The sequence below is a fragment of the Pseudomonas sp. PARCl1 genome, assembly GCF_947311875.1.
GTDB lineage: Bacteria > Pseudomonadota > Gammaproteobacteria > Pseudomonadales > Pseudomonadaceae > Aquipseudomonas > Aquipseudomonas juntendi.
The window spans coordinates 1-56686 of the sequence record NZ_CAMZMX010000028.1; the positions used below are offsets into that span (position 1 = coordinate 1).

Genomic DNA, 56686 nt, shown 5'->3' on the forward strand with positions numbered 1-56686 from the left:
GGCCAGTCACAACATACTAGGAGCGAGCGCAGCTCGCGATGCGCCGCGCGGGCGGCGCTCGCTCTAACAGGCGCTGCCATACCTTGTGGCAAACACCTGTCAGCCCTAAGGCGATCCCTGTGGGAGCTGGCTTGCCGGCGATGGGCCGCAGCGCGGCCCCGGCCAACTCAGGTCAGGAAGCGGTACTGGCCGTACCCTGCACGTTTTTGGGTGCCAACCGGAACACGTGGTACAGCACGGTCAGCAGCACCAGAAATGCCGGGCCGATGTACAGCGCCACCCGGGTGTCCTCGAAGTACGCCATCAGGCCCACCACCAGCACCAGGAACGCCAATGCCAGGTAAGAGCTCAGCGGCCACAACCACATGCGGTACTTCAGCCCCTGGCGCTCGACAGGGGTAAGGCCGGCACGGAATTTCAACTGCGCCAGCAGGATCATCACCCAGGTCCAGATCGCGCCAAAGGTGGCAATCGACGTCACCCAGACGAAGACCTTCTCCGGCACCAGGTAGTTGGCCAGCACACCCAGCAGCAGCGCGCCGATGGACAGCAGCAGCGCATTGCGCGGTACCCCGTTGTTCGAGGTACGGGCGAAGGCCGCCGGGGCCTGGCCGTTCTGCGCCAGGCTATAGAGCATGCGCCCGGTGCTGAAGATGCCGCCATTGCATGAGGACAGCGCCGCAGTGATGACCACGAAGTTGATGATGCCCGCGGCGGTCTTGATGCCCAGGCGCTCGAAGGTCATGACGAACGGGCTGCCCTGGCTGCCAATTTCGTTCCACGGGTAGATCGACAGAATCACGAACAACGCACCGACATAGAACAGCAGGATGCGCCAGAACACCGAGCCGATGGCCTGCGGAATGGTCCTTTGCGGGTTACGGGCTTCACCGGCAGTCAAACCGATCATTTCCACGCCCAGGTAGGCGAACATCACCATCTGCAGCGACATCAGCACGCCGGTCACGCCATTGGGCATGAAGCCGCCGTTGCTCCACAGGTTGGCGATGCCCACTGCCACACCGTCATTGCCCAGGCCGAAGGCAATGATGCCGACGCCGCCCAGCACCATGGCGATGATGGTGACGATCTTGATCAGGGCGAACCAGAACTCGAATTCGCCGAAGGCCTTGACCGCTACCAGGTTGACCGCCCCCATGCTGCCCAGCGCCGCCAGGGCCCAGATCCAGCGGGGCACGTCGGGGAACCAGATTCCCATGTAGATGGCTACCGCGGTAATTTCCGCAACACAGGTCACCAGCCACAGGAACCAGTAGTTCCAGCCAGTAAGAAAGCCCGCCAGCGGGCCGAGGTAGTCCTGCGCATAGCGGCTGAACGAGCCGGCGACAGGGTTGTGCACGGCCATTTCACCAAGGGCGCGCATGATCACCAGAATGGCCAGGCCACCGATGATGTAGGACAGCATGATGGCCGGGCCGGCCATTTCGATGGCCTTGGCCGAGCCTAGGAAAAGACCGACACCGATACAGGCGCCCAGCGCCATCAGACGGATATGCCGTTCGCCCAGTTCACGCTTGAGCGGGCCGCCTTGGGTGGGCTGGCCATGGGCAGGGTGGTTGCCGACTGGCATAGCGATTCAACCTCATTTTGTTATTGGATTTGCCTTCGTGCAGCACCCGCCACGCCGATAGGCGTGGCCTTGGCTTGCCAAGCTGGCCTTTTGGGCCGGCCTGCGGGCCGGGTCAGCGCAACCCGGCAGGGCGAAGGGGCGAGCAGTATAGGAAGACCGCTGAAGGGGTTTTCGCTGTATATCCATGAATAATCAGCGAGTTCTCCGGAGCCCCCGGTACCTTGATCAGCGCCGACAAATGTTTCCGCATACCCGCTCACCGTCTAAGCTTCAGGCAAGCAAGACGAAAATACCTGGCCGGATTGAAGACTATGGGCGCACTGTGGCAATCGGAACCAAGCAGGACGGAAGCACCCGAGACACCGCCGGCCGAGACGCCACAACGCAAGACCCCCCGGCAGCGTCGGCTATGGTGGCGGCTGATCATCCTCATCGTGCTGGTGGCGCTGGTGGCTGTCGGCTTCGCCGCCTACGACGAATTTCGCACGTCCGAGTTGCAGTCGCGGGAATTCAGCAAGCTCGCCAGCACCCTCACCTACTCGCTGCAGCCCGGCCCCAGCGACGCCATCGTCTACCCCGGTGACGGGCCGTTCGACAAACGCCTGGGCTACAGTGCCCTGGGTGAATTTCTGCCGCGCCTGCTCAAGCGTGACTACCTGATCAGCGAACAGGTCAGGTTTTCCCCGGCGTTGATGAACTACGTCGAGCATGGGCTGTTCGTGCCCTATATCGAGAAGATCCAGGCGGGCCTGTCGATCACCGACTGCCGTGGCGACATGCTCTACCAGTACAACTACCCGCAGCACCTGTACCCTGACTTCGCTGCCATCCCGCCCGTGATGGTCAATAGCCTGCTGTTCATCGAGAACCGCGACCTGCTTGACACCCACGACCCGCGCAACAACCCGGCCGTGGACTGGCCGCGCTTCGCCAAGGCCGCCTATAGCCAGGTGGCCAAGTACCTGGCGCTGCCCGGCCAGTCGGCGGGTGGCAGCACCCTGGCCACGCAACTGGAAAAGTATCGCCACTCCCCAGATGGCCTGACCGTGTCGGGGGCCGAGAAGATCCGCCAGATGATTTCGGCCAGCGTGCGCGCGTACCAGGGCGGCCCCGACACCACCGAGGCCCGCCAGCGCATCGTGCGTGACTACCTCAATAGCGTGCCACTGTCGGCCGTGCCTGGGCACGGCGAGGTGCACGGCATGGCCGAGGGGCTGCGGGTGTGGTACGGCGCCGATTTCGACCAGGTCAACCAGGCGCTGACGTCCACCGCCACTGACCCGCAAAGCATGGCGGCGCGTGGCCTGGCCCTGCGCCAGGTGCTGTCGCTGATGATCGCCCAGCGGCGGCCCTCGCATTACTTGTCCAAAGGCCGGGTGGAACTGGCCGAGCTGACCGACTCGCACATCCGCGTGCTGGCCGCCAACAAGGTCATCGAACAGCCACTGGCCGAGGCAGCGCTGGCCAGCAAGGCGGTGTACCGCGACTGGGTGGCGCAACCGACCATCGTGCCCATCGTCACCAACAAGGGTATCAGCCTGGCGCGCAACCGCCTGGCGGCCATGCTCAACCGCCCGCTGTACGACCTCGACCGCCTCGATGTATCGGCTACCAGCACCCTGCAGGCTGACCTGCAATTGCAGGTCAGCCAATACCTGAAAAACCTTGCCGACCCGGCTTTCGCTGCGCAGATCGGCCTGATCGGCGAGCGCCTGCTCACCGCCAAGACCACCGACCAGGTGAGCTACAGCTTCACCCTGTTCGAACGCACCGCCGATGGCTCGCGGGTCAGGGTGCAGACCGACAGTACCGACCAGCCATTCGACATCAACGAAGGCAGCAAGCTGGAGCTGGGCTCCACGGCGAAGTTGCGGGTACTGACGACCTACCTGGAGATCATTGCCGAACTGCACGACAAGTATGCCGGCAAGCCTGTCGCCGAGCTGAAAAAGGTCGACGTCGCCGAGCTTGACCGCATCACCCAATGGTCACTGGATTGGCTGGCGCAGAACAGCAAGAACCAGAGCCTGGATGCCATGCTCGACGCCGCCCTGGAGCGCAAGTACTCGGCCAGCACCGGCGAGGCGTTTTTCACCGGCGGCGGCATGCATGTGTTCAACAACTTCCGCAAGGAAGACAACAGCCGCAACCCCACGCTCAAGGATGCCCTGCGCGAGTCGATCAACTTGCCCTTCATCCGCCTGATGCGCGACCTGGTGCGCTATGTGACCTACCAGCAGCCCTACAACCGCGTACCGCTGCTCAAGGATGACGCCGACCCGCGTCGCCAGGAATACCTGGCGCGCTTTGCCGACAAGGAAGGCACCAACTACCTGATGCGCTTCTGGAAGAAATACCAGCGCAAGACCTCGCAACAGCGCCTGGATACCTTCCTCGACAGCATGCGCGTGACCCCGCAACGGTTGGCCGCCGTGCACCGCTACCTGTTCCCCGAAGCGGGCCAGCAAACGTTCAATGCCTTTGTCCGCGCCTACCTCAAGGGTGACAAGAGCGCCCTGGGCAAACTCAGCGATGGCCGCCTGGCCGAGATGTACGAAGCCTATGGCCCGGGCAAGTACGACCTGCCCGACCAGGGTTACATTGCCAAGGTCCACCCCTTGGACCTGTGGCTGCTCGGCTACCTGCTGAAGAACCCCAGTTCGACCTTGAGCGAGATGGTCAACGCCAGCCGCTTCGAGCGCCAGGAGGTCTACGGCTGGCTGTTCAAGAGCCGCCACCAGGGCGCTCGCGACAGCCGCATCCGCACCATGGTGGAAATCGAAGCGTTCCTCGACATCCACCAGCGCTGGAAGCGCGTAGGCTACCCGTTCGACCACCTGGTGCCGTCACTGGCGACCGCCATCGGCAGCTCGGGCGACCGCCCTGCCGCCCTCTCGGAGCTGGTCGGGATCATCCAGAACGATGGCATTCGCCTGCCTACACTGCGCATCGACACCCTGCATTTTGCCGCCAACACCCCCTACGAGACCAAACTGATCAGCGACCCGGACCGGGGGGTGCGGATTCTGCAGGTCGAGGTGGCACGCGCCCTCAAAGGCGCCATGTCGCAGGTGGTCGATGCCGGCACCGCCCGGCGCATCTCCGGCAGTTTCAAGCTGCAGGACGGCACGCCCCTGGTGATGGGCGGCAAGACCGGTACCGGTGACAACCGCATCGAAAGCTTTGGCGCCGGCGGCCGGCTGATCGGCTCGCGGTCGCTCAACCGTACCGCCACCTTCGTGTTCTTCCTGGGCGAAAACCATTTCGGCACCTTGACCGCGTTCGTGCCAGGGCGTTCGGCAGAGGCATTCAAGTTCACTTCGGCGCTGCCGGTGCAGGTACTCAAGGGCATGGCACCGATCCTCATGCCATACCTGCAGCCGGGCAATCCGAACGCGTGCAAGCCGCCGGAAGTGGCCGCCAACTCGACCACGAAAGCGGACGAATCGAACCATTAGATGAGGATCATCAGCAATTGAGGGCTTGTCTTTAGATATATCTTGAGTAATATCTTACGATATATCGCAAAGAAGGAGCCCCCTATTCCCATGCGTGAACATACCCCCCATGACCCCTTCGAACGGCGCCCCGGGCGCGGCGAACGCGGCCCCCGCGTATTTGCCCCCGGTGACCTCAAGTTGCTGATGCTCGACCTGCTCGCAAACCAGCCCGGCCATGGCTACGACCTGATCCGCCAGATCGAGAACCTGTTCGAAGGCAGTTACAGCCCGAGCCCCGGGGTGATCTACCCCACGCTGAATTTTCTTGAAGAAGCCGAGCTGATCAGCGGCCAGGTGCAGGGCAGCAAGCGCCTGTACGCCATCACCGAGGCCGGCCGCCGTGCACTGGCGGACCAGGCGGTGGCGCTGGACGGCGTGCGCATGCGCATCGAAGTCAGCAAGCGCGCCTTGCGCGGCCACGACCGCCCGCCTGAAATTCACGAAGCGGTGGGCAACCTGCGCCATGCGCTGCACATGCACAGCGGCCGCTGGACACCTGAAGAAATCGATAGGGTTCGCGACCTGCTCAACCACACCGCCACGGCCATCGCTTCCGGGCCGGCCGACGCTGCTACGGAGACGCCCCATGACTAACAGCATTCACCGCGTCAACCACGAGATTCGCCAGCGCCGCCTGCAGGTGCTGCGGGTCACCGAGCTGACGCCGCGCATGCGCCGCATCACCCTCGGCGGTGCCGAACTGCAAGGCTTCACCAGCTTGGGCAGCGACGACCACATCAAGCTGCTGTTCGGCGAAACCCCTGAGCAGCAACAGGCCATTGAGGCCCGCAAGCTGGGCAAGGACAGTGGCGTACGGCCCACCATGCGTGAATACACGCCACGGCGCATAGACCTGGTGGCCAACGAGTTGGACATCGACTTCGTCCTGCATGGCGACGGCCCTGCCTCCACGTGGGCGGCGCAGGCCGCGGTCGGGCAAACCCTGAATATCGCCGGGCCACGCGCTTCACTGGTGGTGCCGGATGTGTTCGACAGCTACTTGCTGATCGGCGATGAAACGGCCATCCCGGCAATCGGCAGGCGGCTTGAGGAGCTGCCCGCTGGCCGCCAGGTGCTGGCGGTGATCCAGATCGAGGATGAGCAGGAGCGCCAGCCGCTGCCGAGCAAGGCGCAGGTCGAGGTGATCTGGGTACGCCGCCACGAGGAAGACCTGCTGGCATTGGTGCAGAACCTGACCTTGCCGCAAGGCCGGTTGTACGCCTGGGTAGCGCTGGAAAAAACCCTGACCCGCCAGGCCAAGGCGCTGCTGCTGGAAAAAGGCGTGCCCGAGGATGCTTTGAAAGCCGCGGCTTACTGGCGGGCCGACGGGGCTGGGGACGACGAATAATCGGCTTCAGCCTGTTACGCCTCTTCGCGGGCAAGCCCGCTCCCACAGGTACATCACCAGCCTTGGAGACGGTGGTATTCCTGTAGGAGCGGGCTTGCCCGCGAAGAGGCCGGCACAGGCTAAACAAACTTTTGCGCCCCACGCCAACGATCCAGCCCCAGCAACACCAGCCCGATCCCCCAGAACCCCGCCAGCACGCCCAGGGCATTGAGCAGCACTTGCCCGTACCCCAGCCTCGCCACATCGATGAACGGGTAGGCGTACAGGCCAATCTCGCTACCCCGCCACAAGGCGTAGCCAAAGTATACGGCCGGGTAGAGTGCCCACAGCGCCAGGTGCCGCAGACGCAAATGGCCCTTGGGCACCTCACACCACCAGTACAAGGCATACAGCGCCGGCATCACATCGTGCAGCAACTCGTCGGCCAGCCATTGCCAGCCCTCTGGCTGCCACAAGTGGCGCAGCAACACGCTGTAGGCCAGCGCTACCAGCACAATGCTCGCGGCCACCGCGGAACTCACCGACGGCGACAGAAAAAAATGCCTGGCCCGGCCTTCGCGGCCAAACGCCGCATAACTGAGCACCGTGGCCACCAAGGTGTTGGTCAACACCGTGAAATAGCCAAACACGTTGATCAGGCCGCCGATCAGGCTGGCCTGCTCCTGCCAACGCGCCAGCAGTACCAGGTACACCTGCACGGTCAGGCCGAACCAGCCCAGCACCGCCATGCCGGTCAGCCAAGGTCGCCGCAGCACGTTCAGGCCTGACGCTGCAGCTTCACGTACAACTGCTCGACCTTTTCCCGCGCCCAAGGGGTTTTACGCAAGAAGGTCAGGCTCGACTTGATCGTCGGGTTGCTCTTGAAGCAACGCACGTCAATGCGTTCGGCCAAGCCCTGCCATTGGTAATGCACCACCAGCTCGGTAAGGATCTGTTCGAGGGTCTTGCCGTGCAGCGCGTTGTGTTGGGCCGTGCTCATGCTGTACTCCGTGGGAAAGATGCGCACCTTACACGAGTGTAGTGGCGGGTGGGATCCGGCGAGGCCGCAGAAAAACGCTGGCCAGGGAAGAAACCTCTATGCTGAAATAGTTATGTTATGTTGTAACATTATATGAGCATCTGCCAAGGAACGTCCCACTCTCATGTTGTCTGCACCGCTTCGCCTTTCCCCCCTTGCCGTCGCGCTCTGGCTGGCCGCTTCGCCCAGCCACGCGGTGGAACTTGAACCCCAGGTGATCACGGCCAACCCGCTGGGCAACCGCCAACTGGCCGCGCCCAGCACCGTGCTCGAAGGCGACAACCTGCTGCAACAGCAGCACGGCAGCCTCGGTGAAACCCTGAACAAGCAGCCCGGTGTCGCCTCGACCTGGTTCGGCCCTGGCGCCAGCCGCCCGGTCATTCGTGGCCTGGATGGCGATCGCATTCGCATCCTGCGCAACGGCGTAGGCGCCCTGGATGCCTCCTCGCTGTCCTACGACCATGCCGTGCCGCTGGACCCGGTGACCGTCGATCGTGTCGAAATCGTGCGCGGCCCAGCCGCACTGCTGTACGGCGGCAACGCCATTGGCGGCGTGGTCAACACCTTTGACAACCGCATCCCGGACGCCCCCATCGAGGGCATTCACGGCGCCGGTGAACTGCGATACGGCGGCGCCGACACCACCCGCAGCAGCGCCGGCAAGCTAGAAGCCGGCGATGGCACCTTCGCCCTGCACCTGGATGCCAACAGCCGTCAGTTCAATGACCTGCGCATTCCTGGCTACGCCCGTAGCGCGAAAGTGCGCGATGCCGAAGAGCCCGGCAGCAAGCACCGCCTGGAAAACAGCGATGGCCGCCAGGATGGCGGCGCCATCGGCGGTGCCTACCACTGGGACCACGGTTACGCCGGCCTGTCGTACAGCCGCTACGACAGCAACTACGGCTCGGTGGCCGAATCCGGCGTGCGCCTGGACATGAAACAGGACCACTACGCCTTCGCCTCCGAACTGCGCGACCTCGACGGCCCGTTCAGCTCGGTCAAGGTCGATGCCGGCTACACCGACTACGAACACAGCGAAATAGAGGAAGGCGAGGTTCACACCACGTTCAAGAACAAAGGCTACGAAGCGCGTATCGAAGCCCGCCACCAGCCGCTCGGGCCGGTAGAGGGCGTGATCGGTGCACAAGTCAGCCGCAACGAATTCTCTGCCCTGGGCGAAGAGGCCTTCGTGCCGCACACCGATACCGACAGCCTGGCGTTGTTCATGCTCGAACAGTGGCAAGCGACCGAGCGCCTGAACCTGAGCCTGGGCGCACGCATGGAACACACCCGCGTGGACCCGGATGCCAAAGGCAACGAGAACTTCGTCGACGCCAACAGCACCAGCAGCTTCAATGCGTTCAGCCTGTCATCGGGCGCGGTGTACCAACTCGACCCGGTCTGGTCGCTGGCGGCCAACCTTGGCTATACCGAACGCGCCCCGACCTTTTACGAGCTGTATGCCAATGGCGCCCACGTCGCCACCGGTGCCTATGAAGTCGGTGATGCCAGCCTGAACAAGGAAAAGGCCATTTCCGCCGACCTGGCGTTACGCTTCGACAACGGTACGCACAAGGGCAGCGTCGGGCTGTTCTACAGCCACTTCCGCAATTACATCGGCCTGATCGGCACCGGCAACCTGCGCGAAGGCGGGCATGATCACGACCACGACGAAGCTGACCATGATCACGACGAAGGTTTCCCGGAGTACCAGTACCAAGGTGTGCGGGCACGCTTCTACGGCATCGAGGCCCAGGACCGCTGGCAGCTGGTCGAGAACCGTTATGGCAGCTTTGCCCTGGAATTGTCGGGTGACTACACCCGGGCCAAGAACCTTGACAGCGGCGAGCCGCTGCCCCGCATTGCTCCGCTACGCCTGAACAGTGGCCTGGTCTGGGAGCTGGACCGCTGGCAGGCCCGGGTGGACGTGCAGCACGCCGCCTCTCAGCACCGCAAGCCGGCCAACGAAAGCAGCACCGATGGCTATACCACCCTGGGGGCCAGCGTCGGCTACCGCTTCGACGTTGGCCAGAGCCAGTGGCTGGCGTTCGTGCGCGGTGAGAACCTGACCGACCAGACCGTGCGCTATGCCAGCTCGATTCTGCGCGATATCGCGCCAGCACCGGGGCGCAGTGTGGAAGTGGGCCTGCGTACCACCTTTTGAAATGGTGGGGGCGCATTGCGCCCCAATCGCCGGCAAGCCATTTCCTACACGTACTGCGCCATACCTGGGTAGGCGCAGGTACTGCGCAGAGCAGACCCCGAAGGGCATTATTACCAATTGAACAATAATGACCTGCGACAATTTGTCTTTTTTTCTGACGCCTTCCCCTATATCCTCCCCGCCGCAAGCTGAAACGCTTCACTGAACTCCCACGTTGCCACATCCATTGAAAGCCTGGCCTTTCGATGCGCTTGCCGTTTTTTCAATAATCAGAAGATAGCGCTATCTCATGCTCCAACTGCCCAAAACCTGTTACATAGGCGTCGCCCTTGCTGCCTTGGCGACCCCCACCTGCGCCAGCGAAATGTTCGCCAACGACTCCCCGTGGATGCTCGGCGACTGGGGCGGCACCCGCACCCGGTTGCTTGAACAAGGCTACGACTTCACCCTCGGCTACACCGGCGAGATGGGCAGCAACCTGCACGGTGGCTACGACCATGATCGTACCGCGCGCTACAGCGACCAGTTCACCTTTGGCAGCCACCTGGACCTGGACAAGATCCTTGGCTGGCACGACACCGAAGTGCAACTGACCATCACCGAGCGCCACGGCGACAACATCAGCAACGACCGCATCAATGACCCACGCGTGGGTGGCTTTACCTCGGCCCAGGAAGTATGGGGCCGCGGTGAAACCTGGCGGCTGACGCAAATGTGGATCAAGCAGAAGTACTTCGACGGCGCACTGGACGTGAAATTCGGCCGTTTCGGCGAAGGCGAGGACTTCAACAGTTTCCCCTGTGACTTCCAGAACCTGGCCTTCTGCGGCTCGCAGGTGGGCAACTGGGTGGGTGGCATCTGGTACAACTGGCCGGTCAGCCAATGGGCCCTGCGCGTGCGCTACAACCTCAGCCCCACGTTGTACGCGCAGGTTGGCGTGTTCGAACAGAACCCGTCCAACCTCGAGTCAGGTAACGGCTTCAAGCTCAGTGGCAGCGGCACCCAAGGTGCGGTCATGCCAGTCGAACTGGTATGGAGCCCGCGCGTCAAAGGCCTGAAAGGGGAATATCGCGCCGGCTACTACTACAGTAATGCCAAGGCACACGATGTTCTCAAGGACAGCAACGGCCAGCCGGCAGCCCTGAGCGGCGGCGCCTACCGCAGCAGCTCGAGCAAGCATGGCGTGTGGCTCGGCGCCCAGCAGCAGGTGACTGCACTGGCTTCCGACCATTCGCGTGGCCTGAGCCTATTCGCCAACGCAACGATGCACGACAAGAAAACCAATGTCATCGACAACTATGTTCAGGCAGGACTGGTATTCAAAGGGCCTTTCGATGCCCGCGCCAAGGACGACATCGGCTTCGCCCTCGCCCGCGTGCACGTCAACCCTGGCTACCGCAAGAACGCCCGCCTGGCCAACCAGGCAGCCGGCCTTGACGATTACGACAACCCCGGCTTCCTGCCTGTGCAAGACACGGAATACAGCGCCGAGCTGTACTACGGCATTCATGTGGCCAACTGGCTCACGGTCCGCCCGAACCTGCAGTACATCCGCCATCCCGGCGGCGTGTCGCAAGTTGATGGCGCCCTGGTCGGTGGCCTGAAGATCCAAAGCAGTTTCTGAATTTTTTTGACGTGACGGAGAACCTGAAATGAGCACTGAAGGTGCCAACACTGGAAGCCGCTGGCTACCGCGCCTGATTGGCGCGCTGCTGTTGCTGATGGGCCTGGCCCTGCTGGCCGGCGGCATCAAGTTGAGCCAGCTGGGCGGCTCGCTGTACTACCTTGTTGCCGGTATCGGCTTTGCCTTGTCGGGCATTCTGCTGCTGGCCCAACGGCGCATTGCCTTGGGCCTGTACGGCCTGGTGCTGCTAGGCAGCACGGTGTGGGCCTTGCTAGAAGTCGGCCTGGACTGGTGGCAACTGGTGCCGCGCCTGGCCATCTGGTTCGCCATCGGCGTGGTCCTGCTGCTGCCGTGGGCGCGCCGCCCGCTGATCGGCCCGGCCAGCACTGCCAACACGGCGCTGCTCAGCGTGGCCGTGGTGGCCGCAGGCGCCTGCGCCCTGGGCAGCCAGTTCACCCACCCGGGTGAGGTGTTTGGCGAACTGGGCCGCGACAGCAGCGAGATGGCCAGCGCCGCGCCGAGCATGCCGGACGGCGAATGGCAGGCTTATGGCCGTACCGAGCATGGCGACCGCTATTCGCCACTGCGCCAGATCACCCCGCAGAACGCCTACCGCCTGGAAGAAGCCTGGCGCATCCGCACCGGTGACCTGCCGACCGAGAACGACCCGGTCGAGCTGACCAACCAGAACACCCCGCTGAAAGTCAACGGCATGCTGTATGCCTGCACCGCGCATAGCCGCCTGCTGGCACTCGACCCGGACACCGGCGCGGAAATCTGGCGCTATGACCCGCAGGTGAAGAGCCCCACCGGCACCTTCAAAGGCTTTGCCCACATGACCTGCCGCGGGGTTTCGTATTATGACGAGAACCGCTACGTCAGCCGCGACGGCAGCCCGGCCCCGAAAATCAGCGACGCCGGCCAAGCCGTTGCGCAGGCTTGCCCGCGCCGCCTGTATCTGCCCACCGCAGATGCGCGCCTGATCGCCATCAACGCCGATAACGGCAAGGTCTGCGAAGGCTTCGCCAACCAGGGTGTGATCGACCTGACAACCGGCATCGGCCCGTTCACCGCCGGCGGCTATTACTCCACCTCGCCCGCGGCCATTACCCGCGACCTGGTGATCATCGGCGGCCATGTCACCGACAACGAGTCCACCAACGAGCCGTCTGGCGTTATCCGCGCCTATGACGTGCACGACGGCCACCTGGTGTGGAACTGGGACAGCAACAACCCGGAAGACACCAAGCCGTTGGCCCCCGGCAAGATGTACAGCCGCAACTCGGCCAACATGTGGTCGATCGCCAGTGTCGACGAAGACCTCGGCATGATCTACCTGCCGCTGGGTAACCAGACCCCAGACCAGTGGGGCGCTGACCGCACCCCAGGCGCCGAGAAGTACAGCGCTGGTGTGGTGGCCCTGGACCTTGCGACCGGCAAGGCTCGCTGGAACTACCAGTTCACCCACCACGACCTGTGGGACATGGACGTCGGCAGCCAGCCGACCCTGGTGCACCTGAAGACCGACGATGGCGTGAAACCGGCGATCATCGTGCCGACCAAGCAGGGTAGCCTGTATGTACTCGACCGCCGCGACGGTACGCCAATCGTGCCGATCCGTGAAATCCCCACGCCGCAAGGTGCGGTGAAAGGCGACCACACTTCGCCGACCCAGGCCCGTTCCGACCTCAACCTGCTGGGCCCGGACCTGACCGAACAAGCCATGTGGGGCGCCACCCCGTTCGACCAGATGCTGTGCCGCATCCAGTTCCGCGAACTGCGCTACGAGGGCCAGTACACCCCACCGTCCGAGCAGGGCTCGCTGGTCTACCCAGGCAACGTAGGCGTGTTCAACTGGGGCAGCGTATCGGTCGACCCGGTGCGCCAGTTGCTGTTCACCTCGCCCAACTACATGGCATTCGTGTCGAAGATGGTGCCGCGTGAACAGGTTGCCGAGGGCAGCAAGCGCGAAAGCGAAACCAGCGGCGTGCAGCCGAACACCGGTGCCCCGTATGCCGTGACCATGCACCCGTTCATGTCGCCCCTGGGCGTGCCGTGCCAGGCCCCGGCCTGGGGCTACGTGGCCGCCATCGACCTGTTCACCAACAAAGTCGTGTGGAAGCACAAGAACGGCACCACCCGTGACAGCACACCCGTGCCGATCGGCCTGCCGGTTGGCGTGCCCAGCATGGGCGGCTCGATCGTGACCGCAGGCGGCGTCGGTTTCCTCAGCGGGACCCTCGACCAGTACCTGCGCGCCTACGACGTGAACAACGGCAAGGAACTGTGGAAAGCCCGCCTGCCAGCGGGTGGCCAAGCCACCCCGATGACCTACACCGGCAAGGACGGCAAGCAATATGTGCTGGTGACCGCGGGCGGGCATGGCTCGCTGGGTACGCGGATGGGCGATTACATCATCGCTTACAAACTGGCTGAATAAGCTGCAAGTCACAAGCTACAAGCTGCAAGTCACAAGCTACAAGCTGCAAGTCACAAGCTACAAGCTGCAAGTACAAGCGGGGCCAATGCGGTCCCGCTTTTTTCTTGTAGCTTGTAGCTTGTAGCTTGTAGCTTGTAGCTTGTAGCTTGCAGCTTGCAGCTTGCAGCTTGCAGCTTGCACCTTGCAGCTTGAAACTTGAAACCCAATCCCCTGCGCCCCATCTAAGCACCATAGTCATTCACGCAGGTGCCCCATGAGCGACCAGCAGGATTTCCCGGAACACCCCGACGAACACAGCGAAGTCGAACACACCACCCCCCAGGCCCAAGCCGGCCACGCCCTCGCCCTGCCCGGCCAACAACTGCCGGACAAGGTCTATGTGATTCCGATCCACAACCGCCCGTTCTTCCCGGCCCAGGTACTGCCTGTAATCGTCAACGAAGAGCCCTGGGCGGAAACCCTTGATCTGGTCGCCAAGTCCCCTGACCACTGCCTGGCCCTTTTCTTCATGGACACGCCGGCAGAAGACCACCGCCACTTCGATACCTCGGCTTTGCCGCAGTACGGCACGCTGGTCAAGGTGCACCATGCCAGCCGTGAAAACGGCAAGCTGCAGTTCGTGGCCCAAGGCCTGACCCGGGTGCGTATCCGTACCTGGCTCAAGCATCACCGCCCGCCCTATCTGGTCGAAGTGGAATACCCGCGCCAGCCCGCCGAGCCTACCGACGAGGTCAAGGCCTACGGTATGGCCCTGATCAACGCGATCAAGGAACTGCTGCCGCTCAACCCGCTTTACAGCGAAGAGCTGAAGAACTACCTCAACCGCTTCAGCCCTAACGACCCGTCGCCGCTCACCGACTTCGCCGCCGCGCTGACCTCGGCTACCGGCGGCCAGTTGCAGGAAGTGCTGGACTGCGTGCCCATGCTCAAGCGCATGGAAAAAGTGCTGCCCATGTTGCGCAAGGAGGTCGAAGTCGCCCGCCTGCAAAACGAGATTTCGGCCGAGGTGAACCGCCAGATTGGCGAGCATCAGCGCGAGTTCTTCCTCAAGGAACAGCTCAAGGTCATTCAGCAGGAGCTGGGCCTGACCAAGGACGACCGCAGTGCCGACCTGGAGCAGTTCGAGCAGCGCCTGGAAGGCAAGACCCTGCCCGAGCAGGCGCGCAAACGCATCGATGAAGAAATGGGCAAACTGGCCATTCTGGAAACCGGTTCGCCCGAATACGCCGTTACCCGCAACTACCTGGAATGGGCCACTGCCCTGCCATGGGGCATCCACGGCAAGGACAAGCTCGACCTCAAGCACGCGCGCAAGGTACTCGACCAGCACCATGCAGGCCTCGACGACATCAAGGAACGCATCCTCGAGTTCCTCGCCGTTGGCGCCTGGAAGGGCGAGATCAGCGGCTCGATCGTGCTGCTGGTAGGCCCGCCCGGCGTGGGCAAGACCAGTATCGGCAAGTCGATTGCCGAGTCGCTCGGCCGGCCGTTCTACCGCTTCAGCGTCGGCGGCATGCGCGACGAGGCCGAGATCAAGGGCCACCGCCGCACCTACATCGGCGCCCAACCCGGCAAGCTGGTGCAGGCGTTGAAGGATGTCGAAGTGATGAACCCGGTCATCATGCTCGACGAGATCGACAAAATGGGTCAGAGCTACCAGGGCGACCCGGCCTCGGCGCTGCTGGAAACCCTCGACCCGGAACAGAACGTCGACTTCCTCGACCACTACCTGGACCTGCGCCTGGACCTGTCGAAAGTGCTCTTCGTATGTACCGCCAACACCCTGGACTCGATCCCCGGCCCGTTGCTGGACCGCATGGAAGTGATCCGCCTGTCCGGCTATATCACCGAAGAAAAACTGGCCATCGCCAAGCGCCACCTGTGGCCCAAGCAGTTGCAAAAGGCCGGGGTGGCCAAGGCCAGCCTGAGCATCAGCGACAGCGCGCTGCGCACGGTGATCGAGGGCTACGCCCGAGAGGCCGGGGTGCGCCAGCTGGAAAAGCAATTGGGCAAGCTGGTGCGCAAGGCGGTGGTCAAGCTGCTGGAAAACCCGGACGCCAAGCTGAAAATCGGCACCAAGGACCTGGAGGCCGCACTCGGCATGCCGGTGTTCCGCAGCGAGCAAGTACTGGCGGGCAAAGGTGTGATCACCGGCCTGGCCTGGACCAGCATGGGCGGCGCGACCTTGCCGATCGAGGCAACCCGCATCCACACCCTCAACCGCGGCTTCAAGCTGACTGGCAAGCTGGGCGATGTGATGAAGGAATCGGCCGAGATCGCCTACAGCTACGTCAGCTCCAACCTCAAGCAGTTCGGGGGTGACCCCGGTTTCTTCAACGAAGCCTTCATTCACCTGCATGTGCCTGAAGGGGCCACCCCCAAGGACGGGCCGAGCGCTGGCATCACCATGGCCAGTGCCCTGCTGTCGCTGGCCCGCAACCAGGCACCGAAGAAAGGGGTGGCCATGACCGGCGAACTTACCCTCACCGGCCAGGTGCTGCCCATTGGCGGGGTGCGCGAGAAAGTGATCGCGGCACGGCGGCAGAAGATCTTCGAATTGATCTTGCCAGAGCCTAACCGCGGCGACTTCGAGGAACTGCCGGACTACCTGCGCGAAGGTTTGACAGTGCATTTTGCCAAACGCTTTGCCGACGTGGCGAAAGTACTGTTCTGACAGGCCCTGGGCTGCTTTGCAGCTCATCGATGGCAAGCCAGCGCCCAGCCTGTGGGAGCCCGGCTTGCCGGCGATGGGCCGCACAGCGGCCCCAATCGCTTGGCTGACCGGCATCAGGCACAAGCCCCACAAATTTCCTTGATCATCGGTTATCCTCAGGCCATCGCCAGCCTCCGGAGCCAACATGGCCGCCCCTCGTCTGCTCGTTCCCCTGAGCTTCGCCCTGCTGGGCGCCTGCGCCCAGCAACCCACTCAACCCGTCGAACTGGACGCCGAAAGCGAGTGCCCCATCCGCCTGCAGGTTGGCCAGAACCTCACGCTGAGCCTGCCCAGCAACCCCTCTACCGGCTACCGTTGGCGTGTGCAGGACCCGGCAGCCGGTGTACTGCACAGCCTTGGCCCCGAGGTCTACAGCGCGCCAGACGACACAGGCATGGTCGGCAGCTCGGGTTTGTCCACCTGGCGCTACCAGGCCCACGCCCGGGGTGAAGGCAAGCTGGTGCTGGTCTACCAGCAGCCTTGGGCCACCGACGTCGCGCCCGTGCAAACCTTCGATTGCGCCCTTCGGGTCAACTGAGCTGCAGCGCCGGTCAGCCAATCATGCATCCAGGCCGCGGTTTGGCTAGAATGCCGCCCTTGCCTACCACCCGCAGCCTGGATCCGCCGTGAGCAAACAACCCGACCGCCTTTTTGCCCAACCCCTGGAGCAAGTGCCCGACTTCGTCTTCAACGAGGACGTGGTGCGCGTGTTCCCAGACATGATCAAGCGCTCGGTGCCGGGGTATCCAACCATCGTGGAAAACCTCGGTGTGCTGGCCGCACGCTTTGCCCAGCCGCATACCGCCCTTTACGACCTGGGCGCATCGCTGGGTGCGGTCACCCAGTCGCTGCGCCGGCATGTGCGCAGCGATGGTTGCCGGGTGATCGCGGTCGACAACTCCGCCGCCATGGTCGAGCGCTGCCGCCAGTACCTCACCGCCCAGGACTCGATGTTCCAGGAGCTGTTGCCGGTACAGGTGCTCGAAGCCGATATCCTCGCCCTCCCCTTCGAGCCCGCCTCGGTGGTGGCGATGAACTTCACCCTGCAATTCATCGCCCCCGACCAACGCCTGGCACTGCTTGCCCGCATCCGCCAGGCACTGCTGCCCGGCGGTGCGTTGATCCTGTCGGAAAAACTGCGCTTCGCCGATGAGCGAGCCCAGGACCTGCTCAATGAGCTGCATCTGGACTTCAAGCGGGCCAACGGTTACAGCGAACTCGAAATCGCCCAGAAACGCAGCGCCATTGAAAATGTGATGCGCCCCGATACCCTCGAAACCCACCAGGAGCGCCTGCTTGCCGCCGGCTTCTCGAAAGTGGTGCCGTGGTTCCAATGCCTTAACTTCGCCTCGTTGATAGCCCTGCCATGATCGATCTGTCTTCCCTGGTCCGCCGCCTGGCGGGTACCCCCCTGGCTTCCTGGTCGCAAGGCCTGCAAGCGCAACTGCAAGCCAAGCTGGAAAAGGGCCACGGTGACCTGGACCGCTGGCGCGGTGCGCTGGAAGCCTTGCCCGCCGTGCAACCGAGTGAAGTCGACCTGGTGAACGGCCTGCGCCTGGACTGCGACTGCGACGCGGCCACCCGTGCACAGATGCGCCAGGCCTTGATGGGCCTGTCACCTTGGCGCAAAGGCCCGTTCGACCTGTTCGGCGTGCACGTCGACACCGAATGGCGTTCCGACTGGAAGTGGTCTCGCGTGGCCCCTCACCTGGATCTCAAGGGCAAACGTGTGCTCGATGTCGGTTGTGGCAACGGCTACTACCAGTGGCGCATGCTCGGTGCGGGCGCCGACATGGTGATCGGCGTCGACCCCAACTGGCTGTTTTTCTGCCAGTTCCAGGCGGTGCAGCAATACCTGCCGGAACTGCCCGCCTGGCATCTGCCTTTCGCGCTCGAAGAACTGCCGGCCAACCTGGAAGGGTTCGATACGGTGTTTTCCATGGGCGTGTTCTACCACCGCCGCTCGCCCATCGAGCACCTGCTGGCGCTGAAGGACTGCCTGGTCAAAGGGGGGGAGCTGGTACTGGAAACCCTGGTGGTCGAGGGTGATGAAAACCAGGTGCTGGTGCCCGAAGACCGCTACGCACAGATGCGCAATGTCTGGTACCTGCCTTCGGTACCGGCGTTGGCGCGCTGGTTGCGCCGTGCCGGCTTCAGCGACGTACGCTGCGTCGACGTGAGTGTGACCAGCATTGAAGAGCAGCGCAGCACCGACTGGATGCGTTACCAGTCCTTGGCTGACTTCCTCGACCCGAACGACCACAGCAAGACCATCGAAGGCCTGCCCGCACCACGCCGGGCCACCCTGCTGGCGCGCAAATAAAAAAAGCGCCCATGGGGGTAATGCCAGTCAGTTAAGCGTTAATGGGGCTGCTTTGCAGCCCCATTAACGCTTAACTGACAGGCATTACCCATGCGGGCGCCTGAAGCCAGCGACGCCGGGGAGCAGTGCCGGCGCCGCTGCTGCGACTCAATCCTTGGCCACCTCACGGGCCTTCTCTTGCGCCTTGCGCTCGCGCTCGGCCACGGCCTGCTGCTTGTCGCCGTGCAGGCGCTGCTGGTCTTCGCGGAACGCTTGCCAGAACTGCCTGGAGCGCTCCGCACCGCCCTCGGCGTAGACACTGGCGCTGCCCAGGGCAAGGGTGGCCAACAGTAGGTATTTGGTCAGGTTCATCGGGGTTGCCTCGTGGTAGCCGATCAGTCAGGCCATGGTCGCAGAGGCTGGCTAACAGCAAGGTGAGGCGCGGATTACAGTCCTGCAATGTGCCGGCGCCGCAACGGACAGCCAGATAACACCCGCATTACAAATCCGTTATCTACGCCTCGGCCGCTAACGCATGCCGTAACATCCTGCGCCTTGACCCTGATGTCACTACAGGGTCGAGAATCGCCCCCTTTCCACCACACCGAGCCAACCCATGCGCCTACTGATCATCGAGGACGAGCTGCGTACCGCCGATTACCTGCAGCAAGGGCTGCGCGAAAACGGCTATGTGGTCGACTGCGCCCATACCGGCACCGACGGCCTGCACCTGGCACGCCAGCACCCGTACGACCTGGTCATCCTCGACGTCAACCTGCCCGAGCTCAATGGCTGGACCGTACTTCAGCGCCTGCGTGCCGAATCGACCACGCGCATCATGATGCTGACCGCCCATGGCCGCCTGGCCGACCGGGTAAAGGGCCTGGACCTGGGCGCCGATGACTACCTGCTCAAACCCTTTGAATTCCCTGAACTGCTGGCGCGCATTCGCAGCCTGCTGCGCCGCAACGACCAGCAACTGCAACCCAGTACCCTGCGGGTCGCCGACCTTGAGCTGGACCCGGGCCGCCACCGCGCCTATCGCGCCGGGCAACGCATCGACCTGACCGCCAAGGAGTTCGCCCTGCTCCACCTGCTGATGCGTCAGACCGGTGAAGTGCTGTCGCGCACGCAGATCATCTCAATGGTGTGGGACATGAATTTCGATTGCGACACCAATGTGGTGGAGGTCTCGATCCGGCGCCTGCGCGCCAAGATCGACGACCCGTTCGACAACAAACTGATCCATACCCTGCGCGGTGTCGGTTACGTGCTGGAGGCGCGTTTTTGAAGACTACCAGCCTCTCTTTGCGCCTGGGCCTTAGCGTCACGCTGATGGGCGCTGCGCTGGTGTTGTTGCTGGCCTGCCTGGCCGTGTTCGCCCTGGATCACGAGCTGGACAGCCGCGCACGCGGGGACCTGGCGCGCAAGATGCTGCAAGTCGAGCACAACCTGCGGGTCGATCTGCGCAGCGAGGACCTGGGCACCAGGGCCCACCCCCTGCTCGACCTGGTGATGGGGCACGACAACCTCAGCCTCAGCGTGCTGGCGCAGGAAAGCCGCCACCCACACCTGCTCAGCCTGGGGCCGGCACTGGACTCGCGCGTCGCTGAGCTGCCCACCGACGAACGCCTAACCTTTCACGCCTGGCGCGACAGCAGCGGCAACCAGATCCTGACCGTCAGCCGGTTGATGCGCCTGCGTGACAACACCCCGGTCAAGGTGCTGATGTCGCTCAACCGCGCCGACGATAACGCCCTGTTGCAGGCGTACCTGCACTCAACCCTGCTGGCGCTGCCACTGATGCTGCTGCTGATTGGCGCGGGGGCCTGGTGGCTGATGCAGCGCGGCCTCAAGCCCCTGCGACATTTTCGGCGCATCGCTGGCCAGGTTTCGGCCCAGGACCTGCAGCATCGCCTGCCCGCCAGCGGCCTGCCACTGGAACTGGCTGAACTCGCGCGCAGCATCAACGTGATGCTCGACCGCCTTGACCAGGGTGTCAGCCAGCTCGCGCAGTTCTCCGACGACTTGGCGCACGAACTGCGTACCCCCTTGAGCAACCTGATGGGCAAGGCCCAGGTGACCCTGGCGCGCGAACGGGAGAACGCCAACTACCGGGAGGTGCTGGAAGACAGTATCGAGGAGCTGACCCGGCTCAACCGCATCATCAATGACATGCTGTTTCTTGCCCAGGTCAGCCAACCGCAAACCCAGGTGGCGCTCAAGCCCTTAGCGTTGGCCGACGAAACTGCCCGGGTAGTCGAGCTGTTCACCTTCAGTGCCGAGCTCAAAGGCGTAGCGCTGCGGGTGCAGGGTTGGGGCACGGCGTTGGGCGACCGGTTGATGGTTCAACGGGCGCTGTCGAACCTGTTGAGCAATGCCATACGGCACAGCCCTGAGGGTGAACCGGTCGACTTGCATATCCAGCGTACAGGCAACGAAATACGGCTATCTGTGCAGAACCGTGGCCCAGGCATCGCTGCGGCTGAGCAGCCACAGCTGTTCGAACGCTTTTACCGGGTGGGTTCGGGGCGCTCGCGGTTGGAGGGCGGGACCGGCTTGGGGCTGGCGATCGTCAAATCGATCATGCAACTGCACGGCGGGCGGGTCGAGGTGAGCAGCAGCCCCTTGGGGCCGACCCGCTTCACGCTGGTGTTTCCTGCCGAGTGATCGGCCGCCTGTACCCGCGAATAGGCTGGTACAGGCAACTGACATATCAGCGCGAAGCCGCGACGATCAGGGCCTTCATCTCGGCCACAGCAGCCTTGAAGCCCACGAACAGGGCATGCGCCACCAATGCGTGGCCAATGTTCAGCTCATTGATACCCTTGATCGCCGCCACCGCCTCGACGTTGTGGTAATGCAGGCCATGGCCGGCATTGACGACCAGCCCCTGACCCACGCCAAACGCCACACCGTCGACAATGCGCCGCAGCTCATCGGCCACCTCGCCTGGGGTTTGCGCGTCGGCATAGCGCCCGGTGTGCAGCTCGATGGCGGGGGCGCCGACCCGGCGTGAGGCCTCGATCTGCCGCTCGTCAGCATCGATGAACAGCGACACTTCGGCGCCAGTGCGTGCCAGGCGTTCGACCGCCGCCTTGATCCGTGCCTCCTGCCCGGCCACGTCCAGGCCACCTTCGGTGGTCAGCTCCTGACGGGTTTCAGGTACCAGGCAAATGTGCGCCGGGCGAATTTTCTCGGCAAAGGCCATCATCTCATCGGTGACGCCCATTTCAAAGTTCATGCGCGTCTGCAGCACGTCCTTGAGCAGCACCACGTCGCGCTCCTGAATGTGCCGGCGATCTTCGCGCAGGTGCACGGTAATGCCGTCGGCGCCTGCTTCCTCGGCATCCAGGGCAGCCTTGACCGGGTCAGGGTAACGCGTGCCGCGGGCCTGGCGCAGGGTTGCCACGTGGTCGATGTTGACGCCAAGAAGCATGCGGTTGCTGTGAGTCACGAAAGGCTCTCCTGAAGATTGAGGCCCACAGCATACGTCGTGATCAGCGCTTGCGAAACAGTTCCCGGCTGACCAGTGGCTTGCCGCCCAGGTGAACGGCCAGGGCCTGGCGCATCAGGCGCTTGGCGGCGAGCAAGGCACCGTCCGCGCTCCAATCGGCTTGCGCCAGGGCCAGCAGCTCGGTGCCGCGGAACAAGCCGGGTTGCACCAGCTCGACCCGTTCCAGGCCTGCGTCCACGCGCAAGCGGTACAGGCCATCGGCGGCAATGGGGTGGTCGTTGACGTCCTGGCTCAGGGAAAACGCGTAACCAAGCTCATCGAGCAGCCGCCATTCGAACGAACGCAGCAGCGGCTCCAGCGGGCGCCCCTCGGCCAAGGCCTGCAGGGTGAGTGCGTAGTGCTCGAAAAGGGCCACGAATGGCGCCTCGGCAGGCAGCAGGCGCATCAGCAACTCGTTGAGGTACAGCCCGCTGAACAGTGCATCGCCATGCAACCAGGCGGCGATGCCGGCGCTGTCCATGCGCCCGACATTCTTCAGCTCGCCACGCCCGCGCAGTTCGAGCTCCAGCGGCACGAACGGCCGTACCAGGCTGCCACCCTTGCCGCGCGCACGGCGCAGTACCGCGCGCATGCGGCCCTGCGGGGTGAAAAAGTCCACCAGCGCACTGGTTTCCTTGTAGGCGCGGCTGTGCAGCACATAGGCTGGCTGGCCGACAGGTTGTTCCATGGGAGATCACTCGTTCCCTGTAGCCAGGAAAACCGCACAGTGGGGCGGCTGTGAAGCCCATCGCCGGCAAGCCAGCTCCCACACCGACCGCATCGCCCCAGGGCTTGTGCAGTACCTGTGGCAGCTGGCTTGCCAGCGATGGGCCGCACCGCGGCCCCAACAGTATTGCTTACAGGTCGCCGTAACCCAGTGAACGCAACGCGCGCTCATCGTCGGACCAGCCACCCTTCACCTTGACCCACAGGTTGAGCATGACCTTGGAGTCGAACAGCACTTCCATGTCTTTGCGCGCCTCGGAGCCGATGCGCTTGATGCGCTCGCCCTTGTCGCCAATGATGATCTTTTTCTGGCCATCGCGCTCAACCAGGATCAGCGCGTGGATGTGCAGCACGTGCCCCTGCTGCTTGAATTCCTCGATCTCCACGGTGATCTGGTAAGGCAACTCGGCCCCCAGCTGGCGCATGATCTTCTCGCGCACCAGTTCGGCCGCCAGGAAACGGCTGCTGCGGTCGGTGATCTGGTCTTCCGGGAAGAAGTGGTCATTTTCCGGGAGATGCTTGGCGATCTGCGCTTCCAGCGCCTCGAGGTTATGGCCCTGCTGCGCAGAAATCGGCATCACCTCGGCGTTCGGCAACTGCTCCTGCAGCCATTGCAGGTGCGGGATCAACTCGGCCTTCTCTTCCATGCGGTCGGTCTTGTTGACCGCGATGATCAGCGGCCCGGTCACGTACTGCACGCGCTCCAGCACCAGTTGGTCCTCGTCGGTCCACTTGGTACGGTCGACCACGAAGATCACCACGTCGACGTCTTTCAGGGCCGCCGAAGCATTGCGGTTCATGTAGCGGTTCAGGGCCTTGTCGTTGGCCTTGTGCATGCCAGGGGTATCGACGTAGATCGCCTGCACATCACCTTCGGTCTTGATGCCGAGCATGTTGTGGCGGGTGGTCTGCGGCTTGCGCGAGGTAATCGCCAGCTTTTGGCCGAGGATGTGGTTGAGCAGGGTCGACTTGCCCACGTTCGGGCGGCCGACAATGGCTACATAGCCGCAGCGGGTCGGGTTGCTATCAGTCATTGCCATTCTCCACGCCCAGGGCGATCAGTGCAGACGCAGCGGCAACTTGCTCGGCAATACGCCGGCTAACGCCTTGGCCACGGCTCTTGTTGTTCAGCAGCACCACTTCGCATTCAACGAAAAAGGTGCGGCAGTGCGGCTCGCCCTGGATATCCACCACTTCGTAGCGCGGCAGCTCGCAGCTGCGCGACTGCAGGAACTCTTGCAGGCGGGTTTTCGGGTCCTTGTTGGTGTCGACCAGGGTCAGGCCCTCGAACTCATTGGCCAGCCAGGCCAGCACACGCTCGCGGGCGGTTTCCATGTCGGCGTCCAGGTAAATGGCGCCAATCAGTGCTTCCAGCGCATCGGCAAGGATCGACTCGCGGCGAAAACCACCGCTCTTGAGCTCGCCGGACCCCAGGCGCAGGTACTCACCAAGGTCGAAGCCACGGGCCAGGCGGGCCAGTGTTTCGCCCTTGACCAGCCGCGCCCGCAGGCGCGACAGCTGGCCTTCGCGGGCCTGCGGAAAACGCTCGAACAGCGCTTCACCGGCGACGAAGTTGAGAATGGCGTCACCCAGGAACTCCAGGCGCTCGTTGTTGCGCCCGGCGTAACTGCGATGGGTCAGCGCCAGGAGCATCTGGTCCTGGTTCTTGAAGGTGTAGCCGAGCTTTCGCTCCAGACGGGCAAGGGAAGCACTCATGCGGCCACCCGTTGGTTATTTAACGCGTTGTTCAAATCAACATCCTGAAAGACTGTTTGGCTGTGGCCCGCCGCGCGATGTGCGGCGAATCTCCCGATCCCTGAGAACACAGCCTATGTCAGAAATGCATTCGGCGCTGTCTGCTGGACAGCGCCGATGGGTATCAATGGATCAAACCGACCCGCGACAGGTTGGGCAGGTGGCTGAGCTTGGGTTCCGGCCAGCTCATCCATACCGCGAAGGCCTTGCCGACGATGTTCCGGTCCGGAACCATGCCGTGCAGCTCCTTGGGAATATTCGGGTCATCCCAGAAACGGCTGTCGTTGGAGTTGTCGCGGTTGTCGCCCATCATGAAGTAGTGGCCTGCCGGCACGGTCCATTGCTGGTCCGGCGGCATGCGATAGCGGCTCATTTCCTTGCGGATCAGGTGTTCGGTCTCGCCCAGCTTTTCCTTGTACAGCGTGGCGCTGCCCAAGGTGCCCGGCTCGCTACCTACCAGCTGTTCGGCAACCGGCTGGCCGTTGACGAACAGGCGCTTGTCGTTGGTATAACGCACCACGTCGCCTGGCAGGCCGACCACACGCTTGATGTAGTTGACGTTCGGGTCGCTCGGGTAACGGAACACCATGACGTCGCCGCGCTGCGGGTCACCCACCTCGATGACCTTCTTGTCGATCACCGGCAGGCGAATGCCATAGGAGAACTTGTTCACCAGGATGAAATCGCCCACTTCCAGAGTGGGTTTCATCGACCCCGAAGGGATCTGGAACGGCTCGACCAGGAACGAGCGCAGTACCAGTACGATGAACAGCACCGGGAAGAACGACTTGCCGTACTCGACCAGCAACGGTTCCTTGTTCAGGCGCTCGACCACCGCCATTTCAGGCTGGCTTACGCTGCCCTGATAGTTGGCAATTGCCGCACGCCGGCGCGGGGCCAGGAACAGCAAGTCGATCAAGCCCAGCAAACCGCAGACGAATACGGCAATGACCAGCAACAGCGGGAAATTTAGCGACATAGGACCTAGCTATCCAACCTGAGCACGGCGAGGAAGGCTTCCTGTGGAATTTCCACGTTGCCCACCTGTTTCATGCGTTTCTTACCGGCCTTCTGCTTCTCCAGCAGTTTCTTCTTACGGCTGACGTCACCACCGTAGCACTTGGCCAGTACGTTCTTTCTGAGCGCCTTGACGGTTGTCCGGGCAATGATCTGGCCGCCAATGGCTGCCTGGATCGCCACGTCGAACATCTGCCGAGGGATCAGTTCCTTCATCTTCTCGGTCAACGCACGGCCTTTGTAGGCCGCGTTGTCGCGGTGCACGATCAATGCCAGGGCATCGACCTTGTCGCCGTTGATCAGCACGTCCAGCTTGACCAGGTTGGCCGACTGGTAGCGATCAAAATGGTAATCCAGCGAAGCATAGCCGCGGCTGGTGGATTTGAGGCGGTCGAAGAAGTCCAGCACCACTTCGTTCATCGGCATGTCATAGCGCACCTGCACCTGGCTACCGAGGAACTGCATGTCGCGCTGCACGCCACGCTTCTCGATGCACAAGGTGATCACGTTACCCAGGTGCTCCTGCGGCACCAGAATGGTCGCGGTCACGATCGGCTCGCGGAAGTCGGCCACGGCTGAAACATCCGGGAGCTTGGACGGGTTGTCGACGACAATAGTTTCGCCGGTTTTCAGCTCCAGCTCGTAGATCACGCTGGGTGCGGTGGTGATCAGGTCCAGGTCGTACTCGCGCTCCAGGCGCTCCTGGATGATCTCCATGTGCAGCATGCCGAGGAAGCCGCAACGGAAACCGAAGCCCAGTGCATCGGAGCTTTCCGGCATGTACTGCAGCGACGAATCGTTCAGGGTGAGCTTCTGCAGGGCATCGCGGAAGTCTTCGAAGTCGTCGGAGCTGACCGGGAACAGGCCTGCGTAGACCTGCGGCTGGATTTTCTTGAAGCCTGGCAGCACTTCGACCTCGGGGGTCGAGGACAAGGTCAGGGTGTCGCCGACCGGGGCACCGTGAATGTCCTTGATGCTGGCGATGATGAAGCCCACTTCACCGGCTTTCAGGTCGGCGGTCTGGGTGTGTTTCGGGGTGAACACCCCCACGCTGTCGACCAGGTGCACCTTGCCGGTGGACTTGACCAGGATCTTGTCGCCCTTCTTGACGCGCCCCTGGCGCACGCGCACCAGCGAGACCACGCCCAGGTAGTTGTCGAACCAGGAGTCGATGATCAGCGCTTGCAGCGGCGCATCGATTTCGCCCACGGGTGCCGGGATCGAGTGCACCAGGCGCTCGAGCACCTCGTCCACGCCCATGCCGCTCTTGGCACTGCAGGCCACGGCGTCAGTGGCGTCGATACCGATGATTTTCTCGATTTCGTCCTTGACGCGGTCCGGGTCGGCCTGGGGCAGGTCCATCTTGTTGAGGACCGGCATGACCTCCAGGCCCTGCTCGATGGCGGTGTAGCAGTTGGCAACCGACTGGGCCTCTACACCCTGGCCGGCGTCGACCACCAGCAGTGCGCCTTCACAGGCTGCCAGCGAGCGCGAGACTTCGTAGGTGAAGTCGACGTGGCCAGGGGTGTCGATGAAGTTCAGCTGGTAGATCTTGCCGTCCTGCGCCTTGTAGTGCAGCGTGACGCTGTGGGCCTTGATGGTAATACCGCGTTCGCGCTCCAGGTCCATGGAGTCCAGTACCTGGGCTTCCATTTCGCGAGCCGTCAGGCCACCGCACATCTGGATGAAACGGTCGGCCAGCGTCGACTTGCCATGGTCGATGTGGGCGATGATGGAGAAATTGCGGATATGACTCAAATCACTCACGGGTCAACACTCGAAAAGGCTGCGAGCCGGACGCCCGCCGAAAAATAGCCGGGCATTGTACCTTAAGCTGTTCGCAGATGGGAGATTCCTCTGCCCGACTGTACACAACTACCCGCCAGCCAATTGTGAATATTCATGAAAAAGGGCAGCCGAAGCTGCCCTTTTCGCCCCACCTGGCCGCTTATTCAGCGAGCTTGAAGGTGATGAAGCTGGCACGGCCCTGACGCAGCACGCGCATCGACACCGAGCGGTTCTTCGGCAGTTCCTTGGCGATTTCGGTGAATTCCTTGGCCGAGCCGATGGCCTGGTTGTTCAGGTGGCTGATGACGTCACCCGGGCGCAGGCCGATGAGCGCTGCCGGACCATCCTGGACTTCCTTGATCACCACGCCGCCCTTGAGCTCGAGGGATTTTTTCTGCTCGGCGGTCAGGTCGGCGACCGCGACACCCAGGCGGTTGCTGCTGCGCTCGGTGCTGCCGTCGGCACCGGCGGTGATGTCGGCGTCGTCGTCCGGCATGGCGCCCACGGCCACGTCCAGGGTCTGGCGCTTGCCGTTGCGGATGATTTCCAGCTTGGCTTTTTCGCCATCCTTGAGGCTGCCGACCAGGTGCGGCAGGTCGGCCGACATGACGATCGGCTGGCCGTTCATGCTCAGGATCACGTCACCCACCTGCAAGCCACCCTTGGCGGCCGGGCCGTTTTCCAGCACCTGGGCTACCAGGGCGCCGGCCGGCTTGTCGAGGCCGAAGGATTCGGCCAGGTCCTTGTTGACCTCCTGAATCACCACGCCCAGCCAGCCGCGGCTGACTTTGCCGTCTTTCTTCAACTGGTTGGAAACGTCGAGCGCCACATCGATCGGGATGGCGAACGACAGGCCCATGAAGCCGCCCGAACGGGTGAAGATCTGCGAGTTGATACCCACCACTTCGCCCTTCATGTTGAACAGCGGACCACCGGAGTTACCCGGGTTGATGGCCACGTCGGTCTGGATGAACGGCACATAGGTATCGTTGGGCAGGGTGCGACCCTTGGCGCTGACGATGCCCTTGGTCACCGAGTGGTCGAAGCCGAACGGCGAACCGATGGCCAATACCCACTCGCCCACCTTGAGCTTCTCGGAGTCACCCAGTTTCACGGTGGGCAGGTTCTTGCCATCAACCTTGAGCAAGGCCACGTCGGTACGGGGATCGGTGCCGATCAGCTTGGCCTGCAGCTCACTGCGGTCCGACAGGCGGACGATGATCTCGTCGGCATCGGCGACCACATGGTTGTTGGTCAACACATAGCCATCGCTGGAAATGATGAAGCCAGAGCCCAGCGACATGGCCTCACGCTGGCGATCGCCACGGGGCGAGCGCGGCTGTTGCGGCATGTTGCGCTCGAAGAATTCGCGGAACATCGGCGGCAGGCCTTCCAGGTCCGGCATCTGGCCCTGGGCCACGCGGCGGTCCGGCAGCTTCTGCTTGGTGCTGATGTTGACCACCGCGGGCGAGGCCTGCTCGACCAGCGTGGTGAAGTCCGGCAGGGCTTCGTCGGCCTGGGCGGTGAGCGCCTGGCCGAGCATCAGCACGGTGGCGACCATCATTAGGTAGGATTTCAAGCGTGGTATTGACATACGGCTCCCGTCACAACGAGCGGTAGTTAGAAAGGCCCCTGCACAAAACAGGAAAGGCCAGGCTCCTGAAAGCCTGACCTATAGAAAATTTGCCGCCGGATTGCAAATGACAATGCTTTAATTTCATTTCAGGCGTATGCCCGGCTGCCTTTGGCACGGCCCGCAAACGGGCGCCATTACTGGCGTACCTGGGCATCCTGAGGTCGCATGGACAGGGCAACACGCTCTGCCGTACCCAGGGGGATTTCACCGACGACCGTCACCATGACCTTGCCCTTGGGCGTATTCAGGCGACGTGAAACCGCCGACGTCGGCCCAAGCTGGGTGCGCACATCGTTACCACCGTCATCCTTGACCGGCTCGAGGAACACCGAGAAGCGCGCCAGGCCATCGTCGTACATCAGGCTACTGACCGAGCTGCCAAGCTTGGGGTCGCGGTGCACGGTGCTGTTGACCAGTTCGAAGCCCGGCGGCAACCAGTCCGAACGCCAGGCGGCGATGTTGTCATTGCTGACCGAGGCCACATGCTGCACAGGCTTGCAGGCGGCGCTTGGTTGCAGGTCGCTGTCGCTGGGCAGGTCATCGGTATCGAGACGGGTCATCTGGAAGCGTTCCAGCAACTGCCCCTTGTCGTTGAGCATCAAGGAGCGCAGCGGCAGGCCGGTCTTGCGGTCCAGGTGCAATTCGAAGGCATAGCGGTGCTGGTCGCGCGGCGTGAGCGTCACAATCACCGCGTCACGCCCGGCCACGCGTGACTTGCCCGCCACGCTCAGGTCGTACCAACCCATGAGCTTCAGGGGATCAAGCACACGCGGTGCAGTATCTGGAGGGCTGGTAACCCCGCTGGCCAAGGCGCCGCTGACACACGCCACCTTGCCATCAACGCGCACGATTTCCTCGGCTGCGCCATCGAGCTGCAATAGCCGCTCGCTGACCTTGCCGCCCTCTACCCTGTGCCAGATATCGTGTGAAGAAAAACTACCGTTGCGTTCGTAGACGAAAGCGCCTTGGTAGCTCTGTTTTTGCTCGGCCTGTGCCAGCTTGTTCAGCCATTCACTCGCCTCGGGCGAAGAATTGGCTGCCAACGCTGGCACCGTCATGCAGCTGCCAACCAGCAGCGTCAGGAGAGGTAGCGCGCGCATGAGCCTCCTTACTTAACGGTTTTCCAGGCTGGCAGCGCGGGCATACGGCAGTGCAGTTTCAGTACCCTTGAGCGCAGACTCCTGAGCATGCTGGCGCAGGTAACCTGGCAGACGCTGGTCCCAGCCGGCCTGGTTCTGCAGCACACCGTTGGCCATTGGCCCGGTCGGTTGCTCGCTGCTCTCGGTATAACCTGCCAATACTGCAGGGCCCTGTGCTTGTGGCACGCTCACGCCCTGCTGGACCGGCTGCTGGGCAGCCAGCTCGGCACCGGTGATCTCGTCCTGGTTGTACATGCGCACACCCGCCAGCACGGCCACGGTGACCGAAGCAGCCACAGCCAGGCGGCCGATGCTGCGCCACGGGCCCTTGTAGACCTTGGCCGGCACGGCTTCATCGGCCAGCGCCGCAGACACCGCCGAGGCGATATCCAGGTTGGGCAGCAGCAACTCCTTGTGCATGGCTGCGCGGGCTACCTGGTAACGGGACCAGGTGGCACGGGTTTCGGCTTCGTCGACGGCGTTCAACACCCGACGCAATTCCAGTTCGTCCGCTTCGTTATCCATTACCGCGGACAGCGATTCCTGCAAAGCTTCACGACTCATGGCGGTTCCTCTCTTGGCTGTCGCCGCTGTCTCAGGTTTCCTGCAACAACGGTTGCAGGGCTTTGTCTATGGCCTCCCGAGCGCGGAAGATTCGAGAGCGCACGGTACCCACCGGACATTGCATGACACTGGCAATGTCTTCGTAACTCAGGCCATCGAACTCACGCAGGGTAAGCGCCGTGCGCAGGTCTTCGGGCAGTTGCTGGATGGTGCGATGGACGGTGCCTTCGATCTCATCCCGCAACAACGAGCGCTCTGGAGACTCAAGATCCTTGAGGCCATGATCGCCGTCGTAAAACTCCGCATCCTCGGAGCTGACATCGCTGTCTGGCGGCCGTCTTCCACGGGACACCAGGTAGTTCTTCGCCGTGTTGATGGCGATGCGGTACAGCCACGTGTAAAACGCACTGTCGCCGCGGAAATTGCCAAGTGCACGGTAGGCCTTGATAAAGGCTTCCTGCGCAACATCCTGGGCCTCGTGGGTATCGTGAACGAACCGCACGATCAACCCGAGAATCTTGTGCTGATACTTCAGCACCAACAGATCGAACGCTCGCCTGTCGCCGCGCTGCACGCGCTCGACAAGTTGCTGATCCTCTTCCTGGGTTAGCATGAACACTCCTCAGTGAACTCGAAGGAGCGTTGCAACAGCCATCGCTCAGGCTTGCAACCATAGACTCGGGCTTTTCGCAAAAGTTCTCCCCTCCAAGCAAGTTTCCTGCAGCCCTTGGTCGGCTTGCACGGAAGACGAGGCACGGTCATCGCCGGCTTCGTCGATAATCAGGTTACGTGTACGCAGGGACAGCCGGGACAGGCCTGCCGCCCTGCGTCGCCGCGGCAATTTGTGGCGTGCGGGCAACCTTCATAGGATTTCCGGCCATGTCGGAAAGTTCCCACAAAGGTTGGCCACGCTGGCAGCTGGCATGGAAATTGGCCACCGGGGGCTGCTATAAAGGCAGCCCGGTCGAGCGAACAATAGTTTCACTATGCCACCTGCGCGTGGCTATTGTGCCGCGCCCCCTCCAAAGATTACTAGTGTCCCGACATGAGCCAACAATTCCAACATGATGTCCTGGTGATCGGCAGCGGTGCCGCCGGTCTCAGCCTGGCACTCAACCTCCCCAGCCACCTGCGCATCGCCGTGCTGAGCAAGGGCGACCTGGCCAATGGCTCGACCTTCTGGGCCCAGGGCGGTGTCGCTGCGGTGCTGGACAATACCGACACAGTGCAGTCGCATGTGGAGGATACCCTCAATGCCGGCGGCGGCCTGTGCCATGAAGACGCCGTACGCTTCACTGTCGAACACAGCCGCGAAGCCATACAGTGGCTGATCGAACAAGGCGTACCGTTTACCCGCGACGAGCACTACAGCGTCGACGATGGCGGCTTCGAGTTCCACCTTACCCGCGAGGGCGGCCATAGCCACCGGCGGATCATCCACGCCGCCGATGCGACCGGTGCCGCCATTTTCACCACGCTGCTCAAGCAGGCCCGCTCGCGCCCGAATATCGAGCTGCTTGAACAGCGCGTGGCAGTCGACCTGATCACCGAGCGGCGCCTGGGCCTGCCCGGCGAGCGCTGCCTGGGCGCCTATGTGCTCAACCGCAACAGTGGTGAGGTCGACACCTTCGGGGCACGCTTCACCGTGCTGGCCACTGGCGGCGCGGCCAAGGTCTACCTCTACACCAGCAACCCCGACGGCGCGTGTGGCGACGGCATTGCCATGGCCTGGCGGGCCGGTTGCCGGGTGGCGAACCTGGAGTTCAACCAGTTCCACCCGACCTGCCTGTATCACCCGCAGGCCAAGAGCTTCCTGATCACCGAGGCCCTGCGTGGCGAGGGCGCCCTGCTGCGCCTGCCCAATGGCGAGCGTTTCATGCCACGTTTCGACCCGCGCGAGGAACTGGCGCCCCGCGATATCGTCGCCCGCGCCATCGACCACGAAATGAAGCGCCTGGGTGTGGACTGCGTGTACCTGGACATCACCCACAAGCCAGCCGAGTTCATCAAGGGCCACTTCCCCACCGTGTACGAGCGGTGCCTGGCGTTTGGCATCGACATCACCCGCCAGCCGATTCCGGTGGTGCCTGCCGCGCACTACACCTGCGGCGGGGTAATGGTCGACGACCGCGGCCACACCGATGTGCCGGGTTTGTACGCGATTGGCGAAACCAGTTTCACGGGCCTGCATGGCGCCAACCGCATGGCCAGCAACTCACTGCTGGAGTGTTTTGTGTATGGCCGCGCCGCGGCTGCCGACATCGAGGCCAACCTGCAGCAGGTGAGCATGCCAAGGGCTCTGCCGGGTTGGGATGCCAGCCAGGTGACCGATTCGGACGAGGACGTGATCATCGCGCACAACTGGGACGAGTTGCGGCGGTTCATGTGGGACTACGTGGGTATCGTGCGCACCAGCAAGCGCCTGCAGCGGGCGCAGCACCGCATTCGGCTGCTGCTGGATGAAATCGACGAGTTCTACAGTAACTACAAGGTCAGCCGCGACCTGATCGAACTGCGCAACCTGGCGCAGGTGGCCGAGCTGATGATCCTGTCGGCGATGCAGCGCAAAGAGAGCCGCGGCTTGCATTACACCCTGGACTACCCGGGCATGCTGGACGAAGCAAAGGACACGGTGCTCAGCCCGACCTGAGCGCTGCAGCGCCCCAGCGCCGCCGGCTGAATTTCAACCGCACCCGCAACCGCCGATGCTCGTCCGCGCCCAGGGCATCCGGCGGTACACACTGGCTTTGCCCCAACCAGCGCCCGGCGCGCTCAAAGCGCACCACCACCAACTCAGGCAGGGCCATGCTGTCCCGGCACAGCCGCACCGGCTGCCAGCCACCACCACGGGTGTACACCTGCCAGCCGCGCACATCACGGCGCAAGCCGGTAACGGCCTGTTCATGGGTCAAGAGAATACGGCGGGGAAGCGCCCAGGCAGCGTGGGCAAGGCAGGCAATGATGAGGGTAAACGCCAGCCAGGCTGGCAGCGCGCTTGCCCACGCGGCAAGCCAGGCTACCCCCTGGCATGCCAGGTAGACCGCCAGCAGCCGGCGCGAGCCCTGCCAGCGGCACTCATAACACTCACTTGGGCTGGACACGGTCCAGAATGATGCGAACCATGCGCTGCAGCTCCGGGTCTTCAGACTCGGTGCGCTCCATGAACCAGCCGAACATGTCCTGATCCTCGCAGCTCAACAGGCGCACGTACAGTTCGCGGTCGGCCTCGTTGAGGGTGGGGTAGACTTCCTGGGTGAAAGGCACCAGCAGCACGTCCAGTTCCAGCATGCCGCGGCGGCTGTGCCAGAACAGCCGGTTGAGTTCAGTTTGTTCGACCATGGGGCCCTCCTCGAATGGCCCGCCAGTATACAGCCAGGCGAGCGCAGCGGCACCGGGCGTTGGTCTACTCACCTACCTATTTTGTTACCGGCGTTCTATGATGGCCGCCAGTCTTTAGCCACCGCGATGACCCATGGCCGATTCCGCTTTCTTCTGCCCCCTGTCCCACGAGGGCATCCTCGCCGTCCGCGGCTCCGATGCAGGCAAGTTCCTGCAAGGCCAGCTGACCTGCAACATCAACTATCTCAGCCAGGAACATGCCGGCCTCGGCGCCCGCTGCATGGTCAAGGGGCGCATGCAGTCGAGCTTCCGTATCCTGCCCGAAGGCAACGGCTACCTGCTGGCCATGGCCAGCGAGCTGCTCGAGGCGCAATTGGCCGACCTGAAGAAGTACGCCGTGTTTTCAAAGGCCACGCTCACCGATGAGAGCAGCGCCTGGGCACGCTTCGGCCTGCAAGGGGGCGAGGCGGCACTGCAAGCACTGGGGATCGACCTGCCCAGCGCCGCGGGCAGCACCGTGCGCCAGGCCGGGCTGATCGCGGTCACCGTGTCCGCCGGCCGCGTAGAGCTGTGGGTAGCGGCGGACAACGCCGAGCCCGTGCGCCAGGCCCTCGCCGCCGCCCTGCCCGAAGGCAGCCTCAACGACTGGCTGCTCGGCCAGGTCCGCGCCGGCATCGGTCAGGTCATGGGGCCGACCCGCGAGCTGTTCATTCCCCAGATGATCAACTTGCAAGCTGTCGATGGCGTCAGCTTCAAGAAGGGCTGCTACACCGGCCAGGAGATCGTCGCGCGCATGCAGTACCTGGGCAAGCTCAAGCGCCGTCAGTACCGCCTGGCGCTGGACCAGGCCGCCGTTCCGGCGCCGGGGGCGGAAATCTTCTCGCCCACCCACGGCTCGTCGGTCGGTGAAGTGGTGCTGGCCGCCAGCAACGGTGCCGGCTGCGAATTGCTCGCCGTGCTGAGTGCCGAGGCGGTAGAGGACGACAACCTGCACCTGGGCAGCCTGGAAGGCCCGCGCCTGCAGGTGCTGACCCTGCCTTACGAACTGGACCGCGACCGGGAAATCCAGCGCTGACCAGCCTGCCCCGCCCGCGTGGCGGGGCCGCACCACCACTGCGGTAGACACGCCCATGAACAAGCTGGCCGAGATGGTTCAAGCACAGTTGCTCGATGCCATCGAAAAGGATGACCTGGTCCTGCCGACCCTGCCCGAAGTTGCCTTGAGCATCCGTGAGGCGGCAGAAGACAGCGAGATCAGCGTAGCGGCCCTGAGCAAGGTGATCGGCCGTGATGCGGCGCTTTCGGCGCGCCTGATCAAGGTCGTCAACAGCCCGCTGCTGCGCGCGGCGGTAGAAGTGACCGACCTGCACACCGCCATCACGCGGCTGGGCATCAACTACAGCTGCAACCTCGCCATCGGCCTGGTCATCGAGCAGATTTTCCACGCCCGCTCGTCGGCCGTGGAGCAAAAATTGCGTGAAATCTGGGCCAACAGCCTGGAAGTGGCGGGCATCAGTTACGAAATCACGCGCCGCTACACCCAGCTCAAACCTGAGCAGGCGACCCTGGGTGGGCTGGTCAACCAGATTGGCGCGCTGCCCGTGCTGATCTACGCCGAAGAGCACAACGAACTGCTGTCCGACCCGGTGTGCCTGCATTATGTGATCGAGCAGATCCAGCCGGCGCTGGGTGACAAGATTCTCAAGGCGTGGGAGTTTCCGGAGCAATTGGTCAACCTGCCCTCGCAGGTTCAGGACCTGGACCGCCAGACTGACAAGGTCGACTACATCGACATCGTGCAGATCGCGCGTTGCATCAGCCAACGTGGGCGCCAGCGGCCGTTGGCGGCGCTGCCGGCGTACCGCCACCTGGGCTTGCCGTTCGGTACCGAACTTGAGGTGGAAGAGTTGCTTGAGGCGCGGAGCATGTTGCGCTGACCCGCTCAAACCTGCGCTGGCCGGCGGTGGGCCAGCACAGGCACCGCGTCAGTCCGCGATAAAACTCACCCGTACCCGCAACCCGCCCTTCGCGCCATCATGCAGGCTCACCTGCGCCAGGTGCGCCCGGCAGATCTCGCCCACGATGGCCAGCCCCAACCCGCTGCCCTGCGCACTGCGCCGGTAGAACCGCTCGAAGACCCGCTCGCGCTCAGCCTCGGGAATGCCAGGCCCGTCGTCTTCCACTTCCAGCACGGCCGGGGCCAGCACGCGAATGATCACATTGCCGCCCTGCGGTGTATGCGCCAGGGCATTGTCCACCAGGTTGCTCAACAGCTCGTTGAGCAACGTCGGCTCGCCCTTCAGCCAGACCGGCGCCTCGGCCTCCAGCGCCAGCGCAACGCCGCGCTTGTGCGCCAGGGGCGCCATGGCCATGCCCAGCTCCCGGGCCAGTTGGCTCAAGTCCAGGCGCTGCGCACCGCCCTCGGCAATCGCCCGCGCGCCGTTCTCCACCCGTGCCAATGACAGCAGCTGGTTGGCCAGGTGGGTCAACCTGTCGGTGCCCTGGGCGGCAGACTCCAACGTTTCCCGCCACGCCTGCGGCTCTGGCGAACGCAGGCCCAACTCGACGCGCGCCTTCAAGGCCGCCAGCGGCGTGCGCAGTTCGTGCGCGGCATCGGCAATGAACTGCGCCTGGCGCTCGAACTGGCCACGCAGGCGTTCAGTGAAGTGGTTCAAGGCACGCACCAATGGGCCCAACTCACGCTGCACCTGCACCACCGGCAGCGCCCGCAGGTCGTCGGGCTGGCGCTCCTCCACCGCTGTGCGCAGGCGCTCCAGCGGCCGCAGCGCCGCACTGACGGCGAACCACACCATCACCAGCGCCGCCAGCGCCAGCATGCCCAGGCGCAGCAAGGTATCGGCCATCAAGCCGCGGGCCATGCTCACCCGCGCCTCCTCGGTCTCGGCCACCCGGATTTCCGCCATGCCATTCATGTTCGGCTCGCTCACCGCCTTGAGCAAACTGACCACGCGCACGTCCTGGCCCAGGTAGGTGGCGTTGTAGAACCGCGCCAGCGCCGGGTAATCGTCGGTGCGGGGCGTGCCTGGCGGCGGTGGCGGCAGGTTCTCGTAACCGGAAATCAGCCGCTGCTGGATATCGAGCACGGTGTAGTAAATGCGCCCGGCGCTGTCGTAGGCGAAGGTGTCCAGCGCCACGTAAGGCACGTCGGCGCTCAGCGAGCCATCGCGCTGCGACAGCCCCGCGGCGATGGTCCGTGCCGAGGCCAGCAGGGTACGGTCGTAGGCTGTATCGGCAGCCTCGCGACCATTCCAGTAGGCGCTCAGGCCGCTGGCCAGCATCAGCACCACCAGCAGCAACGCCAGATTGCCCATCAAGCGCCCGCGCAGGCTGCCATTGTCACGCATCGCGGTGCTCTAGCAGGTAGCCCAGGCCGCGGAAGGTGACGATGGCTACCGGCTGGCCGTCGAGCTTCTTGCGCAAGCGGTGGATGTAGATTTCGATGGCATCGGGGCTGGCCTCCTCGTCCAGGCCGAAGACCTGGGCGGCCAGCTGCTCCTTGCTCATCACCCGGCCCGGGCGGGCGATCAGCGCCTCCAGCACACTCTGCTCACGGGAGGTCAGGGTCAGGTTGTCGTCGCCAAGGGCAAAACGCCGGGTATCGAGGTCGTACACCAACGGCCCGCAGCGCTGCTGGCGCTCCCCACCGAGCACGCTGCGCCGCAGCAGGGCTTTGACCCGGGCTTCCAGCTCGGTCAGCTCGAACGGCTTGGCCAGGTAGTCATCGGCCCCCAGGTTCAGGCCGTGGACCCGGTCCTTGACGTCGCTGCGGGCGGTCAGCATCAACACCGGCAGGGTCTTGCCGCGCCCACGCAAACGCGCCAGCACTTCAAAGCCATCCATGCGCGGCAAGCCGACATCCAGCACGGCCACTGCGTATTCTTCGCTGGCCAGGGCCAGGTCGGCGGCCACGCCGTCGTGCAGCACATCCACGGTCAGGCCCAGGCTTTTCAAGGCCAAGGCCACGCTTTCGGCCAGTTGCAGGTGGTCTTCGACCAGCAGCACACGCATCGGTTTCTCCCTCTCGGCTGGGGCAATGGCGCGGAGTGTACCGCTGTCGCCGGGCCTGTGAAGCCCCTTGAGGCAACCTTTCAGGTTGAAAGGTTAGCGAAAGGTTCGTTGCCTAGCATCGCCCTACGGTCGCGCCTCGCACCGAAAAAAGCACCAGCAAGGTGCAACGAATAAGAACAAAAACGGAGTCACCGACGATGCTGTCAGCACAGCCGCAGGCGTTTGCGCCTACCCGTTCCTTTGCCTCACGCCCCAGCACCCTCGCCAGCGCCCTGGCGCTCGCCGGTGTCGCCCCGCTGAGCCAGGCCGCCTTCTTCGAAGACAGCACGGCCACCTTCGAAACCCGCAACATGTACTTCAACCGCGATTTCCGCGACGGCACCAGCGCGCAACAATCCAAGCGCGATGAATGGGCCCAGGGCTTCATGCTCAACTTCGAGTCCGGCTACACCGATGGCACCGTAGGCTTCGGCGTGGACGCGCTGGGCATGCTCGGTATCAAGCTCGACTCCAGCCCGGACCGCACCGATACCGGCCTGCTGCCGACCCACGATGACGGCAAGGCTGCCGACGAATATTCCAAGCTGGGCCTGACCGGCAAGGTCAAGGTCTCCCAGACCGAACTGAAGATCGGCACGCTGATCCCCGAGCTGCCGACCCTGCAACCGAACGACGGCCGGATCCTGCCGCAAACCTTCGAAGGCGGCCTGCTCACCTCGAAGGAAATAAAGGGCCTGACGTTCACTGGCGGGCGCCTGGACAAAGCCAAGGACCGGAACGACACCAATTGGGAAGACCTGGCCCTGAACAACAAGAATGGCCGCTTCGGTGGTTCGTTCAGCGCCGATCACCTGGCCCTGGGTGGGCTCGACTACCAGTTCACCGACCGTATCACCGGCAGCTATCACTTCGCCCAGCTCGACGATATCTACCGCCAGCACTTCATCGGCATGGTCGCCACCCAGCCGTGGGGCCCAGGCACCCTCGGTGCCGACCTGCGCCTGGCCATCAGCGACGACGCCGGTGCCGCCAAGGCCGGCAACATCGACAACACCACGTTCAACGGCATGCTCAGCTACGCCCTGGGTGGGCACAAGGTCAGTGGCGCGTGGCAGCAATTGTCGGGCGACAGCGCGTTCCCTTATGTGGATGGCGCCGACCCCTACCTGGTCAACTTCGTGCAGATCAACGACTTCGCAGGCAAGGACGAGCGTTCCTGGCAGGCACGCTACGACTACAACTTCGCCGCCCTGGGCGTGCCCGGCCTGACCTTCATGACCCGCTACATCAGCGGCGATAATGTCAGCCGCGCCGCCGGTGGCGAAGGCAAAGAGTGGGAACGCGACACCGAAATGAAGTACGTCGTACAAAGCGGCCCGTTGAAGAACGTGGCCGTGCGTTTGCGCAACGCCACATTCCGCTCCAACCTCGCCCGCGATGCCGACGAAGTGCGGCTGCTGGTGAGCTACAGCGTGGCGCTGTGGTAAGCCGCTAGCCTAACCCGATAACAACAACATTCACGGAGATCGACGATGACCTTTTCACTGCGCCGCCTCGTCCTCGCTACCGGCTGCCTGCTGTTGGCCGGCAACGCCCTCGCTGCCGAACCGAAACGCCCCGAATGTATCGCCCCCGCCTCGCCGGGCGGCGGTTTCGACCTGACCTGCAAGCTGGTGCAAAGCGCCCTGGTGCAGGAAAATATCCTCAGCAAACCCATGCGCGTCACCTACATGCCCGGCGGTGTCGGCGCGGTGGCGTACAACGCCGTGGTCGCCCAACGCCCGGCTGACGCCGGCACACTGGTGGCCTGGTCCAGCGGTTCGTTGCTGAACCTGGCCCAGGGCAAGTTCGGCCGCTTCGACGAAAACGCCGTGAAATGGCTGGCCGCGGTCGGCACCAGTTACGGCGCCATCGCGGTGAAGAGCGACTCGCCCTACAAGACCCTCGACGACCTGGTCGCAGCACTGAAAAAAGACCCGAGCAAAGTGGTGATCGGCTCTGGCGGCACCGTCGGCAGCCAGGACTGGATGCAGACCGCCCTGATCGCCAAGGCCGCCGGGATCAACCCGCGCGACCTGCGTTACGTGGCCCTGGAAGGCGGCGGCGAAATTGCCACGGCCCTGCTGGGCGGCCACATCCAGGTGGGCTCGACCGACATTTCAGACTCCATGCCGCACATTCAGAGCGGCAACATGCGCATCCTCGCGGTGTTCTCGGAAAACCGCCTGGACGAGCCGGAGATGAAAGACATCCCGACTGCCAAGGAGCAGGGTTATGACATCGTCTGGCCAGTGGTGCGCGGTTTCTACCTGGGGCCAAAGGTCAGCGACGAGGATTACGCCTGGTGGAAGCAGTCGTTCGACAAGATGCTGGCTTCGGAAGACTTCGCCAAACTGCGTGACCAGCGCGAGCTGTTCCCGTTCGCCATGACCGGCGAAGAACTGGACGGCTATGTGAAGAAGCAAGTGGCTGACTACAAGACGCTGGCCAAGGAATTTGGCCTGATCCAGTAAGCCTGCCGGATCCACCACCATCCCTGTGTAGGAGCGGCCTTGCGTCGCGATCGGGCCGCAAAGCGGCCCCTGGAACAGCCGTGCGATGCTTCAGACAGATCGCAGAGGCTGGCTTTGCGGCCGCTTCGCGGCCGATCGCGACACAGGGCCGCTCCTACAGCGATCCCAACGAGGATTCCTTCATGATCCTGCAACGCCTCTTCGCCCTGGTCTTGCTGGCGGTGTGCGCCGTGCTTGCCGTAATGGCCTGGCCCTACCAGGCGGCGTTTTCCTATGAGCCGGTGGGCCCGCGCGCCTACCCACTGCTGATGCTCGGCCTGATGGGCCTGGGCCTGCTGTACCTGGCTATCCGCCCGACCCCGATCGTGCGCAAGGACGACGAACCAGAACTGGACCGCGCAACCCTGATCAAGATCGCCGCGTGCGTCGGCCTGCTGCTGGTTTTCGCCGCCACCTTCGAACCCTTGGGCTTCATTCTCAGTGCCATCCTGGTGGGCCTGCCCATGGCGCGCCTGTATGGCGGCCGCTGGCTGCACAGCGCCATGGTGGTGGTGGGCATGAGCATCTTCCTCTACTGGCTGTTCGACCGCGTGATGGACGTGCCACTGCCCCTTGGCCTGCTGAGCGTACTGGAGAACTGACACATGGATACCTTGAGCTACCTGGGCCAGGGCTTCGGCGTTGCCCTGTCCCCCTATAACCTGGTCACCGCCCTGTCCGGCACCTTGATCGGCACCGTGGTCGGCCTGCTGCCGGGCCTGGGCCCGATCAACGGCGTGGCGCTGCTGATCCCGATTGCCTTCGCCCTCGGCCTGCCGCCAGAATCGGCGCTGATCCTGCTGGCAGCGGTGTACCTGGGCTGCGAGTACGGCGGGCGTATCAGCTCGATTCTGCTGAACATCCCGGGCGAGGCTTCGACCGTGATGACCACCCTCGACGGTTACCCGATGGCCCGCCAGGGCCTGGCTGGCGTTGCCCTGTCGCTGTCGGCCTGGAGTTCGTTCATCGGTGCGCTCATCGCCACCTGCGGCATGGTGCTGTTCGCCCCCCTGCTGGCCAAATGGGCGATTGCCTTCGGCCCCGCCGAGTACTTCGTGCTGATGGTGTTCGCCATCGTCTGCCTGGGCGGCATGGCCGGTGACAAACCGCTGAAAACCTTCATTGCCGCATTGATCGGGCTGTTCCTGTCGGCGGTCGGTATCGACGCCAACAGCGGCGTCTACCGCTTCACCGGCGACAGCGTGCACCTGGCCGATGGCATCCAGTTCGTGGTGTTGGTACTGGGCCTGTTCTCGATCAGCGAAATCCTCCTGCTGCTGGAAAAGACCCACCATGGCCACCAGGCGGTCAAGGCCACCGGGCGCATGCTGTTCAACTTCAAGGAGGCGGCTTCGGTGTTCGTGGTGAATATCCGCTGCGGCCTGCTCGGTTTCATCATGGGCGTGCTGCCGGGCGCTGGCGCCACGCTGGCCAGCGCCGTGGCCTACATGACCGAAAAACGCCTCGCCGGCACCAGCGGCAAGTTCGGCAAGGGCGACGCCCGTGGCCTGGCGGCACCCGAAACCGCCATTGGTGCTTCCTGCTGTGGCGCCCTGGTGCCCATGCTGACACTGGGCGTACCGGGCTCCGGTACCACCGCGGTGATGATCGGTGCACTGACCCTGTACAACATCACCCCAGGCCCCCTGCTGTTCGAGCAGCAGCCAGACATCGTCTGGGGCCTGATCGCCTCGCTGTTCATCGCCAACATCATGCTGGTGATCCTCAACATCCCGATGATCCGCATCTTCACCCGCATCCTGGCCGTACCAAACTGGGCGCTGGTGCCGGTGATCGCCATCATCACCGCAATCGGCGTGTACGCCGTGCATGCCACCACCTTCGACCTGTTCCTGATGGTCGGCATCGGTATCATGGGCTACATCCTGCGCAAGCTGGACTTCCCGCTGTCGCCGATCCTGCTGGGCTTCATCCTCGGCGGCCTGATGGAACAGAACCTGCGCCGGGCGCTGTCGATTTCCAACGGTGAACTGGGCATCCTCTGGTCAAGCCCCATCAGCCTGTCGGTATGGGTGCTGACCCTGTGCATGCTGACCCTGCCGCTGCTGCGCATCTGGCGCAAACGTGCGCAGCAGCGTCGGGCCATGGCCGATGCCTGACCGGTCACTGCCGCTGTACGTTGCAACCGGGCTGGTCGGCCTTGCTGGGGGTTTTGCCGCCAGCAAGGTCGGCTGGCCTTTGCCGTGGATGATCGGCTCGCTGCTGGCGATCATCCTGGTGCGCTGCCTGACGCCCTGGCAATTGCCGGAAATACCCAATGGCCGCAAATGCGGGCAGTGGGTCATCGGCATCGGCATTGGCCTGCACTTCACCCCGGCGGTGATCGAGCAGGTCGCCAGCCACTTCGTCCTGATTTTCTTCAGCGCGGTGTTCACTACCGTGACCAGCGTGATCAGCGTGTGGCTGCTCAGGCGCAGCGGCGAGGACCGCGCCACTGCGTTCTTCGCCAGCATGCCCGGCGGTTCGGGAGAGATGGTCAACCTTGGCGCGCGCAACGGCGCGGTGCTCAGCCAGGTGGCGGCCGCGCAGAGCCTGCGGGTGCTGGCTGTGGTGTTGTGCGTACCGGCAGTATTCAAGTACCTGCTGGGCGACGGCGTCGCGCTCAACCACGCAGGCAGCGTAAGTTGGAGCTGGTTGGCCCTGATTGCCCCGCTGGGCATTGCCGTGGCCCTGCTGTGGCAGCGCTTGCGCCAGCCCAACCCATGGCTGTTCGGGCCACTGCTGGTGGCCGCCTCGGTGAGCCTGGCCACCAACCTGCAGATCGCCCTGCCCAACGGCGCCAGCCAGATCGGCCAATGGTTGATTGGCAGCGCCCTGGCCTGCCACTTCAACCGCGAATTCTTCCGCCGCGCCCCATCGTTTCTCGCCCGCACCCTGCTGGCCACGGCATTTTGCATGGCCATTGCCGCCCTGGCCGCCTGGGCACTGAGCGTCCTGACGGCACTGGACTTGCGCTCGCTGACACTGGGCATGATGCCAGGCGGGATTGCCGAAATGAGCCTGACCGCAGAGACACTGCAGCTGTCGGTGCCGCTGGTGACGGCTCTGCAGGTGATGCGGCTGCTGCTGGTGCTGTTCCTGGCCGAGCCATTGTTCCGCGCGTGGAACGCCAGGCCTTGATGAACGCAGCGCCCGGCGAGCGGTGAACCCGCTGGCCAGGCGCTGCGCCATTCCACATGACTACAACGGCGGCAACGCCCAGTTGATCGGCGCCAACCCGCGCTGCTCGAGGAAGCTGTTGGTGCGGCTGAAGTGCCCGCAGCCGAGAAAGCCGCGGTAAGCCGACAACGGTGACGGGTGCACCGACTTCAGCACCAAGTGCTTGGTGCCATCGATCAGCTTCTGCTTGCTCTGCGCATGGGCGCCCCACAGCAGAAACACCACGTGCGGGCACTGCTCGCTGACGACCTGGATGATCCGGTCGGTAAAGTGCTCCCAGCCTTTCTTGGCATGCGAGGCCGCATTCGCGCGCTCGACCGTCATGGTGGTGTTGAGCAGCAGCACGCCTTGCTCGGCCCAGCTTTGCAGGTAGCCGTGGCTGGCGATCGGGATGTTCAGGTCCCGCTGCAACTCTTTGTAGATATTGACCAGCGACGGCGGCGTGGCCACCCCGGGTTGCACCGAGAAGCACAAGCCGTGCGCCTGGCCCGGCCCGTGGTAAGGGTCCTGGCCGAGGATCACCACTTTCACCTGTTGCAGCGGTGTCGAGTTGAGCGCGTTGAAGATCAGCGGCCCTGGCGGGTAGATCTGCTTGCCGGCAGCGTACTCGCTACGCAGGAACTCGCGCAGCTGATGCATGTAGGGCTGGTCGAACTCACCGCGCAACGCGGCCTTCCAGCTGGGTTCGAGTTTGATACGGTCGTCGTCAGTCATGGGGCCTTCCATAAACAATGGCGCGACACTAGGTAAGCCCTACCCGCTTGTCAAACGATCCGACCGACGACCGGCATGATTGGCCATCCAAGCCATACTTGGGCGATGACTTGCGCGAGGTAGTCCATGACCATTCATTGCGAGGTGCTTACCGGCGCCGATGGCGCCCGCATGGGCATCGCCACCCTCGATGCGCCCATGGCGCTCAATGCCCTGACCCTGCCGATGATCGAGGCGCTGGGCGACCAGCTGCAGGCGTGGGCGCGCGACCCCGGGGTGGTCTGCGTGCTGTTGCGTGGCAGCGGCGCCAAGGCATTCTGCGCGGGGGGTGATGTGCGCGCGCTGGCCCAGGCTTGCCGCGATCAACCTGGCAGCGTGCCACCGCTGGCCGCCACCTTCTTCGCCGCCGAATACCGCCTGGACTACAGCCTGCACACCTACCCCAAACCTTTGCTGTGCTGGGGGCATGGCCATGTTCTGGGCGGCGGCATGGGGTTACTGCAAGGCGCCAACGTGCGCATTGTCACACCCAGCAGCCGTTTGGCCATGCCGGAGGTCAGCATCGGCTTGTACCCGGACGTGGGCGCCAGCTGGTTCCTGGCCCGGCTGCCAGGCAAACTGGGGCTGTTCCTTGGCCTGACCGGCGCCCCGCTCAACGCCCGCGATGCCCTGGACCTGGGTTTGGCCGACCGCTTCCTGGGTGAGCACCAGCAAGAAACCCTGGTCGATGAGCTGCTGCAACTGAACTGGCAGGAACACACCGCTTTGCAGCTCAACAGCCTGCTCAAGGCCGAACAGCACCGCGTGTGTGCCGAATTACCGGCCGCTCAATGGTTGCCGCGCCGGGCAGTGATCGACGCGTTGCTCGATGTTGCCGATGCGGCTGCCGCATGGCGCGCGCTGGAAAACCTGAAGCACCATGACGACCCATTGCTGGCCGACGCCGGCCAACGGCTGCAGCAAGGCTGCCCGCTGACCGCCCATCTGGTCTGGGAGCAGATTCGCCGGGCGCGACACCTGTCACTGGCGCAAGTGTTGCAGATGGAGTACTACATGAGCCTGAACTGCTGCCGCCACCCGGAGTTCAGTGAAGGGGTACGCGCCCGCCTGCTGGACAAGGACAACCAGCCGCGCTGGCACTGGCCGGATGTGGCGCAGGTGCCCGCAGCGGTGGTTGAGGCGCACTTCGCCAAGGTGTGGGAGGGCAGGCACCCGCTGGCGGACCTGGGTTAGTGCAGTGGCTGCCTAGCGCTGCCATTGCCCCTGCCCGCGCGGCCCATCACCTGGCCCACCGCCATTGCCTGGCCCATTGGATTGCCAGCCGCCCCGCGGGTAGCGCTGGCTGCCATCGCGGTAGTCGTGCCGGTCCCGGTCACCCCGGTAGTCATCACGCTGGCGGTTGCCATAGTCATGACGTGGGTTACCGTGCCACTGGGTCACCGGCGGGCGAGGCTGCGGCCGGTAGTTGGGTGCGGGCTGATAGCGGTAACGCGGGGCGGGCTGGTAGTAGTAGCGTGGTGCCGGCTGGTAGTAGTAGCGTGGCTGTGGCGCCACGTAGTAACGGTCATAACGGTAGTACCCGGGCGCTGCATAGCGGTCGCTGGTGTAATAGTCGGAGCGGTAGTAGCTGCCACTCTCGTAGTAAGGCGCGCAGGCGGAAGTCATCGACCCCAGCAGGGCGATCAACAGGATTCGATAGGACATGGCGGCCTCCTGGACCGCTGGAGTGCCCGCACAGCGGCGCTGTCGGGCGTCGATGCGAAATGTGTTCATCGACATTGAATAAGACACCGGTAACAAGGTGCAGTGCCATTCCTGCAATAATTTGATACAGCTGCCCGGGCACCGAAAAACTTGCAGTCATTTCAAGGCCACCTCACTAGAATGGGCGGCTCGGCACACATCATGGGAAGATCATGCCTTTACGTTCCACCCTGTTTTCGCAGCGTTCGCTGATCTTCACCCTCCTGTTGCTGCTGGCCTGCGGCTTTCTCGCCACCTCGCTGCTCAGTTACTTCGCTTCGCGCAGCGCTATCCGTGACGGCATCATCAATACCGAGTTGCCGCTGACCTCCGACACGGTCTACTCGGAAATCCAGAAAGACCTGATTCGCCCGGTACTGATCGCCTCGATGATGGCCCAGGACACCTTCCTGCGCGACTGGGTGCTGTCCGGCGAGCAGGACACCGCACGCATGACCCGCTACCTGGGGGAGGTCATGGGCAAGCAGGACACCTTCACCTCATTTTTCGTGTCCGACCGCACCCTGACCTACTACCAGGCCAAGGGGGTGCTCAAGCATGTCGACCCTGGCGCCTGGCGCGACGCCTGGTACTTCCGCCTGCGTGACCTCAAGGCGCCTTATGAGATCAACGTCGACCTCGACATGGCCAACCATGACAGCCTGACCGTATTCATCAACTATCAGGTGCATGACTATCAGCAACGCTTCATCGGCGCCGCCGGTGTCGGCCTGAGCGTATCGTCGGTGGTCAAGCTGATCGACCGCTATCAACAACGCTACCAGCGCGCGGTGCTATTCACCGACGCCAAGGGCAAGGTGCTGCTGACCGGCTCGGCAGGCGGCCCGCATGGCCTACAGGTGGGCCAGCAGCTCAGTGCCAACCCCGAACTGCAGGACCTGCTGGCCGAACGGCCTGTACCCAGTGAAGGCAGCCACGAGTACCGTGACAGCGACCAGCACAGCCACTTCCTCAACGTGCGCCAGTTGCCTGAGCTGGACTGGTACCTGCTGGTGGACAAACGGGAAACCGGCGCGCTCGATCGCATTCGTCACTCGCTGTACCTGAACCTGGCGATCTGCACCATGATCACCCTGGTGGTACTGGCACTGGTACACGCCATGGTCCGCCGCCATCAGGCCAGCACAGAGGCTCTGGCGACCCTCGACAGCCTCACCGGCCTGCTCAACCGGCGCAGCTTCGACCTGCTGGCTGCCCAGGCCCTGCGCGAAGCCCAGCGCGACAGTGGCCCACTGGTGGCGTTGCTGTTCGACCTGGACCACTTCAAGGCGCTGAACGATACCCATGGCCACCTGGCAGGCGACGAAGTGCTGCGCCAGTTCGCCAATGTGCTGCAAAGCAGCCTGCGCCAGTCGGATATACTGTGCCGCTGGGGTGGCGAGGAATTCATCGTGCTGCTGCGTGAAGCCGAGGGTCGGCACGCCATCGAGGTGGCCGAAAAGATCCGCCAGCGCACCGAACAGCTGACCTTCAGCTACGACGACCAGCCACTGCGCCTGACCACCAGCATCGGCCTGAGCAGCCTGCGACCGGGGGATACCCTGCACGCCCTGCTGACCCGCGCCGACCGTGCCCTTTATCGTGCCAAACAGGCTGGCCGCAACCGTGTCTGTAGCGAAACCCCATGACTGATCAGCAACACTGCCCCGCTTGCGGCGCGCTCAACCACTGCAGCCTGGCCGACCCACGCCGCGCCCCCCAGGCCTGCTGGTGCTACGGTGTGACCATCGACCCGAGCGTGCTCCAGGCACTGCCCGCCGCGCTGCGAGACAAAGCCTGCCTGTGCCCGCGCTGCGCCGCCGTTGAAGACCAACTCCAATCACGCCCTTCCAGCTGACGCCAAGCCATGCGCCTCGATCGTTTCCTTGCCAACCTGCCCCACTGCAACCGCCAGCAAGCCCGGCTGATGCTGGCCCAGCGCCGTGTGCGCCTGGATGGCCAGGTCATCAGCGACCCGCTGGCCGAGGTGCGGGAGTTCAGCCGGGTGCAACTGGACGAGCAGTTGCTGCAGGCTGGCCGCCCGGCGCGCTACCTGATGCTGCACAAGCCGGCCGGCTGCGTGAGCGCGACCCACGACCCACAGCACCCCACTGTGCTCGAACTGTTGCCGGCGGCGCTGCGTGCAGACCTGCACATCGCCGGGCGCCTGGACTTCAACACCACCGGCCTGATGATCCTGACCAACGATGGCCAGTGGTCGCGCCGACTGACCCAGCCAGCGACCAAGCTGCCCAAGCAGTACCTGGTGGAAACCGAGGACGAGATTGCCGAGCACTATGTGGCCAAGTTCCGTGAAGGCTTCTACTTCGCCTTTGAGAACCTCACCACCCAGCCCGCCCAGCTGGACATTCTAGGGCCGCGCCAGGCGCGGCTGGCGATTGTCGAAGGGCGCTATCACCAGGTCAAACGCATGTTCGGGTTTTTCGACAACAAGGTCGTGGGGCTGCACCGGGAGAGCATGGGGGCGATCCGGCTCGACCCGGGGTTGGCGCCCGGCGCCTTTCGGCAACTCACGCCGGAAGAAATAGGCACCGTCTAGCCCGCCCGCGAACTCGCGCAACCTACCGCTGAGCGCGCGCCATACGACCGCTCAGCGCCAAACGTCACAATTAAGCCCGAACGGCACTTGCAGGATCCCCGCCCCCCTGCTTGAATCCCAATCGTCAGTCTGCATGTGACCGCTAAGTCACGATCGTAGACCCAGACACTTTTTGTCGGCCACCCAGGGCCTAGATGCCTTGGGGCACGGCAGATTGCCCGCCATACAACAACACCGTCGACGCAAGTGCCAAGGATCGACACAGGGCCCCGGTTACTCTTCAGGCGAATGCCTACCTGTCATAAAGAACGTGCACCCTGATGTCCTGTTTCGGGAATGCGCTCGCTTTGGGCCAGTGGCTTGAGTGTTCGGCCAAGCCGCCGCCAAAAGTGAACGACCCGTTTCCGCGACAAGCCACCAGGTGACGCGAATACCCTTTTTGCGCCAGGAGTCGATGACATGAGGCCAGAAATCGCTGTACTTGATATTCAAGGTCAGTATCGGGTTTACACGGAGTTCTATCGCGCGGATGCGGCTGAGAATACGATCATCCTGATCAACGGCTCGCTGGCCACCACAGCCTCGTTCGCCCAGACGGTGCGCAACCTGCACCCGCAGTTCAATGTCGTCCTGTTCGACCAGCCCTACGCGGGCAAATCCAAACCGCACAACCGCCACGAACGGCTGATCAGCAAGGAGACCGAGGCGCATATCCTCCTTGAACTGATCGATCACTTCCAGGCCGACCACGTGATGTCGTTCTCGTGGGGCGGTGCCAGCACGCTACTGGCACTGGCGCACCAGCCGCGGTATGTGAAGAAGGCCGTGGTGAGTTCGTTCTCGCCGGTGATCAATGAACCAATGCGCGACTACCTGGCGCGCGGTTGCCAGTACCTGGCCGCCTGCGACCGCTATCAAGTCGGCAACCTGATCAACGACACCATCGGCAAGTACCTGCCGTCGCTGTTCAAGCGGTTCAACTACCGGCACGTCAGCAGCCTGGACAGCCACGAATACGCGCAGATGCACTTCCACATCAACCAGGTGCTGCAACATGACCTGGCACGGGCACTGGAGGGCGCGCACGCTATCGATATTCCGGTGTTGTTCATCAATGGTGAACGCGACGAGTACACCACGGCCGCAGATGCACGGCAGTTCGGCAAACACGTGGGGCGCAGCCAGTTTGGGGTTATCCGCGGTGCAGGACACTTTCTGGACATGGAGACCAAGGCCGCCTGCGAGGACACCCGCAATGCCATGCTGGGCTTCCTCAAGCCAACCCTGCGTGAAGCCCGGCAACGTTACCAGCCGCTGCAACAGGGGCAGCATGCACTGGCTATCTGAGCAACTCGGCGCCTTGGTGCGGATACCCGCCGGCATGAGGCGCCGACACGCTTTTTTTATAACGTGGGCTTCTATTTCGCGCAGGGTTCTGGTAAAAAGTGCGGCGTAAGGCGGGTATAGTTTAGTGGTAAAACGAAAGCTTCCCAAGCTTTAGTTGAGGGTTCGATTCCCTCTACCCGCTCCACATTACATTCCCCCGCATGGCGTTCCGGCAACGTCATCGCTGTCAAAAGGAGCGTTCGCTCCTTTTTTCGTTTCTGCCAATCGCTTCGATCTGCTGCTTTCGATGATCAGCAGCATGGCCAATTGCCTGTCGATCCGTTTCAATGCGCCCAGGGTTTCGTGAAACATTTCGAAAGGACGACGCATGTTGCTCTCCCGCTGGCTACCGGGCCTTGCCAACCTGCTGCACTACCGCCGCGAATGGCTGCACGCCGACCTGCAGGCAGGGCTGTCGGTGGCAGCCATCCAGATCCCGATTGCCATCGCCTACGCCCAGATCGTGGGCCTGCCGCCGCAGTACGGCCTGTACGCCTGTGTGCTGCCGATGATGGTCTATGCGCTGATCGGGAGCTCGCGCCAGTTGATGGTCGGCCCCGACGCGGCTACCTGCGCCATGATTGCCGGGGCCGTGGCGCCGCTGGCCTTGGGCGACCCGCAACGCACTGCCGAGCTGTCGGTCATCGTCACCGTACTGGTCGGGGTCATGCTGATTGCCGCTGGCCTGGCGCGGGCCGGGTTCATCGCCAGCTTCTTCTCGCGCCCGATTCTGATCGGCTACCTCAACGGTATCGGCCTGAGCCTGATCGCCGGGCAGTTGTCCAAGGTGGTGGGGTTCAGCATCGAGGGCGACGGTTTCATCCTCAGCCTGATCAACTTCCTCCAACGCCTGGGCGAAATTCACGGGTTGACGTTGTGCATCGGCCTGGCCGCCCTAGGCCTGCTGATCTGGCTGCCACGCCGCTACCCGCGCCTGCCGGCCGCGCTAACGGTGGTGGCGCTGTTCATGCTGCTGGCGGGTCTGTTCGGCCTCGACCGCTTCGGCGTCGCCATCCTCGGCCCGGTGCCGGCCGGCATCCCGCAACTGGCCTGGCCACACAGCAACCTGGCAGAAATGAAAAGCCTGCTGCGCGACGCCCTGGGTATCGCCACGGTCAGTTTCTGCAGCGCCATGCTCACCGCACGCAGTTTTGCTGCCCGGCATGGCTACGCCATCAACGCCAACCACGAGTTCGTGGCGTTGGGCGTGAGCAATCTGGCCGCCGGGGTTTCCCAGGGTTTTGCCATCAGCGGTGCCGATTCGCGCACCGCTGTCAACGACATGGTCGGGGGCAAAAGCCAGCTGGTCGGCATCGTCGCCGCCCTGGTAATCGCCTTGATCCTGCTGTTTTTCACCGCGCCCATGGCGTGGATCCCTCAGGCCGCGCTGGGCGCGGTGCTGCTGATGGCTGGCTGGGGGCTGATCGATATCAAGTCATTGGGCCACATTCGGCGCCTGAGCCGTTTCGAATTCTGGCTGTGCCTGCTGACCACCGTGGGGGTGCTGGGGCTGGGCGTGCTGCCCGGCATCGTGTTTGCCGTGACCTTGGCGATACTGCGCCTGCTGTACAGCATCTACCAGCCTACCGACGCCGTGCTCGGCTGGCTGCCGGGCACCGAAGGCCAGGTCGACATTCGCAAGTTCAAGGATGCGCGGACGGTGCCCGGCCTGGTGGTCTACCGTTTTGACGACGCAATCCTGTTCTTCAATGCCGACTACTTCAAGATGCGCCTTCTCGAGGCGGTGCAAGGCGAGGCCCAGCCCAAGGCCGTGTTGTTCGATGCCGAGGCCGTGACCAGTATCGATGTCAGCGGCATGGCCGCATTGCGTGAAGTGCGCGACACCCTGGCCGCGCAGGGCATTTTCTTCGCCATCGCCCGTGCCCGCGGCAGCTTCCTGCGCATGCTGGTGCGCTCGGGCATGGCGCGCGAGATGGAGGACAAATTGCTGTTCGGTTCGGTGCGCGCCGGCATCCGGGCCTACCGGGTATGGCGTAACCGTAAGCGCAGCGTGCCGACGGCCAGGCAGGGTTGATACCCCTTGCCCCCGCCTGACATGCTAAAGTCGCCCCGCGCCCGCACCACCAATGGACCCAGCATGCCTGCACTCGACGCCCCACTCCTGCCCTGGCCGGAACTTGCCGCCCGCCACCCCTGCGATGCCCTGCTGCTGGGTAACGGCGCCAGCCGCGCAGTGTGGAAGCCGTTCGGCTATTTCTCGCTGTTCGAGGAGGCGCAACGCGCCGGTCGCAAGAAAGGCCTGGCGATCAGCGACCAGGCCCTGTTCAAGTCCTTGGGCACGGAGCTGTTCGAACCGGTGCTCAGCGCGCTCAACACCACCGTGCGCGCCAATGCTGCGCTCGCCATCAACTCCACTGCGCCGCTCAACCGCTATTACTCGATCAAGGAAGCGCTGATCCACGCCGTGCGCACCGTGCATCTGCCCTGGCGGCTGATGCCTCCGGCAACCCTGGCCGTGCTCAATCAGGCCTTGCGTGGCTATCGCAGCGTCTACACCAGCAACTACGACCTGCTGCTGCCTTGGGCCCTGCAACATGCCCCTCAGGGCTTCGCCGACCTGTTCGACGAGCAGGGTTACTTTGATGTGCGCCGGCGCAGCAGCGAGGGTACCCGGGTGATGCACCTGCACGGTGGCTTGCACCTGCTCAAGCAACCCGACGGCACCACCCGTCAACGCAGCGCCGAGAGCGCCGAGCTGCTGGAAGGTTTTGCCGTGAACATTCCCGGTGAGGTGCCGCTGTTCGTCAATGAAGACCGCAGCGACGAGAAACTGCGCGCCATCCGCCACTCGGACTACCTGAGCTGGTGCCTGGGGCAGCTGGCCCAGGAACACCGTGGCCTGTGCCTGTTCGGGCAGCACCTGGACAGCACTGACCAGCACCTGCTCGACGCCATTCGAATGGCCGGGCCCAAGCACCTGGCGATCGCCATTCGGCCGTTGAGTGAAGCGTCGGTGATCAACCAGAAGCAGCATTTCGTCGATCGCCTGGGCGCCATGCCGGGCACGTCACTGCACTTCTTCGATGCCACGACCCATCCGCTGGGGCAGGCATCGCTGTCTATCGAAGCCGTGGCCACCCGAGGTTGAGGCCAGCCTCAGGCGCCTGTTGAAGGGGCCAGGTCTGGCTCGCCGAGCACGCGTTCGTATGCTTTGGACACGTTAACGGCCATTGCCATGCGCGCAAGCTCCAACGTGCTCTTGCCGATCGGGTAGCTCCCTCGCGCCTGCAGCCATGGCAACACATCGGCCAGGTGCCACAGAGCGGTGCTGCCATCATGCACGGGTACTGGGAAGCTACCCGCATGGGCGAGCATCAATTTGCGCATGTTCTGCCGAGATACACCGATGAGTTCCGCCACATCGCTGAGCCCAACCAGATCGGGGGTCGCTTCGATCAGGCGAGCGCCTGGAACCGCTCTGGCAACATCACTCAATGCGCTCTCGATGGCCTGCCTGGCAGATGTCGCCTGGCGAGTGAATGCCAATGCCAGACGCCCAGGTTGACCTACACCAGCCAATGCATCATCACATCCGTACTGAGCCAGGCGCTCCAGCAACGCATCGATATCTTCGTTCCCGCTCAGCTGATACCTGAGAGTGAACTCATACTCCATCGCTACTCCTCCTTGGGGGTACACATTGCCAGCCTGTCAGCCGAACAGTGATCAACCACACGCCTCAACTGTCGCGCTAAATTACCGGCGTTACGTGGCGTGCTCCATATGCTGGTAATGCAATACTCCCCGCATCGACAGTCGGCATCGTTGAAAGGGCAATACATTTTTCCCCAACAATGTCCCCCGCCTACCGCAACTCTCCATCCCTTTGATTCCGCGTGCCTCAAGGCCAGTTCGACCTCTTTCCTGGCATGACTGGGGCGGGCCATCAGCTTTTCTCCAGTGTGGACTTACTGCTCATGGGTTGTCAAATGACAACCTGGCTAACTGACTACTGAGCACGTCACACTATAGAAATGCTGATCAGAGAACTCCTTGAAAGGCACGGCTAGGAAATGCCCTACAAGCATTACCGATCAAGGGCAAAGGAATTCTGTAGGGATGGTAGGGATACGCGCCCGCTCAGAGCAGCCCGTCGCACCGCAACAGCGTCTCCAGGCAATGCTCCTGCACCCCATAGAACGCCTTGAGCTGGGCGATTTTCTCCAGCAGCGCACGGTTGTCGCCCGGCTGGCGCCGCTTCACCGCAAGAATCATCTTGTTCTTGTTGGTGTGCTCCAGGGAGATGAATTCGAATACCTTGGTCTCATAACCACAGGCCTCCAAGTACAGCGCCCGCAAGCTGTCCGTGAGCATTTCGGCCTGCTGGCCCAGGTGCAGGCCGTATTGCAGCATTGGCTGCAGCAGGCCCGGGCTGTGCAGTTGCGGGCGGATCTGCTTGTGGCAGCACGGCGAACACATGATGATCGCGGCATTGCTGCGGATGCCGGTGTGGATGGCATAGTCGGTGGCGATGTCACAGGCATGCAGGGCGATCATCACCTCGATGGCGTCGGGCACCACGCTGCGCACGTCACCACACTGGAACTCCAGGCCCGCATGCTGCAGCCGCACCGCGGCGGCGTTGCACAGGTCGACCATGTCCTGGCGCAGTTCAACCCCGGTCACCTGCGCTTCGCGGCCCAACGTATTGCGCAGGTAATCATGCATGGCGAAGGTCAGGTAGCCCTTGCCCGAGCCAAAGTCGGCCACCCGCAGTACCTGCTGTGCCGGCACCGGGGCGCTGGCCAGGGCGTGGTCGAAGACCTCGATGAACTTGTTGATCTGCTTCCACTTGCGCGACATGGACGGGATCAGTGCCCCCTGCGCGTCGGTCACGCCAAGGTCGCGCAGGAATGGGCGCGACAGCTCCAGGTAGCGTTTTTTCTCACGGTCATGGCCACTGGCGGGCGCGGCCTCGCGCGGGGCTTGTGCGCCATGACGCTGAAGCATCGGCTTGCCCTTCTTGCTGAAGGTCAGCTGTACTTCGCCGTCGGCATCGAAGAGGTGGGCGTTACGGAAGCTGCCCGGCAGCAACTCGGCCACCAGCGTCAAGGCATCGTCCAGGGCCAGGTTGCGGGTGATGTCTCGGGTCTGGTGACGGTAGACCAGCGACAGGCAGGGCTGGCCCTTGACCAACAGCGGCTTGGCGATGATTCGTTGCAGGGTCTGGTCGGCACCGACATGGCGCGCCACCACCAGCTTGCTTAACGTGCCGCCCTGCAGGGCAGCGTTCAGCAGGTCGAGGAACTGGGCGAGTGCGTCCGGCGCGGCGGAAGCGGAATGACTGGCGGGCATGGACAAAGGGGCCTTGGGTAGCGGAACGCTCATTCTACCGTGTGCCGTGCGGCCAGGCATACCTTGGCCACCCACGGCCGCGTCACGCCCAGGCCAGGCCAGGCCAGGCGCTGCATAGCTTGTGGCAAACACCTGCCGCAAGCGCGACGCGGCCTGTGTGGGAGCGGGCGAGCCCGCGAAGAGCCCAACGCGGTGGCTGGCACCGGCGACGCCGGTGTTCGCGGGCGCGCCCGCTCCCACAAGGGCCCGGCTAATTCAACAAGTTATGGATCGTTCAATAGGAGCTGGCGATGGGCTGCACAGCAGCCCCGAACTGCCTGCCCTCACCCAATTGCGCCTGCATGCTGCCTCAGTCGAGAATCACCAGGCGGTTTGGCAGCTCGTTACGCGCATGGGTCGGTGGCACCTGCTCGCTCAGTAACTCGCCGCAGGCCTCGATGCATTCGACAAAACCCTGCAGGGTCCGCCCCTGGCGCACCTGTTCGGCAAGCCGGGTGACAAGTGCCGCCCGAGCGCTGGCATCCAGGCAGTGCTCGATGCCGCGGTCAACCAGTATTTCCACATGCCGCTCCGCCTCGCTGACAAAAATCAGCACCGCCGTGCCAGCCGCCGTACGCTGCAGGTTCAGCTCGCGAAATTGCTGGTGCGCCAGGCGCGAAGCACGCCAGCGGCGCAGCACCCGGGGGATCAGCCAGCCGGCCAGGCGCGGGCTGCGCAGCAGCAGGCACAAGCCGACAAACAGCAGCATGTTGGCCACCAACAAGCCACGCACGCCCGGCCAGCCCAGCAGCCACTGCAGCAGGCCCGGCACGGCCAGTGCCAGCACGGCAGCCCAGAGCAGCGGCCAATACGCATAGTCGTCGGCACGCCGCGCCAGTACCGTCACCAGTTCGGCGTCGGTGTGCCGCTCGGCACGGGCTATGGCTTCGGCAATCTGCCGCTGATCATACTCGTCAAAAGGGGTCATGCCGTCGGTCTCTGAGCTTTCTTATAGTTGTTGTCCCGGCATACGGGGCTTCGTCCGCGGGTGACATATTCAGGCATAA

At 63.5% G+C, this 56686-nt stretch carries 52 protein-coding genes and 1 tRNA gene; 28 read left to right on the forward strand and 25 right to left on the reverse strand.

Annotated elements, in window-relative coordinates; genetic code table 11:
• Positions 1-172: 172 nt before the first annotated feature.
• A complete protein-coding gene (locus QME24_RS15600) occupies positions 173-1591 on the reverse strand; it encodes an amino acid permease (protein ID WP_054905129.1) in 1419 nt (472 codons plus the stop codon).
• Between the two features lie 311 nt (positions 1592-1902).
• On the opposite strand from QME24_RS15600, the gene QME24_RS15605 reads away from it, so the two are divergent.
• From QME24_RS15605 to QME24_RS15615, 3 genes are all read left to right on the forward strand, one after another.
• Positions 1903-5049: a transglycosylase domain-containing protein gene (locus QME24_RS15605; RefSeq protein ID WP_054905128.1), complete on the forward strand. Its 3147-nt coding sequence runs from the start codon at positions 1903-1905 to the stop codon at positions 5047-5049.
• Positions 5050-5139: 90 nt separating this feature from the next.
• Entirely contained in the window at positions 5140-5685 is a 546-nt protein-coding gene (locus QME24_RS15610) for a PadR family transcriptional regulator (RefSeq protein WP_054905127.1), read from the forward strand.
• On the forward strand, positions 5678-6439 hold the full coding sequence (locus tag QME24_RS15615) for a siderophore-interacting protein (RefSeq protein ID WP_054905126.1): 762 nt from the start codon (positions 5678-5680) through the stop codon (positions 6437-6439). The genes QME24_RS15610 and QME24_RS15615 overlap by 8 nt, the downstream gene beginning before the upstream one ends.
• A gap of 119 nt (positions 6440-6558) precedes the next feature.
• On the opposite strand, the gene QME24_RS15620 is transcribed toward QME24_RS15615, so the two are convergent.
• The gene (locus QME24_RS15620) at positions 6559-7194 is read right to left on the reverse strand and encodes a Pr6Pr family membrane protein (RefSeq protein WP_054905125.1); all 636 of its coding nucleotides are present in this window, start codon (positions 7192-7194) and stop codon (positions 6559-6561) included.
• A 2-nt stretch (positions 7195-7196) separates the two neighbouring features.
• Entirely contained in the window at positions 7197-7418 is a 222-nt protein-coding gene (locus QME24_RS15625; RefSeq protein WP_009681956.1) for a VF530 family protein, read from the reverse strand.
• Between the two features lie 163 nt (positions 7419-7581).
• Between QME24_RS15625 and QME24_RS15630 the strand changes: the two genes are divergently transcribed.
• The 7 genes from QME24_RS15630 (at position 7582) to cmoB (ending at position 18721) form a co-directional block, all read left to right on the forward strand.
• Positions 7582-9621: a TonB-dependent receptor gene (locus QME24_RS15630; protein WP_154211089.1), complete on the forward strand. Its 2040-nt coding sequence runs from the start codon at positions 7582-7584 to the stop codon at positions 9619-9621.
• A gap of 289 nt (positions 9622-9910) precedes the next feature.
• Positions 9911-11245 (forward strand): carbohydrate porin, encoded by a 1335-nt coding sequence (locus QME24_RS15635; RefSeq protein ID WP_009681959.1) that lies wholly within the window; start codon positions 9911-9913, stop codon positions 11243-11245.
• Positions 11246-11273: 28 nt separating this feature from the next.
• Positions 11274-13685 (forward strand): glucose/quinate/shikimate family membrane-bound PQQ-dependent dehydrogenase, encoded by a 2412-nt coding sequence (locus QME24_RS15640; protein WP_054905123.1) that lies wholly within the window; start codon positions 11274-11276, stop codon positions 13683-13685.
• 253 nt (positions 13686-13938) lie between these two features.
• A complete protein-coding gene (gene lon, locus QME24_RS15645) occupies positions 13939-16359 on the forward strand; it encodes an endopeptidase La (RefSeq protein ID WP_009681961.1) in 2421 nt (806 codons plus the stop codon).
• 184 nt (positions 16360-16543) lie between these two features.
• Positions 16544-16936: a protease inhibitor I42 family protein gene (locus QME24_RS15650; RefSeq protein WP_054905121.1), complete on the forward strand. Its 393-nt coding sequence runs from the start codon at positions 16544-16546 to the stop codon at positions 16934-16936.
• An 88-nt stretch (positions 16937-17024) separates the two neighbouring features.
• Positions 17025-17768, forward strand: coding sequence for a carboxy-S-adenosyl-L-methionine synthase CmoA (gene cmoA / locus QME24_RS15655; protein WP_054905120.1), 744 nt, complete (start codon positions 17025-17027; stop codon positions 17766-17768).
• On the forward strand, positions 17765-18721 hold the full coding sequence (gene cmoB, locus QME24_RS15660) for a tRNA 5-methoxyuridine(34)/uridine 5-oxyacetic acid(34) synthase CmoB (protein ID WP_054905119.1): 957 nt from the start codon (positions 17765-17767) through the stop codon (positions 18719-18721). Before cmoA ends, cmoB begins: the two co-directional genes overlap by 4 nt.
• Positions 18722-18868: 147 nt before the next feature.
• Here the strand turns inward: cmoB and QME24_RS15665 are convergent, their stop codons facing one another.
• Positions 18869-19072: a hypothetical protein gene (locus QME24_RS15665; protein WP_009684756.1), complete on the reverse strand. Its 204-nt coding sequence runs from the start codon at positions 19070-19072 to the stop codon at positions 18869-18871.
• Positions 19073-19316: 244 nt separating this feature from the next.
• Between QME24_RS15665 and QME24_RS15670 the strand changes: the two genes are divergently transcribed.
• The gene (locus QME24_RS15670) at positions 19317-19991 is read left to right on the forward strand and encodes a heavy metal response regulator transcription factor (RefSeq protein WP_054905118.1); all 675 of its coding nucleotides are present in this window, start codon (positions 19317-19319) and stop codon (positions 19989-19991) included.
• A complete protein-coding gene (locus QME24_RS15675; RefSeq protein ID WP_054905117.1) occupies positions 19988-21370 on the forward strand; it encodes a heavy metal sensor histidine kinase in 1383 nt (460 codons plus the stop codon). The genes QME24_RS15670 and QME24_RS15675 overlap by 4 nt, the downstream gene beginning before the upstream one ends.
• Positions 21371-21416: 46 nt before the next feature.
• Here QME24_RS15675 and pdxJ read toward each other — a convergent pair whose 3' ends face one another.
• The 10 genes from pdxJ to rpoE all read right to left on the reverse strand — a co-directional run bounded on the left by pdxJ (position 21417) and on the right by rpoE (position 31434).
• Entirely contained in the window at positions 21417-22157 is a 741-nt protein-coding gene (pdxJ, locus tag QME24_RS15680) for a pyridoxine 5'-phosphate synthase (protein WP_280091556.1), read from the reverse strand.
• 43 nt (positions 22158-22200) lie between these two features.
• Positions 22201-22884 (reverse strand): DNA repair protein RecO, encoded by a 684-nt coding sequence (gene recO, locus QME24_RS15685; RefSeq protein WP_182389388.1) that lies wholly within the window; start codon positions 22882-22884, stop codon positions 22201-22203.
• Between the two features lie 169 nt (positions 22885-23053).
• On the reverse strand, positions 23054-23956 hold the full coding sequence (era, locus tag QME24_RS15690; RefSeq protein WP_003252061.1) for a GTPase Era: 903 nt from the start codon (positions 23954-23956) through the stop codon (positions 23054-23056).
• The gene (rnc, locus tag QME24_RS15695) at positions 23949-24638 is read right to left on the reverse strand and encodes a ribonuclease III (RefSeq protein WP_009684761.1); all 690 of its coding nucleotides are present in this window, start codon (positions 24636-24638) and stop codon (positions 23949-23951) included. Before rnc ends, era begins: the two co-directional genes overlap by 8 nt.
• A 163-nt stretch (positions 24639-24801) precedes the next feature.
• Positions 24802-25656 carry a signal peptidase I gene (lepB, locus tag QME24_RS15700; RefSeq protein WP_009684762.1) on the reverse strand — a complete coding sequence of 285 codons (855 nt, stop codon included), beginning with the start codon at positions 25654-25656 and terminating at the stop codon, positions 24802-24804.
• 5 nt (positions 25657-25661) lie between these two features.
• A complete protein-coding gene (gene lepA / locus QME24_RS15705) occupies positions 25662-27461 on the reverse strand; it encodes a translation elongation factor 4 (protein ID WP_029886108.1) in 1800 nt (599 codons plus the stop codon).
• A 181-nt stretch (positions 27462-27642) separates the two neighbouring features.
• On the reverse strand, positions 27643-29076 hold the full coding sequence (locus tag QME24_RS15710; RefSeq protein ID WP_029886109.1) for a DegQ family serine endoprotease: 1434 nt from the start codon (positions 29074-29076) through the stop codon (positions 27643-27645).
• A 176-nt stretch (positions 29077-29252) separates the two neighbouring features.
• Positions 29253-30218, reverse strand: a complete 966-nt coding sequence (locus QME24_RS15715) for a MucB/RseB C-terminal domain-containing protein (protein ID WP_054905114.1) — start codon at positions 30216-30218, stop codon at positions 29253-29255.
• Between the two features lie 12 nt (positions 30219-30230).
• Complete coding sequence (locus QME24_RS15720; protein ID WP_280091555.1) at positions 30231-30821, reverse strand: RseA family anti-sigma factor; 591 nt, start codon at positions 30819-30821, stop codon at positions 30231-30233.
• Between the two features lie 31 nt (positions 30822-30852).
• Complete coding sequence (gene rpoE, locus QME24_RS15725) at positions 30853-31434, reverse strand: RNA polymerase sigma factor RpoE (protein WP_003252049.1); 582 nt, start codon at positions 31432-31434, stop codon at positions 30853-30855.
• Positions 31435-31866: 432 nt separating this feature from the next.
• On the opposite strand from rpoE, the gene nadB reads away from it, so the two are divergent.
• The gene (gene nadB / locus QME24_RS15730; RefSeq protein WP_054905113.1) at positions 31867-33471 is read left to right on the forward strand and encodes an L-aspartate oxidase; all 1605 of its coding nucleotides are present in this window, start codon (positions 31867-31869) and stop codon (positions 33469-33471) included.
• Here the strand turns inward: nadB and QME24_RS15735 are convergent.
• Together QME24_RS15735 and QME24_RS15740 are read right to left on the reverse strand one after the other, a co-directional pair.
• Positions 33458-33922 carry a protein YgfX gene (locus QME24_RS15735; RefSeq protein ID WP_054905112.1) on the reverse strand — a complete coding sequence of 155 codons (465 nt, stop codon included), beginning with the start codon at positions 33920-33922 and terminating at the stop codon, positions 33458-33460. The two genes, nadB and QME24_RS15735, sit on opposite strands and share 14 nt — an antisense overlap.
• Positions 33906-34160, reverse strand: coding sequence for a succinate dehydrogenase assembly factor 2 (locus QME24_RS15740; protein WP_009684770.1), 255 nt, complete (start codon positions 34158-34160; stop codon positions 33906-33908). The genes QME24_RS15735 and QME24_RS15740 overlap by 17 nt, the downstream gene beginning before the upstream one ends.
• A gap of 133 nt (positions 34161-34293) precedes the next feature.
• On the opposite strand from QME24_RS15740, the gene QME24_RS15745 reads away from it, so the two are divergent.
• Together QME24_RS15745 and QME24_RS15750 are read left to right on the forward strand one after the other, a co-directional pair.
• A complete protein-coding gene (locus tag QME24_RS15745) occupies positions 34294-35235 on the forward strand; it encodes a folate-binding protein YgfZ (protein ID WP_009684771.1) in 942 nt (313 codons plus the stop codon).
• Between the two features lie 55 nt (positions 35236-35290).
• Positions 35291-36097 (forward strand): HDOD domain-containing protein, encoded by an 807-nt coding sequence (locus QME24_RS15750; RefSeq protein WP_009684772.1) that lies wholly within the window; start codon positions 35291-35293, stop codon positions 36095-36097.
• A gap of 48 nt (positions 36098-36145) precedes the next feature.
• Here the strand turns inward: QME24_RS15750 and QME24_RS15755 are convergent, their stop codons facing one another.
• Both QME24_RS15755 and QME24_RS15760 read right to left on the reverse strand, forming a co-directional pair.
• Positions 36146-37525 carry a sensor histidine kinase gene (locus QME24_RS15755; RefSeq protein WP_009684773.1) on the reverse strand — a complete coding sequence of 460 codons (1380 nt, stop codon included), beginning with the start codon at positions 37523-37525 and terminating at the stop codon, positions 36146-36148.
• The gene (locus tag QME24_RS15760; protein ID WP_009684774.1) at positions 37518-38189 is read right to left on the reverse strand and encodes a response regulator; all 672 of its coding nucleotides are present in this window, start codon (positions 38187-38189) and stop codon (positions 37518-37520) included. Before QME24_RS15760 ends, QME24_RS15755 begins: the two co-directional genes overlap by 8 nt.
• 197 nt (positions 38190-38386) lie before the next feature.
• Here QME24_RS15760 and QME24_RS15765 point away from each other — a divergent pair, with 197 nt between their 5' ends.
• The 5 genes from QME24_RS15765 to QME24_RS15785 all read left to right on the forward strand — a co-directional run bounded on the left by QME24_RS15765 (position 38387) and on the right by QME24_RS15785 (position 43882).
• On the forward strand, positions 38387-39676 hold the full coding sequence (locus QME24_RS15765) for an OprD family porin (RefSeq protein ID WP_009684775.1): 1290 nt from the start codon (positions 38387-38389) through the stop codon (positions 39674-39676).
• 45 nt (positions 39677-39721) lie between these two features.
• Positions 39722-40702: a tripartite tricarboxylate transporter substrate binding protein gene (locus QME24_RS15770; RefSeq protein WP_054905111.1), complete on the forward strand. Its 981-nt coding sequence runs from the start codon at positions 39722-39724 to the stop codon at positions 40700-40702.
• 182 nt (positions 40703-40884) lie between these two features.
• Complete coding sequence (locus QME24_RS15775; protein WP_280091839.1) at positions 40885-41343, forward strand: tripartite tricarboxylate transporter TctB family protein; 459 nt, start codon at positions 40885-40887, stop codon at positions 41341-41343.
• A 3-nt stretch (positions 41344-41346) separates the two neighbouring features.
• Positions 41347-42861 (forward strand): tripartite tricarboxylate transporter permease, encoded by a 1515-nt coding sequence (locus QME24_RS15780; RefSeq protein ID WP_009683064.1) that lies wholly within the window; start codon positions 41347-41349, stop codon positions 42859-42861.
• A complete protein-coding gene (locus QME24_RS15785; RefSeq protein WP_115295358.1) occupies positions 42854-43882 on the forward strand; it encodes an AbrB family transcriptional regulator in 1029 nt (342 codons plus the stop codon). Before QME24_RS15780 ends, QME24_RS15785 begins: the two co-directional genes overlap by 8 nt.
• Before the next feature lie 60 nt (positions 43883-43942).
• Here QME24_RS15785 and ung read toward each other — a convergent pair whose 3' ends face one another.
• A complete protein-coding gene (gene ung / locus QME24_RS15790; protein ID WP_009683066.1) occupies positions 43943-44635 on the reverse strand; it encodes a uracil-DNA glycosylase in 693 nt (230 codons plus the stop codon).
• Between the two features lie 126 nt (positions 44636-44761).
• Between ung and QME24_RS15795 the strand changes: the two genes are divergently transcribed.
• A complete protein-coding gene (locus QME24_RS15795) occupies positions 44762-45868 on the forward strand; it encodes an enoyl-CoA hydratase/isomerase family protein (RefSeq protein WP_280091836.1) in 1107 nt (368 codons plus the stop codon).
• A 12-nt stretch (positions 45869-45880) separates the two neighbouring features.
• Here the strand turns inward: QME24_RS15795 and QME24_RS15800 are convergent, their stop codons facing one another.
• On the reverse strand, positions 45881-46339 hold the full coding sequence (locus QME24_RS15800) for a hypothetical protein (protein ID WP_029886127.1): 459 nt from the start codon (positions 46337-46339) through the stop codon (positions 45881-45883).
• 212 nt (positions 46340-46551) lie between these two features.
• Between QME24_RS15800 and QME24_RS15805 the strand changes: the two genes are divergently transcribed.
• The 5 genes from QME24_RS15805 to QME24_RS15825 all read left to right on the forward strand — a co-directional run bounded on the left by QME24_RS15805 (position 46552) and on the right by QME24_RS15825 (position 50469).
• Positions 46552-48027, forward strand: coding sequence for a sensor domain-containing diguanylate cyclase (locus tag QME24_RS15805; RefSeq protein ID WP_182367390.1), 1476 nt, complete (start codon positions 46552-46554; stop codon positions 48025-48027).
• Entirely contained in the window at positions 48024-48236 is a 213-nt protein-coding gene (locus QME24_RS15810; protein ID WP_182367386.1) for a cysteine-rich CWC family protein, read from the forward strand. Before QME24_RS15805 ends, QME24_RS15810 begins: the two co-directional genes overlap by 4 nt.
• 9 nt (positions 48237-48245) lie before the next feature.
• Positions 48246-48938, forward strand: coding sequence for a 16S rRNA pseudouridine(516) synthase (locus tag QME24_RS15815; RefSeq protein ID WP_009683071.1), 693 nt, complete (start codon positions 48246-48248; stop codon positions 48936-48938).
• 459 nt (positions 48939-49397) lie between these two features.
• A complete protein-coding gene (locus QME24_RS15820; protein ID WP_280091837.1) occupies positions 49398-50285 on the forward strand; it encodes an alpha/beta hydrolase in 888 nt (295 codons plus the stop codon).
• 110 nt (positions 50286-50395) lie between these two features.
• Positions 50396-50469, forward strand: a tRNA-Gly gene (locus QME24_RS15825).
• A gap of 2 nt (positions 50470-50471) precedes the next feature.
• Here QME24_RS15825 and QME24_RS15830 read toward each other — a convergent pair.
• Complete coding sequence (locus QME24_RS15830; RefSeq protein ID WP_009683073.1) at positions 50472-50654, reverse strand: hypothetical protein; 183 nt, start codon at positions 50652-50654, stop codon at positions 50472-50474.
• Between QME24_RS15830 and QME24_RS15835 the strand changes: the two genes are divergently transcribed.
• Together QME24_RS15835 and QME24_RS15840 are read left to right on the forward strand one after the other, a co-directional pair.
• Complete coding sequence (locus tag QME24_RS15835; protein ID WP_115294658.1) at positions 50653-52359, forward strand: SulP family inorganic anion transporter; 1707 nt, start codon at positions 50653-50655, stop codon at positions 52357-52359. The two genes, QME24_RS15830 and QME24_RS15835, sit on opposite strands and share 2 nt — an antisense overlap.
• 63 nt (positions 52360-52422) lie before the next feature.
• A complete protein-coding gene (locus QME24_RS15840) occupies positions 52423-53433 on the forward strand; it encodes a DUF4917 family protein (protein ID WP_009683075.1) in 1011 nt (336 codons plus the stop codon).
• A gap of 8 nt (positions 53434-53441) precedes the next feature.
• Here the strand turns inward: QME24_RS15840 and QME24_RS15845 are convergent, their stop codons facing one another.
• The 4 genes from QME24_RS15845 to QME24_RS15860 all read right to left on the reverse strand — a co-directional run bounded on the left by QME24_RS15845 (position 53442) and on the right by QME24_RS15860 (position 56607).
• Positions 53442-53960 (reverse strand): hypothetical protein, encoded by a 519-nt coding sequence (locus QME24_RS15845; protein ID WP_054912184.1) that lies wholly within the window; start codon positions 53958-53960, stop codon positions 53442-53444.
• A 2-nt stretch (positions 53961-53962) separates the two neighbouring features.
• Entirely contained in the window at positions 53963-54232 is a 270-nt protein-coding gene (locus QME24_RS15850) for a hypothetical protein (protein ID WP_082416127.1), read from the reverse strand.
• Between the two features lie 193 nt (positions 54233-54425).
• Positions 54426-55640: an SAM-dependent methyltransferase gene (locus tag QME24_RS15855; protein WP_280091838.1), complete on the reverse strand. Its 1215-nt coding sequence runs from the start codon at positions 55638-55640 to the stop codon at positions 54426-54428.
• Positions 55641-55989: 349 nt separating this feature from the next.
• Positions 55990-56607: a TPM domain-containing protein gene (locus tag QME24_RS15860; RefSeq protein WP_192440859.1), complete on the reverse strand. Its 618-nt coding sequence runs from the start codon at positions 56605-56607 to the stop codon at positions 55990-55992.
• Between the last annotated feature and the right edge of the window lie 79 nt (positions 56608-56686).

What these genes read in the sequence shown, in the direction of transcription:
- QME24_RS15860 (WP_192440859.1), bottom strand. Translation starts at nt 56,607, where the DNA reads ATGACCCCTTTTGACGAGTATGATCAGCGGCAGATTGCCGAAGCCATA.
- QME24_RS15670 (WP_054905118.1), top strand. Translation starts at nt 19,317, where the DNA reads ATGCGCCTACTGATCATCGAGGACGAGCTGCGTACCGCCGATTACCTG.
- QME24_RS15745 (WP_009684771.1), top strand. Translation starts at nt 34,294, where the DNA reads ATGGCCGATTCCGCTTTCTTCTGCCCCCTGTCCCACGAGGGCATCCTC.
- QME24_RS15640 (WP_054905123.1), top strand. Translation starts at nt 11,274, where the DNA reads ATGAGCACTGAAGGTGCCAACACTGGAAGCCGCTGGCTACCGCGCCTG.
- QME24_RS15770 (WP_054905111.1), top strand. Translation starts at nt 39,722, where the DNA reads ATGACCTTTTCACTGCGCCGCCTCGTCCTCGCTACCGGCTGCCTGCTG.
- rnc (WP_009684761.1), bottom strand. Translation starts at nt 24,638, where the DNA reads ATGAGTGCTTCCCTTGCCCGTCTGGAGCGAAAGCTCGGCTACACCTTC.
- lon (WP_009681961.1), top strand. Translation starts at nt 13,939, where the DNA reads ATGAGCGACCAGCAGGATTTCCCGGAACACCCCGACGAACACAGCGAA.
- QME24_RS15630 (WP_154211089.1), top strand. Translation starts at nt 7,582, where the DNA reads ATGTTGTCTGCACCGCTTCGCCTTTCCCCCCTTGCCGTCGCGCTCTGG.
- QME24_RS15715 (WP_054905114.1), bottom strand. Translation starts at nt 30,218, where the DNA reads ATGCGCGCGCTACCTCTCCTGACGCTGCTGGTTGGCAGCTGCATGACG.
- rpoE (WP_003252049.1), bottom strand. Translation starts at nt 31,434, where the DNA reads ATGCTAACCCAGGAAGAGGATCAGCAACTTGTCGAGCGCGTGCAGCGC.
- QME24_RS15815 (WP_009683071.1), top strand. Translation starts at nt 48,246, where the DNA reads ATGCGCCTCGATCGTTTCCTTGCCAACCTGCCCCACTGCAACCGCCAG.
- QME24_RS15840 (WP_009683075.1), top strand. Translation starts at nt 52,423, where the DNA reads ATGCCTGCACTCGACGCCCCACTCCTGCCCTGGCCGGAACTTGCCGCC.
- QME24_RS15755 (WP_009684773.1), bottom strand. Translation starts at nt 37,525, where the DNA reads ATGCGTGACAATGGCAGCCTGCGCGGGCGCTTGATGGGCAATCTGGCG.
- QME24_RS15635 (WP_009681959.1), top strand. Translation starts at nt 9,911, where the DNA reads ATGCTCCAACTGCCCAAAACCTGTTACATAGGCGTCGCCCTTGCTGCC.
- QME24_RS15625 (WP_009681956.1), bottom strand. Translation starts at nt 7,418, where the DNA reads ATGAGCACGGCCCAACACAACGCGCTGCACGGCAAGACCCTCGAACAG.
- QME24_RS15780 (WP_009683064.1), top strand. Translation starts at nt 41,347, where the DNA reads ATGGATACCTTGAGCTACCTGGGCCAGGGCTTCGGCGTTGCCCTGTCC.
- QME24_RS15610 (WP_054905127.1), top strand. Translation starts at nt 5,140, where the DNA reads ATGCGTGAACATACCCCCCATGACCCCTTCGAACGGCGCCCCGGGCGC.
- QME24_RS15710 (WP_029886109.1), bottom strand. Translation starts at nt 29,076, where the DNA reads ATGTCAATACCACGCTTGAAATCCTACCTAATGATGGTCGCCACCGTG.
- lepB (WP_009684762.1), bottom strand. Translation starts at nt 25,656, where the DNA reads ATGTCGCTAAATTTCCCGCTGTTGCTGGTCATTGCCGTATTCGTCTGC.
- QME24_RS15795 (WP_280091836.1), top strand. Translation starts at nt 44,762, where the DNA reads ATGACCATTCATTGCGAGGTGCTTACCGGCGCCGATGGCGCCCGCATG.
- QME24_RS15650 (WP_054905121.1), top strand. Translation starts at nt 16,544, where the DNA reads ATGGCCGCCCCTCGTCTGCTCGTTCCCCTGAGCTTCGCCCTGCTGGGC.
- QME24_RS15800 (WP_029886127.1), bottom strand. Translation starts at nt 46,339, where the DNA reads ATGTCCTATCGAATCCTGTTGATCGCCCTGCTGGGGTCGATGACTTCC.
- QME24_RS15845 (WP_054912184.1), bottom strand. Translation starts at nt 53,960, where the DNA reads ATGGAGTATGAGTTCACTCTCAGGTATCAGCTGAGCGGGAACGAAGAT.
- QME24_RS15600 (WP_054905129.1), bottom strand. Translation starts at nt 1,591, where the DNA reads ATGCCAGTCGGCAACCACCCTGCCCATGGCCAGCCCACCCAAGGCGGC.
- QME24_RS15760 (WP_009684774.1), bottom strand. Translation starts at nt 38,189, where the DNA reads ATGCGTGTGCTGCTGGTCGAAGACCACCTGCAACTGGCCGAAAGCGTG.
- QME24_RS15775 (WP_280091839.1), top strand. Translation starts at nt 40,885, where the DNA reads ATGATCCTGCAACGCCTCTTCGCCCTGGTCTTGCTGGCGGTGTGCGCC.
- nadB (WP_054905113.1), top strand. Translation starts at nt 31,867, where the DNA reads ATGAGCCAACAATTCCAACATGATGTCCTGGTGATCGGCAGCGGTGCC.
- QME24_RS15750 (WP_009684772.1), top strand. Translation starts at nt 35,291, where the DNA reads ATGAACAAGCTGGCCGAGATGGTTCAAGCACAGTTGCTCGATGCCATC.
- QME24_RS15855 (WP_280091838.1), bottom strand. Translation starts at nt 55,640, where the DNA reads ATGCCCGCCAGTCATTCCGCTTCCGCCGCGCCGGACGCACTCGCCCAG.
- QME24_RS15810 (WP_182367386.1), top strand. Translation starts at nt 48,024, where the DNA reads ATGACTGATCAGCAACACTGCCCCGCTTGCGGCGCGCTCAACCACTGC.
- QME24_RS15820 (WP_280091837.1), top strand. Translation starts at nt 49,398, where the DNA reads ATGAGGCCAGAAATCGCTGTACTTGATATTCAAGGTCAGTATCGGGTT.
- QME24_RS15605 (WP_054905128.1), top strand. Translation starts at nt 1,903, where the DNA reads ATGGGCGCACTGTGGCAATCGGAACCAAGCAGGACGGAAGCACCCGAG.
- QME24_RS15615 (WP_054905126.1), top strand. Translation starts at nt 5,678, where the DNA reads ATGACTAACAGCATTCACCGCGTCAACCACGAGATTCGCCAGCGCCGC.
- QME24_RS15805 (WP_182367390.1), top strand. Translation starts at nt 46,552, where the DNA reads ATGCCTTTACGTTCCACCCTGTTTTCGCAGCGTTCGCTGATCTTCACC.
- QME24_RS15830 (WP_009683073.1), bottom strand. Translation starts at nt 50,654, where the DNA reads ATGCGTCGTCCTTTCGAAATGTTTCACGAAACCCTGGGCGCATTGAAA.
- QME24_RS15850 (WP_082416127.1), bottom strand. Translation starts at nt 54,232, where the DNA reads ATGGCCCGCCCCAGTCATGCCAGGAAAGAGGTCGAACTGGCCTTGAGG.
- ung (WP_009683066.1), bottom strand. Translation starts at nt 44,635, where the DNA reads ATGACTGACGACGACCGTATCAAACTCGAACCCAGCTGGAAGGCCGCG.
- QME24_RS15835 (WP_115294658.1), top strand. Translation starts at nt 50,653, where the DNA reads ATGTTGCTCTCCCGCTGGCTACCGGGCCTTGCCAACCTGCTGCACTAC.
- cmoB (WP_054905119.1), top strand. Translation starts at nt 17,765, where the DNA reads ATGATCGATCTGTCTTCCCTGGTCCGCCGCCTGGCGGGTACCCCCCTG.
- era (WP_003252061.1), bottom strand. Translation starts at nt 23,956, where the DNA reads ATGACTGATAGCAACCCGACCCGCTGCGGCTATGTAGCCATTGTCGGC.
- recO (WP_182389388.1), bottom strand. Translation starts at nt 22,884, where the DNA reads ATGGAACAACCTGTCGGCCAGCCAGCCTATGTGCTGCACAGCCGCGCC.
- QME24_RS15740 (WP_009684770.1), bottom strand. Translation starts at nt 34,160, where the DNA reads ATGGTCGAACAAACTGAACTCAACCGGCTGTTCTGGCACAGCCGCCGC.
- QME24_RS15665 (WP_009684756.1), bottom strand. Translation starts at nt 19,072, where the DNA reads ATGAACCTGACCAAATACCTACTGTTGGCCACCCTTGCCCTGGGCAGC.
- QME24_RS15765 (WP_009684775.1), top strand. Translation starts at nt 38,387, where the DNA reads ATGCTGTCAGCACAGCCGCAGGCGTTTGCGCCTACCCGTTCCTTTGCC.
- QME24_RS15720 (WP_280091555.1), bottom strand. Translation starts at nt 30,821, where the DNA reads ATGAGTCGTGAAGCTTTGCAGGAATCGCTGTCCGCGGTAATGGATAAC.
- QME24_RS15785 (WP_115295358.1), top strand. Translation starts at nt 42,854, where the DNA reads ATGCCTGACCGGTCACTGCCGCTGTACGTTGCAACCGGGCTGGTCGGC.